Annotated in this window: 51 protein-coding genes and 1 pseudogene (1 of these 52 running past the window's edge); 35 read left to right on the top strand and 17 right to left on the bottom strand. The window is 60.5% G+C overall.

Annotation, left to right across the window (positions count from 1 at the left end; translation table 11 throughout):
- From AC1D3B_RS32730 to AC1D3B_RS32685, 10 genes are all read right to left on the bottom strand, one after another.
- Positions 1-440: the 5' portion of a hypothetical protein gene (locus AC1D3B_RS32730; protein WP_478194841.1), read on the bottom strand. The gene continues 58 nt to the left of window position 1, outside the view; only the first 440 of its 498 coding nucleotides appear in the window; it begins with the start codon at positions 438-440; the stop codon falls past the left edge of the window.
- Positions 441-583: 143 nt separating this feature from the next.
- Positions 584-898: a hypothetical protein gene (locus AC1D3B_RS32725; protein ID WP_478194840.1), complete on the bottom strand. Its 315-nt coding sequence runs from the start codon at positions 896-898 to the stop codon at positions 584-586.
- Positions 899-921: 23 nt separating this feature from the next.
- On the bottom strand, positions 922-2,061 hold the full coding sequence (locus AC1D3B_RS32720; protein ID WP_478194839.1) for a ParB/RepB/Spo0J family partition protein: 1,140 nt from the start codon (positions 2,059-2,061) through the stop codon (positions 922-924).
- Positions 2,058-2,822 (bottom strand): ParA family protein, encoded by a 765-nt coding sequence (locus AC1D3B_RS32715; RefSeq protein WP_478194838.1) that lies wholly within the window; start codon positions 2,820-2,822, stop codon positions 2,058-2,060. Before AC1D3B_RS32715 ends, AC1D3B_RS32720 begins: the two co-directional genes overlap by 4 nt.
- Before the next feature lie 162 nt (positions 2,823-2,984).
- Positions 2,985-3,218 (bottom strand): hypothetical protein, encoded by a 234-nt coding sequence (locus AC1D3B_RS32710; RefSeq protein WP_478194837.1) that lies wholly within the window; start codon positions 3,216-3,218, stop codon positions 2,985-2,987.
- Between the two features lie 133 nt (positions 3,219-3,351).
- Complete coding sequence (locus AC1D3B_RS32705) at positions 3,352-5,352, bottom strand: DNA topoisomerase 3 (RefSeq protein ID WP_478194836.1); 2,001 nt, start codon at positions 5,350-5,352, stop codon at positions 3,352-3,354.
- Between the two features lie 153 nt (positions 5,353-5,505).
- Positions 5,506-6,102: an RES family NAD+ phosphorylase gene (locus tag AC1D3B_RS32700; protein ID WP_478194835.1), complete on the bottom strand. Its 597-nt coding sequence runs from the start codon at positions 6,100-6,102 to the stop codon at positions 5,506-5,508.
- Positions 6,103-6,106: 4 nt separating this feature from the next.
- The gene (locus tag AC1D3B_RS32695; protein WP_478194834.1) at positions 6,107-7,120 is read right to left on the bottom strand and encodes a hypothetical protein; all 1,014 of its coding nucleotides are present in this window, start codon (positions 7,118-7,120) and stop codon (positions 6,107-6,109) included.
- 78 nt (positions 7,121-7,198) lie between these two features.
- The gene (locus tag AC1D3B_RS32690; RefSeq protein ID WP_478194833.1) at positions 7,199-10,210 is read right to left on the bottom strand and encodes an LPD7 domain-containing protein; all 3,012 of its coding nucleotides are present in this window, start codon (positions 10,208-10,210) and stop codon (positions 7,199-7,201) included.
- Entirely contained in the window at positions 10,194-10,625 is a 432-nt protein-coding gene (locus tag AC1D3B_RS32685) for a plasmid mobilization protein (protein ID WP_478194832.1), read from the bottom strand. The genes AC1D3B_RS32690 and AC1D3B_RS32685 overlap by 17 nt, the downstream gene beginning before the upstream one ends.
- A gap of 288 nt (positions 10,626-10,913) precedes the next feature.
- Between AC1D3B_RS32685 and AC1D3B_RS32680 the strand changes: the two genes are divergently transcribed.
- From AC1D3B_RS32680 to AC1D3B_RS32585, 20 genes are all read left to right on the top strand, one after another.
- Positions 10,914-11,555, top strand: coding sequence for a hypothetical protein (locus AC1D3B_RS32680; RefSeq protein WP_478194831.1), 642 nt, complete (start codon positions 10,914-10,916; stop codon positions 11,553-11,555).
- A 45-nt stretch (positions 11,556-11,600) separates the two neighbouring features.
- Complete coding sequence (gene stbB / locus AC1D3B_RS32675; RefSeq protein ID WP_478194830.1) at positions 11,601-12,290, top strand: StbB family protein; 690 nt, start codon at positions 11,601-11,603, stop codon at positions 12,288-12,290.
- Positions 12,287-12,661: a hypothetical protein gene (locus AC1D3B_RS32670; protein ID WP_478194829.1), complete on the top strand. Its 375-nt coding sequence runs from the start codon at positions 12,287-12,289 to the stop codon at positions 12,659-12,661. The genes stbB and AC1D3B_RS32670 overlap by 4 nt, the downstream gene beginning before the upstream one ends.
- Before the next feature lie 181 nt (positions 12,662-12,842).
- Positions 12,843-13,472 (top strand): response regulator transcription factor, encoded by a 630-nt coding sequence (locus AC1D3B_RS32665; RefSeq protein ID WP_478194828.1) that lies wholly within the window; start codon positions 12,843-12,845, stop codon positions 13,470-13,472.
- A 2-nt stretch (positions 13,473-13,474) separates the two neighbouring features.
- Positions 13,475-14,803, top strand: a complete 1,329-nt coding sequence (locus AC1D3B_RS32660) for a sensor histidine kinase (protein WP_478194827.1) — start codon at positions 13,475-13,477, stop codon at positions 14,801-14,803.
- A 280-nt stretch (positions 14,804-15,083) separates the two neighbouring features.
- Entirely contained in the window at positions 15,084-15,395 is a 312-nt protein-coding gene (locus tag AC1D3B_RS32655) for a TrbC/VirB2 family protein (RefSeq protein WP_478194826.1), read from the top strand.
- A complete protein-coding gene (locus AC1D3B_RS32650) occupies positions 15,395-15,715 on the top strand; it encodes a VirB3 family type IV secretion system protein (RefSeq protein WP_478194825.1) in 321 nt (106 codons plus the stop codon). Before AC1D3B_RS32655 ends, AC1D3B_RS32650 begins: the two co-directional genes overlap by 1 nt.
- Positions 15,712-18,111, top strand: a complete 2,400-nt coding sequence (locus AC1D3B_RS32645; protein WP_478194824.1) for a VirB4 family type IV secretion/conjugal transfer ATPase — start codon at positions 15,712-15,714, stop codon at positions 18,109-18,111. The genes AC1D3B_RS32650 and AC1D3B_RS32645 overlap by 4 nt, the downstream gene beginning before the upstream one ends.
- Complete coding sequence (locus AC1D3B_RS32640; RefSeq protein ID WP_478194823.1) at positions 18,108-18,824, top strand: type IV secretion system protein; 717 nt, start codon at positions 18,108-18,110, stop codon at positions 18,822-18,824. The genes AC1D3B_RS32645 and AC1D3B_RS32640 overlap by 4 nt, the downstream gene beginning before the upstream one ends.
- A 52-nt stretch (positions 18,825-18,876) precedes the next feature.
- Complete coding sequence (locus tag AC1D3B_RS32635) at positions 18,877-20,085, top strand: TrbL/VirB6 family protein (protein WP_478194822.1); 1,209 nt, start codon at positions 18,877-18,879, stop codon at positions 20,083-20,085.
- Between the two features lie 436 nt (positions 20,086-20,521).
- Positions 20,522-21,142, top strand: a complete 621-nt coding sequence (locus tag AC1D3B_RS32630) for a TcpQ domain-containing protein (protein ID WP_478194821.1) — start codon at positions 20,522-20,524, stop codon at positions 21,140-21,142.
- A gap of 32 nt (positions 21,143-21,174) precedes the next feature.
- Complete coding sequence (locus AC1D3B_RS32625) at positions 21,175-21,648, top strand: TcpQ domain-containing protein (protein ID WP_478194820.1); 474 nt, start codon at positions 21,175-21,177, stop codon at positions 21,646-21,648.
- The gene (locus AC1D3B_RS32620; RefSeq protein ID WP_478194819.1) at positions 21,645-23,540 is read left to right on the top strand and encodes a hypothetical protein; all 1,896 of its coding nucleotides are present in this window, start codon (positions 21,645-21,647) and stop codon (positions 23,538-23,540) included. Before AC1D3B_RS32625 ends, AC1D3B_RS32620 begins: the two co-directional genes overlap by 4 nt.
- Before the next feature lie 11 nt (positions 23,541-23,551).
- A complete protein-coding gene (locus AC1D3B_RS32615; protein WP_478194818.1) occupies positions 23,552-24,892 on the top strand; it encodes a hypothetical protein in 1,341 nt (446 codons plus the stop codon).
- Positions 24,876-25,355, top strand: coding sequence for a hypothetical protein (locus AC1D3B_RS32610; RefSeq protein WP_478194817.1), 480 nt, complete (start codon positions 24,876-24,878; stop codon positions 25,353-25,355). The genes AC1D3B_RS32615 and AC1D3B_RS32610 overlap by 17 nt, the downstream gene beginning before the upstream one ends.
- Positions 25,355-27,073: a GspE/PulE family protein gene (locus tag AC1D3B_RS32605; protein WP_478194816.1), complete on the top strand. Its 1,719-nt coding sequence runs from the start codon at positions 25,355-25,357 to the stop codon at positions 27,071-27,073. Before AC1D3B_RS32610 ends, AC1D3B_RS32605 begins: the two co-directional genes overlap by 1 nt.
- A 13-nt stretch (positions 27,074-27,086) precedes the next feature.
- Positions 27,087-28,190, top strand: a complete 1,104-nt coding sequence (locus AC1D3B_RS32600; RefSeq protein WP_478194815.1) for a hypothetical protein — start codon at positions 27,087-27,089, stop codon at positions 28,188-28,190.
- 77 nt (positions 28,191-28,267) lie between these two features.
- Positions 28,268-28,828 carry a type 4 pilus major pilin gene (locus AC1D3B_RS32595; RefSeq protein WP_478194814.1) on the top strand — a complete coding sequence of 187 codons (561 nt, stop codon included), beginning with the start codon at positions 28,268-28,270 and terminating at the stop codon, positions 28,826-28,828.
- 28 nt (positions 28,829-28,856) lie between these two features.
- Complete coding sequence (locus AC1D3B_RS32590) at positions 28,857-30,524, top strand: hypothetical protein (protein WP_478194813.1); 1,668 nt, start codon at positions 28,857-28,859, stop codon at positions 30,522-30,524.
- Between the two features lie 165 nt (positions 30,525-30,689).
- Positions 30,690-31,208, top strand: coding sequence for a hypothetical protein (locus AC1D3B_RS32585; protein ID WP_478194812.1), 519 nt, complete (start codon positions 30,690-30,692; stop codon positions 31,206-31,208).
- A gap of 819 nt (positions 31,209-32,027) precedes the next feature.
- Here the strand turns inward: AC1D3B_RS32585 and AC1D3B_RS32580 are convergent.
- Positions 32,028-32,522 (bottom strand): lytic transglycosylase domain-containing protein, encoded by a 495-nt coding sequence (locus AC1D3B_RS32580; RefSeq protein WP_478194811.1) that lies wholly within the window; start codon positions 32,520-32,522, stop codon positions 32,028-32,030.
- Positions 32,523-32,717: 195 nt separating this feature from the next.
- Between AC1D3B_RS32580 and AC1D3B_RS32575 the strand changes: the two genes are divergently transcribed.
- The 6 genes from AC1D3B_RS32575 to AC1D3B_RS32550 all read left to right on the top strand — a co-directional run bounded on the left by AC1D3B_RS32575 (position 32,718) and on the right by AC1D3B_RS32550 (position 39,749).
- On the top strand, positions 32,718-33,443 hold the full coding sequence (locus tag AC1D3B_RS32575; RefSeq protein ID WP_478194810.1) for a VirB8/TrbF family protein: 726 nt from the start codon (positions 32,718-32,720) through the stop codon (positions 33,441-33,443).
- Positions 33,440-34,249: a TrbG/VirB9 family P-type conjugative transfer protein gene (locus tag AC1D3B_RS32570; RefSeq protein WP_478194809.1), complete on the top strand. Its 810-nt coding sequence runs from the start codon at positions 33,440-33,442 to the stop codon at positions 34,247-34,249. The genes AC1D3B_RS32575 and AC1D3B_RS32570 overlap by 4 nt, the downstream gene beginning before the upstream one ends.
- Positions 34,246-35,505, top strand: a complete 1,260-nt coding sequence (virB10, locus tag AC1D3B_RS32565) for a type IV secretion system protein VirB10 (RefSeq protein ID WP_478194808.1) — start codon at positions 34,246-34,248, stop codon at positions 35,503-35,505. The genes AC1D3B_RS32570 and virB10 overlap by 4 nt, the downstream gene beginning before the upstream one ends.
- Positions 35,502-36,545 (top strand): P-type DNA transfer ATPase VirB11, encoded by a 1,044-nt coding sequence (virB11, locus tag AC1D3B_RS32560; protein ID WP_478194807.1) that lies wholly within the window; start codon positions 35,502-35,504, stop codon positions 36,543-36,545. The genes virB10 and virB11 overlap by 4 nt, the downstream gene beginning before the upstream one ends.
- The gene (locus AC1D3B_RS32555) at positions 36,542-38,482 is read left to right on the top strand and encodes a type IV secretory system conjugative DNA transfer family protein (protein ID WP_478194806.1); all 1,941 of its coding nucleotides are present in this window, start codon (positions 36,542-36,544) and stop codon (positions 38,480-38,482) included. The genes virB11 and AC1D3B_RS32555 overlap by 4 nt, the downstream gene beginning before the upstream one ends.
- Positions 38,483-38,639: 157 nt before the next feature.
- Positions 38,640-39,749, top strand: coding sequence for a KfrB domain-containing protein (locus AC1D3B_RS32550; RefSeq protein WP_478194805.1), 1,110 nt, complete (start codon positions 38,640-38,642; stop codon positions 39,747-39,749).
- Between the two features lie 245 nt (positions 39,750-39,994).
- On the opposite strand, the gene AC1D3B_RS32545 is transcribed toward AC1D3B_RS32550, so the two are convergent.
- From AC1D3B_RS32545 to AC1D3B_RS32535, 3 genes are all read right to left on the bottom strand, one after another.
- On the bottom strand, positions 39,995-40,309 hold the full coding sequence (locus AC1D3B_RS32545; protein ID WP_478194804.1) for a hypothetical protein: 315 nt from the start codon (positions 40,307-40,309) through the stop codon (positions 39,995-39,997).
- Between the two features lie 11 nt (positions 40,310-40,320).
- Positions 40,321-40,848 (bottom strand): PH domain-containing protein, encoded by a 528-nt coding sequence (locus tag AC1D3B_RS32540; RefSeq protein ID WP_478194803.1) that lies wholly within the window; start codon positions 40,846-40,848, stop codon positions 40,321-40,323.
- A 1,034-nt stretch (positions 40,849-41,882) separates the two neighbouring features.
- A complete protein-coding gene (locus AC1D3B_RS32535; RefSeq protein WP_478194802.1) occupies positions 41,883-42,920 on the bottom strand; it encodes a replication initiator protein A in 1,038 nt (345 codons plus the stop codon).
- 82 nt (positions 42,921-43,002) lie between these two features.
- On the opposite strand from AC1D3B_RS32535, the gene AC1D3B_RS32530 reads away from it, so the two are divergent.
- From AC1D3B_RS32530 to AC1D3B_RS32490, 9 genes are all read left to right on the top strand, one after another.
- Entirely contained in the window at positions 43,003-44,274 is a 1,272-nt protein-coding gene (locus tag AC1D3B_RS32530; protein ID WP_478194801.1) for a ParA family protein, read from the top strand.
- A complete protein-coding gene (locus AC1D3B_RS32525) occupies positions 44,261-45,256 on the top strand; it encodes a ParB/RepB/Spo0J family partition protein (RefSeq protein ID WP_478194800.1) in 996 nt (331 codons plus the stop codon). Before AC1D3B_RS32530 ends, AC1D3B_RS32525 begins: the two co-directional genes overlap by 14 nt.
- A gap of 693 nt (positions 45,257-45,949) precedes the next feature.
- Positions 45,950-49,933, top strand: a complete 3,984-nt coding sequence (locus tag AC1D3B_RS32520; protein WP_478194799.1) for a DUF4365 domain-containing protein — start codon at positions 45,950-45,952, stop codon at positions 49,931-49,933.
- Entirely contained in the window at positions 49,933-51,021 is a 1,089-nt protein-coding gene (locus tag AC1D3B_RS32515; protein WP_478194798.1) for a hypothetical protein, read from the top strand. The genes AC1D3B_RS32520 and AC1D3B_RS32515 overlap by 1 nt, the downstream gene beginning before the upstream one ends.
- Positions 51,018-52,946 (top strand): phage integrase family protein, encoded by a 1,929-nt coding sequence (locus tag AC1D3B_RS32510; RefSeq protein ID WP_478194797.1) that lies wholly within the window; start codon positions 51,018-51,020, stop codon positions 52,944-52,946. The genes AC1D3B_RS32515 and AC1D3B_RS32510 overlap by 4 nt, the downstream gene beginning before the upstream one ends.
- Positions 52,912-53,202: a DinB/UmuC family translesion DNA polymerase gene (locus AC1D3B_RS32505; protein ID WP_478194796.1), complete on the top strand. Its 291-nt coding sequence runs from the start codon at positions 52,912-52,914 to the stop codon at positions 53,200-53,202. The genes AC1D3B_RS32510 and AC1D3B_RS32505 overlap by 35 nt, the downstream gene beginning before the upstream one ends.
- A gap of 284 nt (positions 53,203-53,486) precedes the next feature.
- Positions 53,487-53,717 (top strand): hypothetical protein, encoded by a 231-nt coding sequence (locus tag AC1D3B_RS32500; protein ID WP_478194795.1) that lies wholly within the window; start codon positions 53,487-53,489, stop codon positions 53,715-53,717.
- Between the two features lie 13 nt (positions 53,718-53,730).
- Complete coding sequence (locus AC1D3B_RS32495; RefSeq protein WP_478194794.1) at positions 53,731-54,171, top strand: type II toxin-antitoxin system YafO family toxin; 441 nt, start codon at positions 53,731-53,733, stop codon at positions 54,169-54,171.
- Positions 54,172-54,294: 123 nt separating this feature from the next.
- Positions 54,295-54,738, top strand: a complete 444-nt coding sequence (locus tag AC1D3B_RS32490; RefSeq protein ID WP_478194793.1) for a hypothetical protein — start codon at positions 54,295-54,297, stop codon at positions 54,736-54,738.
- Positions 54,739-54,800: 62 nt separating this feature from the next.
- Here the strand turns inward: AC1D3B_RS32490 and AC1D3B_RS32485 are convergent, their stop codons facing one another.
- From AC1D3B_RS32485 to AC1D3B_RS32475, 3 genes and pseudogenes are all read right to left on the bottom strand, one after another.
- The gene (locus AC1D3B_RS32485) at positions 54,801-55,103 is read right to left on the bottom strand and encodes a DUF3606 domain-containing protein (RefSeq protein ID WP_478194792.1); all 303 of its coding nucleotides are present in this window, start codon (positions 55,101-55,103) and stop codon (positions 54,801-54,803) included.
- A gap of 113 nt (positions 55,104-55,216) precedes the next feature.
- Positions 55,217-55,549, bottom strand: a pseudogene (locus AC1D3B_RS32480) (DUF932 domain-containing protein); the annotation flags it as partial.
- A gap of 494 nt (positions 55,550-56,043) precedes the next feature.
- Positions 56,044-57,671 (bottom strand): WD40 repeat domain-containing protein (locus AC1D3B_RS32475; protein ID WP_478194791.1); only part of this gene is annotated, 1,628 nt, incomplete at its 5' end.

Below are 57,671 nucleotides of genomic sequence, written 5' to 3'. Positions count from 1 at the left end.
AGTGCCGCAGTACCCGAGTAGATGCGCTCCCGATCGGGTCCGCCCTTGAAACTGATACGAAACGGCTTTCCGATTGAGACGTCGACGATCGTACGCATCGCCTCAAGCGGGTCGGCGCCATACATCTCATATCCGGGGGTCTCTGACGGAATAAGCCCGTCCTTCGGAAGCAGGGTCGCGCCTTCAGCGGCCCTGAACCAGGCAATTTGCTTTCCGGTGCTCTGGAATGCCTCGAAGCCCTGGGCCAGTTCTCCTCGCTTGAGAATGGCCTTCACCAATGCAAACGGTTCTGGGTCTCGGACATGGAGGCCGATCGAGCCGTCGAACGCTTCCTTGACGGTGTCAGATCCTGGTTGATCCGCAATGCCAACAATATGGATGCCGCACGACTTCACCTTTCCTTGGGGAGCAAGGATCGTCGGCTGGCTGGTGAACGTCATTGCAGTCAATGTTTGCGCATGCGCGCTTGGCAGCGCAGCGACCGAAAAAAAGAGAATCGCGACCGCGGCCGATCGAACGCGATGTAGGCCTCTAGAAGGTCGGGTCGAAGAGCGTTGCGTGGTCACTGCTTCGACGCCGCGTCTTATCGAGCGGCCTTCTTAGCAGCTGCCTTCTTCGCCGCTGGCTTGGAAGCCACCTTCTTTGCGGCAACCTTCTTTGCGGCCGGCTTGGCGGCCGCGTCGTTCGCGGCAGCATTGCGCTTGCCTGCGTTGTAGCGCTCGTACGCTGCAGCAAAGCGCGCAAGGACCTTCACGACGTTTTGCTTTGAGCAGCTGTACTGGGAGGCGATCGTGCTGGCCGGCATTCCGAGAACGTGATACGCATGCGCGATGTCGCGGCTGTTCCCCTGCCGGACGACGAAATAAAGCATCGTCGCCTCGAACTCGTCGGGGGGCATCAAGGTCTCGGAAAGTTTGGTCGTCATTTCGCGGTGATGATCTTGGCTAACGCCTTGTCAACTTCAAATTTTTCCGCCTTGCCCTGCCCAAGCAGGAACGCGGCGAGATTAAACAACTCGACCGGCCCCTTTCCGAACTCGTTGCGTGCGAGTCCGGCGATGAGCGCCGGCGCGAGATCCTCCGTTGCCAGGCCGCGATCAAAAAAGGCCTGACCGTGTTTGACGACCAATTCGAGGTCGGCACTGGAAACCGTAGCGACAATCGTAACCGCAACTGCGCCCGGCTTACGGGAAGCGTCAACTAAAGCAGTAATCGCCTTCTCATGCGGCTTCATCGGCGCGGTCGGGAAAATGCTGCCGCCCATCACCGATGGGGCACCCGGCTCCTCCATCGAACGATCGCGCGGAGTGGCGGTCGATGGTGCAGGGCCAGACAGCTTGCCCGGTGCAGGGCTCTTGCCCGGCAGCGTGTGCACCTTGGTTTCTTTCTTCGCAGCATCGGTCTTCTTGCGCAAGGCGGTAGCGCCCGGCTTGGCAGCGGCCTGGTCGACGAGAGCCTTGGCCGCACCAGGGTTGACCTTCTCGATTTGACGCACGTTGTTGATCGCCGTGACATCGGAGCTGATTCCCTCGTCGATGAGGCGCCGGGCCTGCGGAGGAAGATCGAGCAGGTTAAGGCGTTGGGTGATCCATGCCTCGCTCTTCTGGACCTTCTTGGCGAGCGCGGCGCGGTCGCCGCTCAGCACGCCGAGCATCTTCTTCAGCTGGCCGGCTTCTTCGAGTTGCGTGAGGTTCTTGCGGTGGATGTTCTCGATGAACTGGGCATCGACGGCCTGGTCATCGGTGAGGGATCGAATAAGGCACGGAATCTTGGTCAAGCCGGCGAGCTTCGCGGCGCGCAAGCGGCGCTCGCCGGCAACCAGCTCGTAGCGACCAGCAGGGCGCGCGCGGAGCAAAACGGGCTGGATGACGCCATGAATCTTGATGGTCTCGGCGAGATCCGCAAGTTTGTTGTGCTCGTCTTCGAACTCTTTGCGCTCCTGGTCGGCGATGTCGATCAAGCCGATGTCCACCTCGTTCGGTGCGGCCTTCTGAACGCTCTTGAACATATCGGCCATGCTTTGACCGAGCGGGTGAGAGGCGGGGTTCACAGCCGCATTCATTTTGAGATTTCCTTGAGGATCATGGTGCAGGCGTCACGCCACTCTTTCGCGGCTTTCTCGTGGCTCGAACCGCGAGGACTCTCCCAGACCGGCGATCGGGTGTTGACCGCGTGCCGCACAGCGGCACGCTCGGGCAGCTCGGCGGAAAGCACATAGTCTCCGTACTCGGAGCGCATGTGCTGAACCATCGCGCGCTCCTTTGTGCTCCGGCCGTTCGTCTTCATCAAGAGGATGCCCAGATGCCTCAGATCGGGATTCAAAGCCGACTGCGTTCCCTGGATGGTGTTGAACAACTTGGCGACGCCGCCCTGCTCGTACAGGCCGAGCGTCATGGGCGTGATGACGAAGTCGGCGGCAGCCAGCGCGCCGACGAGCAAGGAATTGCGCTCGGGAGGCGTGTCGATCACGCACAGGTCGAATTTCGATGCGAGCGAGCGCAGCGCCGTACGCGCCCGCAGGACAACGTCCGTGCTCGCCGTCAGCAGCTCGTACAAGGCCTCATCGCCAGCCGGAATCAGGCTGATGTGGTCATCGACCGGCTGGAGCGGCTCGGAAACCGGCCGCTCGGCAAAGAGATCCATCGTCGAAAGGTACGCAGGATCCGGAACGACGACGTTGCATCCGAGGGAAAGGCTGGCCTGGGGATCGAAGTCCGCCAGGAGAACACGCATGTTCGCCCCGGCAGCTGCAAAAGCCAGGTGTGACGAAAGCGTGGTCTTTCCAACCCCGCCCTTTTGATTCGCGATGGTGATCGTTTGCATGTTTCCTCGAAGTGTTTGAATGCCGCGATCTTATCCTAGTAGACAACCTAATCGACAACCCAAACACCATGCACAGAACTCGGCCCTTACAGAAAAGCCGCGACCCGGGAGGGTACGCGGCTTTGGAACTGAGCCGGTCGGCCAAGGCCGACCCTGCGATTGTTACGGCTTGAAGATGAAATAGTCCAACAGCTTGACGGTCATTTCGTCGTCCAGCGTCTCGCCGTCGATTGTCTCCATGTCGTGCGCGATCATGTGGAAATGCACGGTCGTCAGGCGGCGGATGTCCGCGTCGGTCGAACGCGAATCGTTGCCTGCGGAGATGAGGGCGTCTGCGACCTGGGCGCGAGTGAAGGTCTTCGAAATCGGCTGGGCGGCGGCGGTTGCTGCGGTCATGAGAGGGCTCGTTTTGAGAGTTTACGTTGTCGATGGGGCGGCGCAGATATTTCAGCATGTAGCAATAAGTTTTGAAATGTGCAGTTCTACACAGTCCAGCAACCAATTGCGCGCGAAAAGCTTCCTTTAGCACTCACTTTGTTATAGATGCCGCAACTTGCTGCTTCGGCTCTAGATTCGGTTGCCCGTCCAAATCGTTCGCAGTGAACTTGCAACCTTCCCGCCAGGCAGAGCAACTCCAGAAGTGGGCGGTGCCATCTTTGCGAGCCACACGGCGGAACAACGCGCCGCAGGCTGGGCAGTCAATGCGCTCGTTTACCGGGAGGTCGGCTTTCGCTTGGCCGATGAGGTCGCTGACAAACGCGACCTGGTCCTGCACGAACTGATCGACGCTCCGGGCACCCTGCTCTATCTCGCGCAACTGCCGCTGAAAGTGCGCGGTGAGCGCAGGGCTCTTGACGGTCGGCGGGAGCATCTCGAGGACGGCGCGGCCGGCCTCGGTGCTGACGAGGTACTTGCCGCTGTTCGCGAGAAAACCGCGCCGCTTGAGTTCCTCGATGATCGACCCGCGCGTGGCGGGCGTCCCGATGCCGTCACCGTCCTGAAGGGCTTTGCGATCTTCGGGATCGTCCATGTAGCGGTAGATGTTCTCCATCGCCGGAGGCAAGGTGCCTTCGGTGAACCGCTTCGGCGGACTGGTCCGCTTGTCATGACGATGAGCTGTGTGGAGCTCGACCGGATGCTGCAGCTCCATGACCGGCAAATCTTGGCTGTCGTCTTCCTGGTCGACCGGCGCTTGGTAAAGCTGCTTCCAGCCGGGCTCGGTCACGACCTTCCCGCGAGCTGCGAACTCTTCGCCGATCGTCGTCGCACGCACGGTGATTTCGTCGTAGCGATGGACGGGATAGAACTGCGCGATGTAGGCGCGGACGATCAGTTGGTAAGCGTTCAGCTCGTACTCATGCAGGCGCGAGAGGTCGGCGCGCATGGCAGTTGGGATGATGCCGTGATGAGCGGTGATCTTCGCGTCGTCCCAGGTCTTCGATTTGATCGACACGTCGGCCGCATCGATCCATCCCCCGATCGCGGGCAAGTTGTCGCGCAGCGCATCGAATATCGCCGGCGCTGCCGCATGCTGGCTCTCGGGCAGGTACTCGCAATCGGTGCGCGGGTAACTCGTCAGCTTGTGCGTCTCGTAGAGGGCTTGGCATATCTGCAGAGTCTCGGCCGCGGTGTAGCCGAACAGTTCTGAGGCGAGCAAGCCGATGCCGGCCAGCGAGAGTCCCTTCGGCTGATGCTCGGCCTTCGGAACGGTGGTGTAGTCGGTGATGACCCCTGCAGCGCCTTCGAGGCGGTTGACGATGTCATCCGCGACTGCTGTATCGACGAGCCGGCCATCGGGATCTAGGCCGACCTGATCCTCGCGCGGTTGCCATCGCATGCGAAATTCCGCCGCAGCATGGCGGACCTGGACCGTGACGAAGTGATAAGGCACGGGTCGGAAGTTCGCGACCTCCGCATCCCGCTTCGCAACCATGGCCAGCGTCGGCGTCATGACGCGACCGACAGGCACAACGCCGCGATTCCCCTTCGCTTGGGCACGCAGAGTGAATGCTCGACTGGCATTCATGCCGATGAGCCAATCGGCCCGGGAACGGCCTCGCGCCGCGTCACGCAATCCGGCGAAGTCACGGTTGTCCCGCAGGTTCTTCATGGCGGCATGCAAGCTTGCAGGATCTTGCGCGCTCGACCAGAAGCGCAGGACCAGGCCGCGAAACTTCGCGTGCTCGATGACTTCATCGACGAGCAACTGCCCTTCGTTGTCGGGGTCGCCCGCATTGATGACGACCTGGGCATCTCGCATGAGCTGGACAAGCAGCTTGATCCGGTCCTTGGCGTCGTCCTTGGGCAATACGACCCACTGCGGCGACGGGACGATGGGCATGTTGCCGAAGTCCCATTGCTTGTACGCCACGCTGTAGTATTCGGGCTTCGGCATCTCGAACAAGTGCCCGAAGCACGAACTCACGACGTCGTCGCCGCAAACGAAGTATCCAGGCCCGCGCTTTGTGACACCCAGCAACTGCGCCAACTCGGTCGCCACGGAAGGCTTTTCAGCAATGAAAAGTCGCATAGATCGATCTCCCTGAGCTTGTTCACACGGACGATCAACCTCTAGATCGCCACCCTTAAAGCCAACTTTAAGGACAACCTAAATGTAATCGCTACAGACACAGCTCAAAGAGACCGGGCTCGCTTTTCGCATGCAAAAGCGGGCGGTCAAGTTCTAGAGAAGCGCAATCTTGTGCGTGAGGGTCAGTGCGTCGAATGCCTCCCGCAGCTCAGGGAGAGGCGTGGGCTTCAAGCCAGGAAAGAGGCGAATATGCGGCAACGCACGGTCGAAGAAAACGACGGCTGAACGGCCAGGCGAGAGGCGTGAGTGATAGACGATGCCGTCGGGCTTCTCAGCATGCTCGTACAGACTGAGCGCAAGTTCCTGGGTGGTTGAGTACGCCCCCAAGCCGACCGACGCATCCAATCCCATCTTCCTGATGCCTTCGCCGAACAAGTCGACAAGCCGAAGCTTCAAGAGGTCCGCGACCACAACGGTGAGGCTGCGCGACTCGTGGATGGCTCTCGAAACTACATACTGGCTGTCGTCATAGTCGAACGTGCCGTCGCGAAGTAGGGTTTCGGAATAGCAGGTCGCGAAGTCCGAAGCGCAGTAAAGCGTAGTGAACTCTTGCCGCGGATCATCAAAACGACAGCTCTTAGTTGCACGAAAACCTGGCTCGACGTCAGTGAAGGCAGTGGAACAAATCCGAAACAGAACCGCGTCTGTCTGGTGCGCCCAACTGAGCGACTTGGGCAGTTGAATCGCCACCGACTCAGGCCATTTCAGCTGCGTAGCTGGAAGCAGCGTCCATGACGCTATCGACTTTTCCTATTCTGAGGAAATCAAGCGGGCTCACCCCCTCAAAGAGTGGATTCTCCTGGGTAAAAAACAGATACACGGCCCACGCATCGAAAGGCTTCAGTATGTCGAGCAGTCGCGGCATGTGCGGAGAAACGGCTTCCTCTAGTTGCCATGCGGGATACCGCACTGAGCGACCGCCGTTTGTGAGGCCAAGTAGCTCCTTGCCCTTGCGACGGCTATTGACCGTTTCGCGGGTTACGCCAAGCTGTTCGGCAATCGCATCTGAAGAGAGCATGTCAGCCCCTTTAAACATGCGAGTCTTTGCCGCCGCACCTGCGTCTACTGCCGCTTGGTAGCCCGGCGATGGATTGAAAGCTGGCTTTGAACGTAGGGTCTGGTTTGCATGCCAAGTCTGCGGCGCCGCCTCTCTGGTCTGCTCATCCTCTACTGGCCATTCGTGAAATTCCTGCGCTTCCTGAAGTTGCTTGGTCAATTCCTGGAGGCTGCCGAAGCGTCGCTTTATCAACAGGTCGATGGCGTCCTCTAGGAAAATCGCCGCCTTCTCCGCATGTTTCTTCGCGACGTAGGGCGTTGCGGCATGCTCAGGCCGCTCGTCAAGCATCCCCAAGAACTCGCGAATCGAATCTCGCGGATCATGCCGAAGGGAGTTTTCTGGCCAAAGTCGAATCCCTACGCCGTTCTCGCCGAAGAGGCTCAACCGGCCTACTTTCAATCCCGCCAACGCGTTTGCAACAGCCGAACCGCGACCCCTGCCCGTAAGCGGCAATGCGCGGCGAGCAGCATCGAAGCTGCCTACGAGGGACAGCTTTTCTGCATTTAACCTCAGTGCGTCCCACAACTGAGGGGATCCGAAGTGAACGGACAGATTCTGGGCGCTGTACGTCCAGCACGACACTTCCTTGAAGTCCTCTGAATCCTCTTTCGGCGCGTCGTCGTCCGGTGGCAACGTGTAGTGGTAGAGCATGGCTTGATCCTACGCCCCCTCCAAATCTCGTCAAGTTCGTCAGGTTTCCTGCTTTAGCATGCGAAATGGCTCTTCTCTTCAGCGTTCGCGATGCGGAAGTGAACGACCCCGAGCCCGGAGAATGGTGGGCATCGCCTGCGGCTTGGAGGAATCACGCAGGGTCAGTTCGAGGCCCGTGCGCCGTGCGGCCTCGGTCATGCTGGCGACAAATCGAGCATCGCCTGTGAGAGTGAGGATTCGCCCATAGCGGGCGATTGCCACCCTTATCGCCGCGTCATACGCGTTAGTCTGCGGAGCTAGGACTCTCACCCCCTGGACGGCATCGCGAACGATCGCGCCGCCGTTGGAGCGGTAGGTAACCCCGCCCTTCGCGTCGACGGTGTAGGTGGGTAGGGGGAAAACCGGCTGGCTACGCCCGCCTGAGATCTTGAGATCGACATCCTTCTCATGCGGCGCCATACGGCGCAACTCGCCCAGCGCAGCAGTGTCCCCTCCCGTCGCGAGCTCGACAAGGTATTCCCGGTAGTGGGCATTGCGGCGCGGTACGCGCGCCTCCGCCGATGCCTTGGCACGTTCGGCGGCGATGGTCTGTTGAGCGATGAATTGATCCGCTCGCGCTCGCGCGACGGCGGCAGCGCGCATACGGCCTGGCAGGGATTGGGCGTCCGCCTTTCGGCGCTTGTAGTCCTCTCGACTCTCCAGCACCCGGGCACGGAAGCTTTCGCTGTTCGCTGCCCGACGGGCAGCGACCTCTTCGAACTGGCGGTCGCGCCACTGCGAGAACTGACGCCAGAGCGCTTTGTCCGGTGGCGGCAGCGCGTCGGAAGTGCTCGCGTGGTAGCAGTCCTTCAGGACGGCCTCGGCCTCCTTCCATGGCCGCTGCAAATGCTTGGCGAAGAAGTCTCCGAGGTTGTACTGCTTGTCCTGGTGAATGATCCTGGGCGAGCCGTCAGCTCCGCTGCCAATGGAATAGGCAGCGGGGTCGATGCCGTAGAGCCTCTGAACAGCCGTGAGCACGATCGCAGGGTTGGTCTCGGTCTTGAGGCGATCTGGCGCCAGCGAGGTCGGGCGAACGGAAGCTGCAAGCGCTTCTATGACGGTCTGGGATTTGCGGTCCTGCGGCCTGTCAATGGTCAACCGGCGCAACGTGGTCGCCAGCGCCTTGCCGAAGTCGCGGCGGCCGAGCGCGGCCCGTATCTTCCCGGGATCCTTGGCGTCCTGAGCGCCGCGCGCGATGGCCGCTGCGGAGCGCTCAAGACGCTCCTCCGGGGTCAGAGGCTTTTGGTCTTGCGTGCGATCTTCGCGTAATCCGCGCAAAGTGGCTTCAAGAGCTGCGCCAAGATTTCGGCGCTGGAAGTACCGTGCGATTTGCGCAGGGTCAGAAGCAATTTGTTGGCCGCGCGCGATAGCCGCTGCTGCGCGGCGGAGTAGGCCTTGGCTTGAGCGATCGCTTTCGCGATGAGCTCGGGGGTCGGGTGTGTCATGGCTCGGCTTTCGGTTTGCTGTCGTTCGGGCATGGCAGTCGGCCAGGATGGGCCGGGCCTCAACCCACGGCAGCTGCACGTGTTTGGTGAAAAAGTCGCCGAGGTTGTACTGACGACCTGCATGAATGATCCGCGGCTTACCGTCCTTGCCCTTCGCGACGAGGTACTGGGCCACATCGATCCCGAAACGTTCCTTCGCGACCGCCAGGACGAGTTCGGGATCGGTCTCCCCTTTCAGCTCGGCGTCTGAGAGATCCCGAGATGGCCCTTGATCGACTCCGAGCTGTCCACCAACGGCGCCAGGAGCTTTTCGAGGGTCTTGACCAAGCCGTCCTCGGACGGCCCTTCCATCTCGGCCAAGATCTTCTCGAAGGTCAGCGCCATCTGTAGGTTTTGCTCGGTCAAGGTTTCCATCAGCGTCGAAAGTTCGTTCAGGTCTTCCATTTTTGAGTTCCTTGATAAGTGACTTGATGCGATCGGCAAACCCGGTTGCGCGGGGGGTCGGAACCCCCTGCTCTTCCATCCTCGCCATCGCCCGATTGATTGCGTCCGCAGCGGCATCGACAAGCTGCCGCTCGATGGACTCGTCATAAACAGCCAGGCGCGCGCGCGTCTCTGCACGCCGAGCGTCGAGAAACTCGTCGCGCTCGGACTGGGACATCGCCTTGAAGGCTTTCTTGAGCCGAGGGGAAGCGACATAGCGAGCCTCGAAGGCCCCTCTCCCCCTCCACTGCGCGACAACCTGGTCATAGTCGGCAGGCTCTGCGGGGGTTCGGAGCGCTGCGGCCTCGGCCTCGAAGCCCTGACGGCTGATCCCCTTGATGTTGATTCCCTTGTCCGCCCAGTCTGGCTTGACGTTGATGTAGTCGCCGTCCCTCCCCTGGCGAACGGTGGTTACGCCGATAACGCTCGCAGCCTCGACGAGCTGCTCAAAGGTGTCGGCATGCCGATCAGCGACTAGAGAAGCGAGGTACGCCCGGATCTGCTTCGGGCTCTGGCCTTCGAAGGAGGCTTCGTGCCGGCCGAGAGGATGCTCCGGGGCGGCTGGATCCCGCATGGATTGCTTCGGGCTTTTCAGGCCGAAGCGCTGGTTGATCTGCTCCTGGATGGCTTCGGGGACGCTCATTTCCTTGAGGTAGCCGAACGGGTCCATGAACCGGTCCGACTCAAGGTTGCGCATCGGTATGACGATGTGCACATGCGGAAGGCGACTCTCATAGTCGCCAGAGCGGGCATTAAGTTCGTGCGTGACCCTCGGGATGTGCGCCTCGGCGTAGAACATGTACTCGCTGGGATCGTAGGCAGCCATGACCGCCTCCCTGTAAGCCTCCACGACTTCATGAAGAACCTTGGCGTTGATCTGGCCAGGTGCGCATTCCTCGGCCGCGGTGAACTGCTCTGCAAAGCCAAGGGTGATGTGCAGGTAGCGTGCATCGCCCTCCTGCTGGGTCTGGATGCCATCGATGACCGCGTCCAGCAATTCGATGTCGCCGGCCAACGGCAGGCGCTCGTCGATCAAGTCACGATCGAACTCCCTCCCCTTCTTGCGACCCGTTTCGAGGTACTCGACGATGCCACCAGCACCGGAGTTAATTCGCGCGAGCATTGGCAACCGCCTCCCTGAACGTGGCTTGGATCGCCTGCAGTTGCTCAAGCAACGCAGCGCATTCCTGAGCGGTCAACTTGCCCTCAAGACGGAGCGCATTGACCCGGTGAGCGAGCTGGTTCAGGTTGTTCCCTGCCTTGCTTGCCTGAAACAAAAGCGGCTTCAGTTCGGGATGCGGTCTGGTCCGGGCAACGATGTGAGTGCGGTTCTGCAGGATGGCCTGCTCAAGCCAAGAGCGGGTCGATATGCCGGCCTCCGCCGCCTTAGCCGTCATGGTCGCGTGCGCTTGGGCGCTAAGGCGAAAGGAAGCGACCTGGGTTTTGGCTTTGTCGCTCGGCAATTTCGCATGCGAAATTGAGAGTGCGCCAGCAAGGGCCTGGTCGGCCGAGAGGTCTTCTGCGTGTTCTTGTGTCATGTCCCTGGGCCCGGTTTCGCATGCGAAACCGGAAAGGCGTAGCCGACCAAATCGGTTTCAAAGGCAGCGCCTTTGGCACGGGTATTTTACAGAGGCGTAGCCGGCTGTAAACATACCAGACGTGCCTCACTACCGTGACACTCTGCGAATCCGGTGAGTCCCGGGATTTTTCGGGATTTAATGGATCTATTTGGGACGACGGTGGATTTTAGGACGACATGCCTTCATACCTGGGATTCCGCGGGATTCTTCGGGAATTTTCGGGATTCAGTGAGTATGATGCGGGCCATGCTCTTCCACAGCGACGAAGAAATCCAGACGCGCATTGCTCGATTCAAGAGCGCGAATCCACCGGATTCGGTGTCCTATCTCGAACGGCTCCGCCCGGCCATCATCGGCTTCCACGTCGATGGCTATTCGAGGGCGATGATGTTCAAAGGACTGACCGCTGAGCGACTGATCTCATGCTCACGGACAGCCTTCTATCGATGGCTCGATGCAAACGTCGATCTCAACCAAGAGGCGAGGGCGTTTGTGGAGAAGGGCGATGCGCGCGAGTCGCGGGGCGAGCCCATCGCGCGGTCAGCGCCGGCTCCGACCGCAGCACAGAAAACCGCTCAGCAAAAAGAGAGGCGAGCGTCAGCGCCTGGCCCAGCGAAGCGCGATCGCGAACCGCCGAACGACGCTAGCGCGGCAGGTGCCGGCGGCGAGTTGCCGCAATCTCCAACCTCATCGACAACCGTTAAGTCAACTGTAGAATCAACCCGAGATACAGCCGGTTCGGATGCGGCGGCAGAGCGCAGACGTCTTGTCGCAGCTCTGAACTCGACGCTTCAGGAGGCGGAATCCCAAGATATGGGAGCTGTATCGGACCGGGCGCATGCCCGTCTTGCCGAACGCGACCGCGGACGCGGCGGGAGGGACGGGTAGCGCATTCATCTATCCGTTTGGGAGTGGGAAATGAGTGAGAACGCGTTGTTCAAGGTTGCGGTACTGAATTACTCCGGCAACGTCGGAAAGTCGACGTTGGCCCGTCATCTGTTGCAGCCACGAATGGGCGACTGCCCGATCATGTTCATCGAGTCGATCAACGAAGGCGGCGACGAATCGAACATCAAGGGCAAAGAGTTTGCGACGGTCATGATCGACGTCCTAGCTGCCGACCGTGCGATCGTGGACATTGGAAGCAGCAACATCGAGCAAGTCTTTGCCAAGGTCGGCCGCATGGGCGACGTTCTCGAAGGTTTCGACTTCTTCCTCATCCCGACGGTGGCGAAAGCCAAGCAGCAAACCGACACGGTCAAGGTGATCCGCGACCTGATTTCGCTCGGCGTGCCGACGACGAAATTGAAGGTGATCCTCAACTATGTAGACCCTGACGACGACATTGAAAAGGTGTTCGGCGTCGTCCTTGCGGCGGTGAACAAGGCCCAGATAGAGTTTGCCGTCGTTCATGAGAGCGAGGGATTCGCCTACCTGAGCGGCCGCAGCGTCAAGGACGTGGCGGCGCGAGGACGCGACTTCCGCAAGGAGATTGCAGCGGCAGAGTCCAAGGATGCGAAGCACGAGCTGGCAACAGCGCAGGTGTTCTCTCGCTTGGCGCTGGGCATCCAAGGGGAACTGGATGCCGTCTTCACGAAGCTTTTCAGCGAATCCACGGTATGAGCGCCGGCGCGAAAGCGCTGCTCGATGCACTTCACGCGGAGCTGCTCGTCGATGTCCAGCGATTAGCGGGCGAAGTTCACGAACTGCAGGTTCAGCTTCCGGCCATAACTGCCGATATCGCCAGTAGCGCCGAGGGCGTGAAAGTCGCGGCACGCACTGCAATGACCGACTTCGAGGCCATGGGCCACGGCTTGATGAGGGCCATTCGACGCCAAGTCGACGAAGAACGGAGTGCTTCCGTCACGGCGAATGCCAAGAGCGCGCAAGCAACCAAAAGTGCACTAGACCAGTTCACGAAGTACTTCTGGTTGCTCTGCGGCCTGACCGGCATGAACACGCTCCTCGCCCTCGCCGTTCTGCTCGGTCGCTGATCTGGCCCGTTTCGCATGCGAAGTTGGGTGACTCGCCTAGCTCACGGATGTTGCCAATTTCGCATGCGAAATTGATGCTGGGAATGTTTTGCCAATTTCGCATGCGAAATGGCTGAGGAGTCAGATCGATGCATAGAGTTACGAGGGCAGGGCGCCCGCTCGCGGTGGATGGGGATCACGAATGAACGAAGTTCTCATCGTGGAGGATCATCCCTTCGTGGCCGAGGCGACCAAGGAACTGCTCAGCAGGGCGTATCCGATGCTGAGTACGACGGTTCGGAGCAATGCAAGTGCTGCGATTGAAGCAGTCAAGGATCCGACCAGGTCGTGGCACCGGATCCTGCTGGATCTCGATGTGCCTGGTGCACATGGTCTTTCCGTCGCGACGGAGGTTCAGCGGCAGGGGATGGCGGGCATTACCTGCGTGGTCACGGCCACACAACGCAGCGATTTCGTCGCCCAGATCAAGGCTATGGGCTTCCTGGGCTACATCGTCAAGGCAACGCCGGTGGGCGAATTCTCCGCGGCTCTAGGGAAAATCTTCGTCGGCGACCAGTCCTTTGCGACGCTTCCCGACGGAATTCAGGCGAGGCCTGACGTCGTGCGTCTGACGCGCCGTCAAGCTCAGATTCTCGACCTGGTCCGCACAGGCTCCAACTCCAAGCAGATCGGGAGATCGTTGAAGCTCACAGAGGGCACGGTCAACAATCACATCAATGCCGCGATGGCCGCGCTAGACGTCAGCACCCGCAGCCATGCTGTTGCGAAAGCTATCGAATGCGGGATGCTGGGGTTTGGCGCTCTGCATTGAGCATGACAAAAGCCCAACCCGGAGGGTTTTGGTCGATCTCCTCATGGATCGCGAACCAAGTCGCTTTCTTGCTTGCTGTCTTGGCCATCTACGTCGCCGAAATGACGCATCCCACGGTCAGCAAGCAAAAGCTGGCGGGCTGGATCACAGTCGCTGTCGCAAACTGGTTGCTCCGCAGCGCGCTGCACAGAGCCAGGATGTCTTTGCCCGGGCTCGGATGGGCAAGGGCGATTTCAATCACGATTCCCGCCATCGCACTCAGTCAATGGGCCTGGGCAGTGGATCTCTTCATCGGTCCTGCCTTCACTACGACCGCAGTCGTCATGTTCGTCGTGTTCGTGATGATGAGCATCGCTGCAATGGGAGGCTGGATCAGCGTGCCAGTGGATTCGACCGTCTACGTGGCACTTCTATGGCTTGCACTCTCGACCAAGGCAGCGCTGACAGGTCTAATAGACATCGACGTCCTCATCGTGCTGAATGCTTGCGTCACGGTGATGGCGTTCATCTTGATCTATTCGCTGTCGCTCATGCGGGAACTCATGGACCGTAGGGAGCAAGCGGATCAAATGCTTATCGCATTGCAGCGCACGAACGCGCAGCTCGAAGAAATGCGAAGCGAATTTGCCGCGACTCTCAAGAATCGATCGACATTCTTCGCTGGAGCGAGTCACGATTTCAAGCAGCGGCTGCACGCCATGAAACTGATGGCTTTCTCCACCATCGCAGATCTGCCTTCGGACGATAAAGCTCGCTGGGCGCTGGGCCGGATGTCCGATGAGGTCGAAGAGCTTGAGGACTACATCAAACACATCCTGGAATTCGCACGCATCGAGGCGCACGACATGGCACCTGAAGTTCGGCCCGTGCAGCTCCAACGGCTGTTGCAGAAGATCGATCTTCAATTCGAGAACGTCGCGGCAGAGCGCGACGTCGGCCTCACGTTCAGGACGACAGACATTGAAGTCAGGACGGATCCAGCAATGCTTCAGCGCATGCTTGAGAACCTGGTCTCGAATGCAGTGAAGTTCACCAGCGGTGGAGGTGGCGTGGTGGTTGCCGCAAGGCGTCGCAGGGCCTCGGTTGTCCTTGAGGTCTGGGACCAAGGGCCAGGCATTCGGCCTGAGGTATTGCCCAAGATCTTCGAGGCATTCCATCAAGACAGAAGCGAAGCGAGCCGACAAGAGGGCGGTTTCGGCTTAGGCCTTTTCCTGGTGAAGCGGTTCGCCGATCGCCTTGAGCTTCGCGTATCCGTGGAAAGCTGCGTAGGACGAGGATCTGTCTTCCGCATCGAGCTGCCGATGCTCCGGCAGTCGACCCCCTTCGCATAAGGGGCGCGCAACGCGCCCTGGAGACGCCCGTCGAGGCGTCCCTTTCGAACACTCGCAGCAGCACGCCCTACCTAAGCAGACTCAGAGTGAGTCAAGTTAGGTTATATTTCGGTTGTCGCTTCGGTTGGCATCACGGATTACTCTTAGGTTACCTCTTGTGATGACCGCCCACCGACGCATCGAGGAGCTCAGGGAGAAATGAGTATGCGCCGTACCCGCCCGAAGAGGCGGCCCGGCATGGTTTGACATCAACAGGGGTCTAGGACTCCGGGAGTTAGAAGTGAAAACTGGTCTGTTCAAAGTCTCCGAACGTGCGCAGAGCGGCATGCTGAGTGCTCGCAACGCGTACGCGCTGATGGCGGTTCTTCTCATGTGTTCGCCCGCGTATGCGCAATTCGAGAAAGCCACGCAAGGACTGAACAAGGTGCAGGGGTGGTTGCTGTCGATCGGCGCTGTCGTCGTGACGCTCGCGATCATGCTCACGGGCTTTCGCATGATGTTCCAAGCAGCGCAGTGGAAGGATACGGCGCCTGTGTTTTGGGGCGGCATTCTGGTCGGAAGCGGAAGCGCGATCTCGGCGCTGTTCTTCTGATGCGAGATCGCATCTTCAAGGGTGCGACACGCCCCGCGATGATGCTTGGGGTCCCAATCATCCCGTGCATTCTGGTGATTGGGGCCTTCATTATTTTGGCCATGTGGGCTCTGGTGTTCTTCGGAGCGGTCACTGGCCTTTCAGTCCTGGTGGTCCTTGCTTTTGTCATCGCCGTCATGCGCTTCATGTCGAGCCAGGATGACCACCGCCTCAATCAGTACCTGATGTATTTGCGCAGCCGGCCTTTTCGCCGGAACGTGCGCTTCTGGGGAGCGCACAGCATGGCGCCAGTCAACTACAAGAAAAGGGGAGGGCCGTGAGCGCCGTTCTTAACTCGACTCAACTGAGTTCAAGGGAGGACTCGCCCAGCCGCGTCATCCCAATGTCGTATGCGTTGACGGAAGAGGTCGTTGTACTGAAGACCGGCGACTACGTCTCCTCCTGGCTGATCGAAGGCCTCCCTTTCGAGGGACTGAGCAACGATGAAGCTCTTGCGCAGATGAACTCCTTGAATCAACTCGTTCGAAGTCTTTCGAACGGGAAGTATTCGTTCTGGGTGCATCGAATTCGCCGCTCGATCGGCGACAGCCTGTCCCTCCCTCCCGACGGCTTCGCACGCGAAATGATGGCGAAGTACTACGAGCAAATGGAGAGCGGCGGTCTGATGGCGACACAGATCTATCTGACCATCGTCTACCGACCTTATCCGCAAAAGTCGCGAGGCATCTTCGGCAACGTGGCGCGAACCGTTGACGAATTCCAAGCCGAGAACGATGCCGCAATGGATGTCATGGACAACCTCAATCGGCAAGTCATGAGCACCCTGGCGGACTACCGTCCGACGCTACTCGGGGCGTACGAATCTAAAGGTCAGAAGTTCAGCGACCAGCTCGCCTTGTATGCGTTCCTGGCGAATGGCTCCTGGCGCCCAGTGCCGTTGAAGAATGTTCCCCTGGATCGCTACCTCGCGCGAGCACGGCTGTTCTTCGGCACGGAGATGATTGAAACGCGCGACGAGCATGGCTCGATCTTCAGTGCATTCGTTGACATCAAGGACTACGCTGACTTCACGTCTCCCGGTGTACTGAACACGATGCTCGGCCTTCCGTGCGAATACGTCGAGACGCATTCGTTCTCGCCGATGAATGCTCGTGATGCGCAAGCTGTTTTGAAGAAGCAACGCAACCAGCTCATCAGCTCCGAGGACAACGCTCAGTCTCAAGTCGTTGAGATGAATCAAGCGATTGACGACGTGATCAGCGGCAACTTTTCGTTCGGCGAGTACCACTACACGATCCAAGTGAAGGGCGCCTCGCCCGAGAAAGTAAAGGTCGCACGAGCTGCCGCGATCGAAGCTCTTGCGAGCGCCGCATTCCTGGGTGTGCCGCTGGACCTGGTCACCGACCATGCATTCGCGGCGCAGCTGCCGGGCAACTGGCGTTCACGTCCGCGCGTTGCGAACCTGAGTTCGCGCAACTTCACCGGCCTCTGTTCGCTGCACAACTTCAGCAACGGCAAGCGTGACGGCAACCCGTGGGGGGAGGCAGTGACGATCCTGCAATCGCCTGCAGGCCAGCCCGTGTACTTCAACTTCCACGACACCGAACGGGACAAGGACGCATTCGACGACAACGCACTTGGCAACACCCAAGTGATTGGCGCGTCAGGCGGCGGTAAGACGGTCCTCGCCTTGTTCCTGCTGCAGAACCTTGCGAAGTTCGGAACTCAAACAGTCGTCTTCGACAAGGATCGCGGAGCGGAAATCTTTGTGCGCGCCATCGGTGGCCAATACCTTGCCTTGGAGCGTGGCGCACAGACCGGGTTCGCGCCCTTCAAGATGGATCCGACGCCAGAGACGCTTCTGTTCTGGGGCGACCTCATCATGTTCTGCACGATGGTGAACGGCCGCGCCCATACCGCACGAGAAGAGGCCGACATCCGCCATGCGGTGCTGGCAGTGAGCATGCTTCCGCGGACGCAACGATGCTTCGCGGCCGTCCTGCAGAACCTGCCCGACACGGAAGAGAACAGCGTTGCTGCCCGCCTGCAAAAGTGGTGCCGTACAGGCACCGACGTTGCTGGCCCGCTCGGCTGGGCCCTCGATTCCGACGACGACCTGCTGCAGTTCGAAGATGGACGTTGCTACGGTTTCGACTACACCGAGCTGCTCGACGACGACCGGACATGTCCGGCAATCATGATGTACCTGATGCACCGCATCGAGCAACTGATCGACGGACGCAGATTCGCGTTCTTCATGGACGAGTACTGGAAGGCGCTTTCGGTCAGCTACTTCGAAGATTTCGCGAAAAACAAACAGAAGACGATCCGCAAGCAAAACGGGTTCGGCGTCTACATGACTCAGAGCCCGTCCGACACGCTGGCAAGTCCGATCGCTCGAACACTCATCGAACAGACCGCGACCTTCATCTTTCTGCCGAACGTCTCGGCCGACAGAGCGGAGTACGTCGGCGGGTTCAAGTTGACCGATGCGGAATTCGATGTCGTTGCGGCACTTCCTAAGGGCTCGCGCATGTTTGCGATCAAGCAGGGAAATCGTTTCTCGCTCGCGACGCTGGATCTGCACAAGTTCCGCAACGAACTCAAGGTCTTGTCTGGCACGACGGACAACGTCGCTCGCCTGGAGAAATTGCGGGCGCGTCTCGGCGACGAGCCGAGCGCCTGGCTCAGCCCATTCATCAAGGGCGAATCATGAACGTCAGCAGCTCAACGTGCAGGAACGTCATCGCTGCGGCATTCTTCGCAGCGTCTTCGGTTGGAGCCTTCGCGCAAATTCCCGTCACGGACCTCCTGGGTCTCGCGCAGCAAATCCAGCAAGTGGCCTCCTGGGTCCAGCAATACCAACAGATGGTCGACCAGCTGAAGGCCCAGAAGGAGCAACTCCAAGCCGTGACGGGTAGTCGCGGCATGTCGCAGCTCGGTGGGAACATGGCGCGGCAGCAACTGCCGAGCGATTTCGCCGGCACGTATGACCAACTCCGCTCGCAGGGCGCCGCAGGCGCATCGAGCGCCGCACAGACGGTGTACAGCGCGATCAAGCGCTACGACTGCTCAGAGAAGTTTCCGAACGACCAGAGGTCTCGGATCAGCTGCGAGGCATCGGCGATGGCTGCGCCGGAGAACGTCTCCTTGCTCAATACGGTGGTCAGTTCAGCGCAGAGGCGCATGCAGGACTTGAAGCAACTCCAATCGCAAGTCGACACCACCGACGCCAAGGCTGCCGCAGATTTGGCGAATCGTTTGTCTGTGGAGATCGCCTACCTGCAAAACGAAAAGGTGCTGCTCGACATGGCGCTGCAGCAGCGCGAACAGCAACTCGCGCTGACTCGTCAGCAGCAGGCGGAAGAGGGCGCGAAGCGCCTGACACGCTCCAGCGGCGGCGGCTCGAATCCATTCAACCTGAACTAGCGCGGAGCGTCGGAATGGAATCGATCGTCGTTTCGGTCGGGAGGACAAGGTAATGGCCGATTTTCAAGTCATCGCTCCGTTGGCGTCGAAAATCCTCGATGCAACGAATGCTTGGTCCGGGGTCGCCGGCAAGTTGAGCGGCCTCGTCATGGCACCAATTCTTGTCGGCGTGACGTTAACCATCATGTGGCACGGCTTCAACATCCTGCGCGGGGCAGGGGGCCAGCACGCCATCCTTGACGTATTCGCGAAGTTCCTCCGCGCCTTTCTCGTCGTTGGCCTGGCGATTTCGGCTGGCGCCTATTCTGAGAACGTTGTTGGGTTCTTCCAGGAGTTGCGAAACGGCTTGACGAGCATGTTCGTCAGCGGTACTGCGACGAGCTACCAATCCTTGGACTCTGCAGTCTCCGCGGCGCTATCGAGCTGGGACCCGACCTGGGCATGGGCAAGCGAACACATCAAGCTCTTGTCGACGTCGCCCGACACGTCGGGAATTGTGGCGCTTGGCTGCTGGTTCTTCATGGTCGGAGCCATGCTCATATTTGCGACGATCTGCGCGATCAATCTCATCGTCATTGACTTCGCGCTTGCACTGATCTTTGCCCTTGGACCGATCTTCGTTGCCTGCTTCGCATTTCAAGCGACCTCCCGGTTTACTGATGCTTGGCTCGGCGGCGTATTGAAGTACACATTCACCGCTATCGTGATTTCGGCTGTGGTTGGTATCGGCATGGGGGTTCTTCAGACCTACACGAGCGCCATCGCAGCGAGCGCCGGCGCACTCGATTTCGTCACTGCTGCATTTGCCGCTATCGGCGCGTCGTTGATCCTCTGCATCTTGACTGCGCGCATTCCAAGCCTGGCTGGCGACATCGTTGGCGGAATCGGTATCAACGCAGTCGGACCCGGGATGGCCGCAAGGCCTCTGTCTGCTGTGGCCTCCATGGCGGGCGGCGCGGGGAAAGGAGCCGCAAATGCAGCTGCTTACGGCGCAGGGAAGCTGTCCAATTCACACGTCGGCAACGCCTTGGCAAGTGCAGGACAGTCGGTGGCCAGCTCAAGCCTCGGAGCAACGGTCGCTAGTGCGTCGCGAAAGGTCGGAGGCCTTGCGAACGCAGTGGGATCGAAAGGCGGAGTCCAGCAGGCATTCACGCTTGGACGCAACGGACCGTCCGCTATTGCCGCACCCACGGGAAGTGGCGTGGGGACCGTGACCGGCAGCAGACCTGTCCAGCGGCAGCACGTACCGAACGGCGGGTAAGCCGTAGCCCAAGCGCACCGAAGGTGCGCCTAGTTCACCGCTAGAACGCAGCCGTGTGGACGCAAGCGTCAAACCTTTTTAGACAACCGACGCGACAACTGTAGAATCAACCCATCGCACAACCATTCCGGGACACAAGCGCCCAAGGAAGCATGGGATGAACAAGTTTTTCAGGGAGTTCTAAATGTTGAAAGCAGCACCGCTTTATGCGGCGGTCTTGACCTTGTGCGCCTGTACCTCGGCGCCGACCGTGAAATTCCCCAGCGGCAGTGCCTCTCGGGTCGCAATCAATTCGCCCATGAAGCCCATGGCTGCAGCGGTCCTGCCCGTGCAAGCCGTCTCGACTACGCCGTCTGGTCAATCGGTATCTGCGACGGGCGCGCTCAAGAAGCCCGCGATAGCAGCCGAGCCGCCTCCGGAGCCACTGCAGCTCAAGGTGTACCTGGTCAATGCGAACGAGCGCTCGATGATGATGGTGATGCGACGCTGGGCACGAACAGCGCGGGTTGACTTCACGTGGGAAAGCGAAGTCGATTACCCGATCACTTCGCGCATGCGTGCTATTGACGCGACCGACCTCGAAGGCGCGCTCGAGCAGATGCGCTCGGCTCTAGCGGGCGTTCGTCTGCCTCTCGTCATCACGATGACTGCGGACGGCCTGGTTGTCCAAAGCGGAGAAGCGCCGGCCGCGGTGGAGGCGCCCGCAGTTGAAGCGCCGGCCGCAGCCGTTGCACCGATCACGACCTCCGCACCGGTCCTCACCGACCCCGTCGCAGTTGCCGAAAAAACGCCTGAGGCCTGGTCCGCCAACGACGGCAAATCGCTCCACGAAATCGTCGGGAAGTGGGCCGCGCTCGCCGGCGTCAAGCTGGTCTGGGAAAGCAAAAGCGATCACCCAGTGAGTGACGCCGTTCGCGGCGCGTCGTACTCCGGAAGCCTGAGGGAAGCCCTCGGCCAGCTTGCCGGTCAGTACGGCGAATTCAAGACGCCGATCGGCATGAAGTTCCTGGAAAAAGGCTCTGTGCTGCGCGTCTACGACATGGTGGCTGCGCCATGAGCAATGGTTACGTCAATTCAAGGAAGTCAGGAATGAAAACAAGGTCTACGAGGATCTTCGCGATTGCGTCGTCGATGCTGATCGGCTGCGGCGCATTCGCACAGGACATCACGGTCGGGGAACAACCCGACTTGGTGATCGGTGCAAAAAAGACTGCCAAGGCAAGCCCTGTGCTTGCTTCACCCGTCGCCGCGCCGGTCATCGCGATGCCGCTTTCTGCGCCGGGCGCCTCCTGGCGTGTTGAGACCAAGGACGTGACGTTGGCCAACACCTTCCAGCGCTGGGCAGCTGTCGCGGGCTGGCGTGTGCGATGGGATGCAGCTCAGAACGTCATGGTGGACGCGCCGGACACCTTCACGGGCTCGTTTGAAGACGCCGTGGCCGCGCAACTCGCTTCCCCCGGCATTGCCTACAGCGCGTATCCGCTCGAAGTGTGCTTCTACCCCAACACGCCACCACTGGCCCGCGTCACGCGCAAGGGCGAACAAATCAAGGAATGCAAATGAACCGGAACACCCTTTGCCTCACGCGCCTCGCCTTCGCCTTCGCAGGCCTCGGGCTTCTCGCCGCGTGCGGCATCTCGCCACGCATTGCCGAAGATGGACAAACTGTTCGCAAGCAGACGTCAGCGGTGAACAGAGGGATCAGGCAAGCACCCATGCCGTTCGATGACGAGACTGCAGGCTCGCCAGGTCAGACGGACAGCAAGGCTGCGCTCGCCCGCGACATGCCCGTGGCTCGCCGCGCATCGCGCGCTTGGATTGGCGCACGCATGACTGCTGTGCAGAGCGACGACGTCCTACCAGCCGTCTTCAGCGATAACTTCAAAATCAGCTTCGATGACCGCGCCACGAACGGCCGCGTGTCGATCGCGGTCATCGCCGAGCGTCTGAGCCGGCTGACGAATGTGCCGGTGCGCGTCAAGCAGGACGTCTACGGATCCGCTCAAGGTGCTCCACAAACGTTGGGCGGTCTCGGTGTTGTTCCGGTTGGAACGTCATCGCTGCCACCCGGCATGCCGGGAGTTTCGGCGGGCGGGAAATCGCCAACGACGCCGCTGCCACCTGGAATGACGTTGCCTGGGGCATCCGGTGTCGCGCCCGCATCGCCTCCGCTCGCAGGGATGCCGATGCCCTCGAATTTGGGCGGAGAGGCGGCGACGCAGATCCCATTCCGCGAGCTGGTCACCGACGTTAGTTCAGTCGAGATGCGTTGGGACGGATCGCTGTCGTCGTTCCTCGATCACGTGACCGGCCGCCTCAATCTGAGCTGGTCCTATCGCGATGGGGTGGTCATCGTCGAGCGCTTTATGACGGAGAGCTTTGAACTGGCGGCGTTCACCGGCACGCAGGACTACAAGATGACGCTGAGCGGGTCGAACTCGGGTCAATCCGGCATCGGCAACAGCAGCAGCAACGGCGGCGGCACAGCGTCTTCATCTCTGGACGTAAATGAGAGCGGAAAGATCGCCGCGCTCGAATCGCTGAAGAAATCCATTGAAGCGATGGTGCTGCCTGTTAACGGCAGCGTTGCCATCAACGAAGGCACGGGTCGCTTTACGATCACTGCGACCAAGGACGTCATGAGTCGCGTGAGGGGAGTGCTGAAGCACGAGAGCGAAGCGATGACGCGCCAGGCGCAGATTCAGTTCGACGTGTACAGCGTGACGCTTGACGACATCGACGAACGGGGTGTTGACTGGAATGTCGTCTTCAAGAACCTGTCCCAAACCTGGGGCGCCACGATCAAATCGCCTGCGAGTCTGACCAGTGGACTCGGGGGGAATCTTGGTTACACCATTCTTTCCGCCGCCACTGGCGTGACGCCGACCAACACGCAAGCGCGCTTCGGCGACAGCAGCGCCATGGTCAACTTGCTGAGCGAGATCAGCGATACGGTGCAGTACAGGCCCGTTTCAATCATCGCGCTCAATCGGCAATGGGGACGCAAGACCAACCTGCGGACGAAGGGGTATCTCTCTGAGACAACGCCTGCAGTGGCCTCTTCCGTCAGCGGTGGCGGGTCGCCTGGGCTCAAGACGTCTTCCGTCGTCACGGGGGACAAATTTCTGGTGCAGCCGGCCATCCTGGACAACGGCGCCATCCTTCTGAAATTCGGGATCTCGTTGACCGAGCTGCTCGGCCTCTTCAACGTCAGCGCAGGACTGGGACAGACTTTCCAGCAAGTACAGACGCCCGAAACCTCAGGGACAGACGATCAGGGCACGATCCGGCTGATGCCAGGCGAGGCAATGGTGGTCACAGGCCTGTCGCGTCGAGTTTCTTCTGGTGATACGCGAACCCTCACGGATAGCCTGCCAATCGCTGCCGGCGGAAGCAGAAAGCTCGGCTTCAAGCGTGAGGACTTCTTGATCGTCGTGCGCGCAGTTCAGATCTAACGGGGCGTTGCATGGCAACAAGCATCGTTCATCAGACACCGCAGGGGAAGCTTCTCGTGGGAGGCCTCGACTGGAAGGTCCTTCCGATGTCGGGCTCCTTCGAATCGCATCTCAGAGAAGGGGCCGGCCTGTCCGGAGCCGGTCATGCCGCACTCGCTCGCGCGACGATCGCGAAGGACGTCGAGACGCGAGGGGGCAAGAAGCGCAAGCAGGTTACGCCGACGGCTGCGGGCTTCTACTCAGCTGCAGACGACAGCAAGTTGGGGAAAGGTGCCCATTCCTTGGCGGCAGCCTTCGCCAGCTGGGCGCGCAAACACACGGCGGCATTGTTGAGCGTCAGGACTGACGCGGGTAACTACGCTGTCGTCGTCGCGATCCATGGCTTACCTGTGCTGGACGTCGTCGAAGCATCACCGGAGGATGCCTACGACAAGGCACGAGCGTACCTGGCCGAGCGCCCCGACCTCTCCGTCTTCGCAGACGATAACGTCAAGTACCCGCAGTCGCTTGTCCACGAGGATCTGCTTACGCAGATTGCCCAAGCAACAAGCAAGTCGAGCGCGATCAAGACCATCCCCATGGATGCGATCAAAGTCGCCGTCATCGCCCTTGTGGTGCTCAGTGCCGCGGGCGGCTTCTGGTATCACTCCAAGTGGAAGGCTGAGAAGGCCCGGCAGGAAGCATTGGCGAGGCAGCGCGCGGCTGACCCCATCCCCAAGTATCTTGATGCGCTCGCCGTTGCACGGCAGTCCATCGGCGTCCAACGTGCAGCGCTGCAGGCAGCTGCGGAAAAGATTCAGCGCTTTCCCTTGGCGCCTGATGGATGGCGAATCACGAAGATCGGTTGCTCGATGGGCGTGGGCTGCGAAGCGCGGTTCTTCCGAAGCACGGGGACCTACGCAAGTCTCAAAGCCGCGATGCCATCCCTCGAATTGAGCCCGACGTCGGATATCAATCTGAACGAAGCGCGCATGACCTGGAATCAGGAACTTCCGATGGAGAAGCTCGACCCGGCAGTGCAGCTGCCGGCAGTTGGCAACTTCGTGCAGGGCGGTGACGCATCGACCTTGCAAACGTGGCTGACGGCCGGCCTGACAGTGCAGATTGCACCTCCACAGCTCTGGCCGCAAGCCGCTGGCGTGCCCCAATCGTTCAAGCACCCCCAGGCGCTTGCCTCCGGGAAGTTCGAAGCAAGCGGGGTCGCTTTGCCTCAGATCGCCGAAGTCCTGGCCAGCGCGCCAGCCAACGTTCAGTGGACGGGCTGGAGCATCGAAGTCGGCGATGCGAAACAAGAACCACTGTCCCGCGCGAAGGCGCGATTGATTGGAAATTACTATGTCTCGAACCGTTGAGCGGCGCGCGTACGTTGCCATGGTCGCCGCGCTTGCACTCCTGGCGCCGCTGGAGTCGATCGGTCAAACCCTCGGCGAGCTGGCTGACGCCCAGCGAGTGAAGCAACAGGCCGAACTCGCGAAACTGCAAAAGGAGGCGGCCGATGACCTGGCGAAATCTGCGCCGGCTGTCGTGCCAGTCGAGCCGTTGAAGCTCTCCGCTGTTGAGGTACGCCGTTCTGCCGAATCGCAGCGGCCCAAGGTCATCCTGCACTCTCTGTACGCCAGAAACGGGGTTTGGATCGCCGAGCTGGCCGAGGGACAGCGATTGACACTGGCCCTCATTGGGATGCAACTGAACGGTCAACGCATCACCGCCATAGGGCAACAGGGTCTGAAATTGTCCAAGCCCTGCAGCGCGGCCGATGTGCGGGACAAGATCCAGTGCGGCCAACGCATCGTTCCAGTCGGGGGAGCAATCTGATGGCCTGGTTTGAACGGAAAGCGGAATACTCCGAAGCGAGCCTTGCCGTCGCGCCTGGTCCGCTTCCAAGATCGATGCCGCAAGTGGCAAACGCGCAAGTCGATCACTACGAGAATTTCTCCGACGTGCCGGAGTTCAAGCGAATTCTCAGTATCGGAGCTGGACCCATCACCCTCTCCAAGGATGAACGAGAAAACGTCGTCGTCGGAGAAGCAACCGGGCGGGTCGCCCTGATCGTTCACGCGCAGGCCGATCAAGTGCAACTTGAATCCCTCAAGGGCAAGCTGCGCACTGGGGCGTTCAGCACCATCAAGGTTGTGACGGCACCGACGAAAGTCATTGAGCAGATCTACAAGGAGCACAGTGAGCAAGCGGACGCGAACAGGATCCGCGGCGGCGGAAACGAGTACCTGCAAACCGCATTCGAATGGATCGAATACGCCGTAGCGCACCGAGCAACTGACATTCACATCGAGACCCGGGGACTGACGGGCTGGGTGCGATTCAGGGTCGACGGCGACCTGGCTCCAATGCGCGCTGCCAATGGCGGTAGGTATCCAGCGTCGTTCATTCAAGACTGCATGGCGTCGCTGTACAACGAACAGCAGACCAAATCCGGCAGCGCTACGACGTTCGAGGCCGGCTCCTTCCGGTACTGCATGATTCCGTACGCGGAAGTGCCGGGACGCAAGCTCAAGCTCCGCTTCCAGTCATTCCGGGGAAACGAAGGGCCGAAGGCGGTGTTGCGCCTTTTGCCTGTCGACGAGCTGCAGAAGACGAAAACATTCGAAGAGCTTGGCTACGCGCCTTCCCATGTTGGGCTGTGGCACGAAGCCATGCAAACGCCGTCCGGCTTGTGCCTGGTGGCGGGCGTGACTGGCTCTGGAAAATCGACGACTCTGAAGACCTTCGTCGAGTTGAATCCGCACCTGGACCAAAGCGCGGTGTACACCGTCGAAGATCCTGTTGAGTACCCGATTCGCGGCGCACATCAGATCCCTATTCAACGCGACCTCGCTGATCCCTTGAAGTCCTCAGCAGCATATGGTGAGGTCGCCGGCGGGCTCGTGCGTGGCGATCTTGACATTGTGATGGTCGGAGAAATCCGTGATCGCATCAGCAGCAACGCCGCCCAGCAGCTCACAGAAGCTGGCGGAATGGCCCTTGGGACCCTGCACGCCCATTTGCTCTCGGGGATCGTCCCTCGACTGGTGAATACCGAAATCGGCATGACTCGGCAAACCCTGACCGGTCCGAACATGCTGACGGTGCTCGCGTATCAAGCCCTGGTGCCGTTGCTGTGCTCGCACTGCGCGATGGACACGGCCGAAGCTGTCCGTGACGACTCCGTTGTTGCGGATATCGCGCGGCACCTGGATCAGATCCGCGTCGACAGTGCGCCGATGCGATGGAAGCGTATCGGAGGATGCACTCATTGCGACAGCCGCGGCACTGTCGGCCTGACCGTCGTCGCAGAGATGCTGATGCCTGACGAAGACTGGTTGAAGCCCGTTCGGGAAGGCCGTGACCACGAAGCCGTTGAAGTCTATCGATCGATGTCGGACGGAGATCTCTCCAGCCCGGACATGACGGGAAAGTCGGTCTTCGAACACACGCTGTTCAAGGCGCAAAGCGGGAACGTCGACGCCCGGCAATGCTCCCGTTTCGATATCTGGTCGCGCTTCGTTCGACGCGTGGCCAGCCGGCGCAGCGTCTGAGGAGGAAATCTTCATGAAGCGACTTATCTTCAAGTTCCACTGCCTGGTCTGGTACTTCGGACGAGCGGACTTCTACCGCGACCTGGCGGACGCTCTCGACCTCAACGTCGGCCTGCTCGAGTTCCTATCGACGCAGGCGAAAAACTCGCGAATGGTCAAAGACCAATCCAGCGAGCGCGTCTACCAAGCGATGGCCCAGCGGGTTGCCAGAGGGGGAGGCGCCCAAACGCCCATTTCGAACATGGTCCGAGGAATCGCGCCGGCCGCCGATCAGTTGCTGCTCAAGGCCGTCGACGATGCCGTTGCCAGCAAGAACGAGGCACTGCGACTCACTGCTGACGCCGTGGAGTTTCAAAAGCGCTCGTTGCTCAGGATCAGTGCGGAGCTTGCGATGCCTGCGATCGCGATTCCGCTTGTCGGCGCGAGCTGCTTCATCTTCGCAAGAATCATCTCCGGCGTCGTGGCAAGCAGCCCATCGGCCGACATCTGGACCGGCTTCAATGGATTCGCTCGCTGGCTTGCGGAATTCATCTATGCGTACGCGGCACCCATAGTTGGCGTCTCGGCGGCACTCGTGGCCGCCGTTGTCTATGCATTGCCACGTTGGACGGGAGCGATTCGCATAAAGGCTGAAGAGTGGCCAGTCGCGAACCTCTACCGCGACTACAACGCCGCGATCGTGCTGAGTTCTCTCGCCATGATGACTCGATCAGGCAAGACGATGCGGGAAGCGCTCGAATCGCTGCGCTCCGCGTCAAATCCATGGCTGCGCTGGCACGTGACCCGCATCCTTCGATCGCTGGAGGACAACCCCAACGACTACATCGCAGCGTTCGGGCGCGGCCTGATGCCGAAGACCGTACGGGCACGGCTGGCAAGCCTGATGGATTCGAAGAAGTCCTTTAGCGAATCGCTCGTTCTCCTCGGGACGAAGGAAATAACCCGGCTCGAAAAGCGAGTAGCGCTCTCAGCCGAGGCAACCGGCTGGGCCCTGATGAGCGTGCTCATAGCGATCGTTGTGGTGCTTTCGATCGGGACCATGACGATCGCCAGCGCATTGGGAAACACCAACGACCCAAGCGCCAGATTGATCCAGCGCTCTCAAGCGGCGCAGTAACCGCATTGTCGGACGGCAGCTCCTCTCGCTGCGCGCACCAACAGTTTTGTCCTCAACTCACTTTAAAGGGAATACAAATGATCTCGAAGACCTCCACCGCTCGCCCCACCCGCCACGCTCAGCGCGGCAATGTCATGTCCGTGCTGCTCGGCCTCGTTATCGCCGCTGCCGTCGCTGCCGTCATGTACAACCAGTACAACGATTCGACTCGGAAGGCTCGCATTGAAGCTGCACAGTCGGAAATCGCAAACATGATCGCCGGCGCGCAGAAGCTCTACGGCAATGCCAACCAGTATGGCGCTGTCACGACAGCGATTGCCGTTCAGTCGGGCGTGGTTCCTGCGCGGCTGAGAATTTCAGGCACAAATACGGCCCAAAACGTCTACAACGGCTCGATCAACTTCGCGCCCGCAACGATCACGTCCCCTAACGACTCGATGGTCGTAACCTACGGCGGCGTCCGGCAAGAAGACTGCCAGGACCTGGTGCTCGGCAGTGACACGATGACTCGGCGTATGGCCGTTGGTGCGACCGTTGTAAAAGCGGCCGATGTGACGGTGGACGTGGCCGCCCTCGCCAGGGCGTGCGATTCCAACTCCACGAGCGACATCAATTTCACCTTCGGCCGCGGTCAGTAAGTCACGAAGCCACGATCTGACCAAGCACATGCGAACCCATCACAAACGTTCAAGCCACGCGTCGCAGACGGGATTTTCCCTCCTGTCGGTGCTTCTCGCGCTCGTCATCGGCTCGATCATTGCTGCGGGTCAGATTGAGGCGCAGCAGCTTCAGCAGAAAGTCACAGCAGGCAGGCTGCAAGGCGACATCCTGAACCTCATCAAGGACGCCGCCAATAACTACACCATGGAGGCCTACCCGGCACTGCAGCTCGACCAGCCAGTGACGAAAGGTGGGGTGACGATGACCCCTGGCAGCACCGATGGGCAAGCACGCGCTCCAACGATTGCAAACCTCATCGCGATGGGCTACCTGCCTGCAGGCACGAGTAGCACGGCGCAGCTCAATGGTGGAACGTATCGCGTCCGTCTTGAGAAAGTGCCGGCAGCGTGCGTAGGGGTCGCGTGCGACATCACGGGGGTTGTCTACATCGACCAGCCGATTCGGCAACCTGGTACGACCAGCATCGCCGGGGTGCAGATCGGCTCCCTGATCGACGCCGTTGGTGGGGATGTGGTCGTCTCCCTGAACACCAACCCGTCGACGATGGTGGGAATCAACGGAGTGACGGCAACCAACCCCGTTGCCGGGACGCCTGATGGCGTCGTCGGCGCGCGCGTCGGGTTCGGGGCGAGCGGCTTCGGTCGCTTCTTGGTCCTCAATGATCCGCGCAACCCGAACTTCCAAGGCAATGTCTCGATCGCGCAAAACCTCTCGGTTGGAGGATCGTCGACCTTCACTGGTGACGTCAGCGTGAACAACTGTGTGCGCCTTCAGGCAGACGGGAAGGGCGGTTTCAACTGCTTGGATCCAAACGATCTTCCAGCCGGTTTCGCAGGCGGGGTTCGCGCGATCGACGTGGTGACCAGCGGCACTGTGCTCGCATCCGACGCACCAGCATCGTTCGCCGGCAACAACACCAACTACGCCCTTTTGTCGAAGGGCGCTGCTGGCGTTGAAGCGATGGTGAAAACGTCGGGCAAAGTGGCCGGCGATCGGCTCATCCCTACAGGTGCCTATGCGCCTGGCTCGGCATGTGCCGACGCCGGGGCGCTGGCCCGCTCTACAGCCTCCGCGACTGGTGGTGTTCTGGTTGTGTGTTCCGGGACATTCTGGACGCCGCTGAGCACCATTACTACCGCAGGCGGAGCGTGCCCCGTGAATGGGCAAGGCGCCGTTGATCCACAAGGCAAGCAGCTTTACTGCTTTAACGGCATCTGGAACTACATGACCGACTTCCTGCCACCGGCAACGGTCGGTGGAGCGTGCGCTGTTCCTGGCGCTATCGGCTACACGATCGTTTCCGTGGGCGGCGGGTCGAGTGCGCTGGTGTGCAGAGCAAATCCATCCGGCGGCGCGGCGCGCTGGTTCAGGATTCAGGACATCACGACAAACCTGGTGTTCGTCACCGCGTACGAAGTCACGCACGGTTCCGTCGTCGCGAAGCCGGCCTGCGCGTTCGCGCCTGGTCAGTCCGTAACGCCGATCGCGCAACTCATCCCTAAAGTCGAATCGAGTTCAGATAGCGGTTTCTCTCGATTCGTGATCGACAACGGCGGAAGCTGGACCGTCCAACTGACAAACGGCGCGGGTGCCGCGCTCTCAGCGAGCCCAGCTGCGAGCGCGGTCATGCAGGTGCTCTGCTACTACGCGTGAGCAAGCATCCCCTCGCGCAGCTTGCTGGCATGTGACATCGACGTCGGGGAGGTATGGACGACTACCTTTAAGATATAGGTTGTCGTTACGGTTGTCCTCAAGGGTTGCCGTTTCATCCCAAGCCCAGATCGGGCGTGTGTGTACTCCAAGGAGAGAGAGGAAGTTATGAAACCCATCGGATGTCTGGCACTTTTGGCCTTCTTAACCATGGCGGCGGGTGTCACCGCCCAGACGATTCCAGCCAGCTCGGCCGACTCGGGGCGGCGAGCTGTGATTGCTGTTGACCAAGCGACGATCAACAACAACATCAACAATGCCTGGAACTATGCAAACTCGGCGTACAGCACGGCAACTTGGGCCGTGAGTATTGGGCAAGGTGCACAAGGCACTGCGGACGACGCAAAAGCGCGCGCCATCGCCGCTCAGACGCAAGGCGGAGGCCTCGCATCTCCGGTCATGAATAGCAACACTCGCGGCGCCATCGGCGTAGCCTCAGAAACGTTCGCATGCATCTGGGGATACGGCGGTGGGCGCACTCAAATTCAGGTGTACAACGATCAGGTGTACCTGTTCAACTGCCCGGCCGGGAGCGCCATCGCGGTATTCAGTTCGTGGACACCGACCGCCGACAACAACGGCGGTGATGGCGGCAGCGGCGGCGGTGGTGGTGGCGGCGGCGGTTAAACCGGCAATAAAAAGGCCCTCGCAGAGGGCCTTTTTTACATTCGGGTCAAGCCACGGTCATAAGGATCTGGCACCCACGAGTCGCCGTTCTTGGTTTCGACGCGGCCTCCAGTCCCATCGTTCCGAATCACATAGCGTCGCACACCACACCCCCTCATTCGTGGCTGCGCGGTAATGAACGTGTACGTCTCATCAGTCGTCACCGAGGCCGCAACCGTGCCCTGCGCGCAGGGCGCAGGATAGACGACGGTCAAGCGAAAGGAGTAGTCGCCCGGACGCCCTGACAGTTGAGCGGTGCCTGCCGGAAATTCTTCGCCGCTCAGGACGTCGAACACCCGATAGCGCCAGGTCCGAGTGCTCGAAGTTGTCGAAGTACCCAAAACAGAATCGCCGACAGGAGGGATGGACGGTGCACTTGCACAGCCCGCCAAGAGCGAAGCTGCGGCCAATACACATGTGCTCAGCGCCGAGAATATGAGATTGCGATTCATGGTTCGACTCCCTTTTTTAGCTTCTTGCTTAGTTGTCCTTTAGGTTGCATTATAGGATACATCGGCAGGATTGACAACATGTTTATGTTGTCATCCCACGCCTCCATCCATCGCACGGAGAGGAGGCTCACCAGCTCGCTTGGAAACATGGCTTCAGACGCAGGCCAACACACAACCTGCCAAACGCGAGGAAAGCAGGGACCCGGGCGACGGCACGGGGGCGCCAGCCCGGGGACTGGGGCAGCGCCCCTGCCTGGGAGGCGTCAGCAAACGCGGGCGGGGACCGTCCACAACAAAAGACTTCCTGGTTGGACCAGCTGCACTGCGGCTAGGGAACAGCCTTCCAACGCTGTAGCACTGCGTAAATCTGGTTCGCGTAGCGGTCACGGTGAACCGGCGTCTTTGAATGGTAGGTGCCCACGGCGAACCATGTGTTGCCGTAGGCCCTGACCTGCTTGGCCAGGTGCCAAGCAGCCACGTAGGTGTTCACGCATCCATCCAAGAGCTGAGCGGGCGCAATACCGTAGCGGGCAAGCTCGGGGAAGTGGATCGAATTCAGACCGCCAAGGCCAACATCGACAGAGCCGTTTGTGTTGCGAAGCACGATAGACGGATTGCCTCGCGACTCGTGAAAGATGATCGCTCTGAGAAGCATCGGATTGACGCCGTGGAATGCTGCGGCCTCTTCAACGCACGGCACCACAATAGGTGCGTTGGCGGGCTTCTTGACGCCCTGCGCACTGGCGCTCGGGCTGTGTGCGACGAGCAAGGATGTTGTGAGCAGCGCCGCCCCAAGGGTGCGCTGCGAGGAAGCTTTGAACATGGACAGCATGGTTTCCAGGGCCTGAAATCGGCCAGCCGATCGGCTGTCAGTGCGCGCAAGACTAAACGCAAGTGACAACCTAAAAGTCATCCTATACTACACCTTTGTATGCAGCTGTCAAAGTGGCATTTCGCATGCGAAATGCCGTGTGACTGGGTTGTGACGTACGTCAGTGCAAGCAAGGGGAGTAGTGCAATGTTCGACAAGGCCAAGGCCTCAACGGGATCCGATTCGGTGCTGAAGCACCGGGATAAGCAGCTCACGGACTTGAGCTGGGAAGCAGACGTGGTGCTCAACGCTCGCAAATCCAAGGCGATCGCATGGCGGATTGCGGGTGCCGCTGCTGCGGTGGGCCTGGTTCAGGCCGCAGCGCTGGTCATGCTGGTCCCCCTCCATAGCGTCGTGCCAGTGGTCGTCATGGTCGACAAACTGACCGGCGAAGCTCAGGTGGTCCCCTCGGGCCAAGAATATGTGACCACGAGCAACCTGTCCGACAAACACTGGATTCAAAACTTCCTGGTCGCGCGTGAGCGATATGTGTATCGCTTCATCCAGTTCGACTACGACACCGTCAAGAAGCTCGCAGGCAATCAGACATGGTCGAACTACACCCCTCTTTTCGAAGGGAACGAAGCACTCGATAGAAAGCTGAAGGACGACGTCGAGATCATCCCGACCGTGCTCAGCATCACGCTCACCGGAAACGGCATGGCGACAGTGCGGTACGAGCTGAAGACCAAGGACTACCGGACAACGGCGCCGCCGGTCGTCACTCGGCGTGTGGCCACGCTCCGCTACGAGTACCAAGCGCGCAACCTCACCCTTGAAAAAGACGCCATCGCGAACCCTCTGGGGTTCACGGTCACTGCGTATCAGACGGATCCGGAGCTGGGCGGCGATGCGAAAGAGGTGAAGCGGTGAAGCGGACGGCAGCCGCCGCGTTTTGCGCGATGCTGCTAGCGCCCCTGGCGGGCGCACAGCAGTACAGCGCGATCTATGACGACTCTACGCGCGTCCGACGCGTGGAATACAAGGACAGTCTAGTCCTCAAAGCCGTCGGCTACGCCGACCATCCAATCGTGCTTGAACTGGATCCGAAAGAACCCATCGAGGATGCGGCGGGCGGGAAGATTGCTGGCTGGGAAATTTCCAAGCTGGGTTCGAGGTTCTTCGCGAGGCCGCTGGACGGCGCGCGCTATGCAACCACACTTATCGCCACGAAAACACGCACGTATGTCCTCGACCTGGTGCCTGGCAGCTCGAAGACGATTCCCACTGACTTTGTCTCGAAGATTGTCGTGACCTATCCCGTGGAAAAGGACCTTGGCGAGGCTGCCGCGAGCAAGCAGATGAAGGACGCGGCTACGCCGCTGGACGAAGCGCTCAAGGGCCCCCGCAACGATCACTACTCGCTCGAAGCGGTCTCAGAGAGCGTCGATATCCGGCCGCGGGAGGTCTTCGATGATGGGCGGTTCACATATTTCGCCTTCCCTGACAACCTGCCCATCCCGGCGATCTACAAGAGCACGCCGGGCTCGAAGGAGGAGTGGCTAGTGAACAGTCATCGCGATGGCGATTTCATCGTCGTCCACGGTGTCGGCGCATCTTGGAATCTGAGGCTTTCTGGCTCTCTGCTTGGCGTCTTCAACGACGCGTACGACGCTGCAGGAGTTGCGCCCGTTGACGGCACGACGATCGGCGGCATGAAGAGGGAGATGCGCAAATGAGTACGCACGCAGACAACGAACCTCAGGCGTTCGAGGCTCAACCGGAAGCCGAAAGCGTGGTGCAGGTCGAACGACCATTTCGAGCGGAAGTGGCGAAGCGTAAGAACACAAGGCAGCTGGTCGGCGGCCTGATGCTCGTTTTCAGTCTCATCGCCCTGATGGCTGCGGGCAGCTTCGTCGTGAAGCAATACCGCGCCAAGTATGCGGAGGAAAAGGCGACTAAAGAGAAGGTAGACCGAGAAAAAATGGCCGCGACGCGGCAGGGGAGGGACTTCAATGTCGATGACCGTCCAGCGCAGGATGAAGCCGAGCCACTCTCACTCCCACAGCCGGCGCCGCTGCCGTCGACCAAGAATCCGAATGCGGCCGGTGGGCCGTTGCCTTCTGGCTTCGCCCCTCCGACCAATGGCGCGCCTGTGCCTTCGGCCGCACTTCCCGAAGGACAACTGCAAGGGCCAGCACCGGCAAATCAGCCTCCGCCGGCGCCCCCGTCGATGATGATGGGCGGCCCGCCAGATCCGGCATTGGCAATGGCCCAAGCAACTGCGCTGGCCGCGCCAAAGGTCGAGGATCGCACTATTCAAGCGATGGCAAGTCAGAAGGCCGGCGGGCAGCCGCCGTCCGCAACTGCCCAGGCCTCGGCCGCGCATCTCGGCGACCGATCGTTTGTCCTCGCGCGCGGCAGCTGGATTCCTTGTGTTCTCGAAACGCAGTTGAACTCGACTGTCGCGGGGAACACGAGCTGCGTCGTGCCTGAGAACGTCTATTCCGACGACGGAAAAGCCCTGTTGGTCGAAAAGGGCTCCCACGCACAGGGCTCCTTCGGCAACACGCTGAAAGTTGGCGATCAGCGTATCGCCGTTCAGTGGGCTCGGATCAAGACGACTCGTGGCGTCGTTATCGACGTCGATTCGCCTGCGACCGACGAGGTCGGGACGACCGGCGCTGGTGGATACGTCGACAACCATTGGCTTGATCGCATCGGTGCTGCCGTGCTGTTGTCCTTCATCGAAGATGGCATGGCTTACGCAGTCGCTCGTCAGCAGAACCTATCGACCGCGTCGGTGGGCGGGGGCGCGAGCGTCTACCTGCCGAACAACACGATCAGTTCAACGCAGCGCCTCTCCGAAAAGGTTCTTGAGGCCACGATCAATATCCCGCCAACCCTTTACAAGAACCGAAGCGATCGAATCATGATTTTCGTGAACCGTGACCTGTGGTTTGACAGCACCTACAAGCTTGTGAAGGCACCATGAACCAGACTGCAGAAATCGTCACGATCGGTCGCACGCTTGAACGCGATACCTCAGTTCAAACCTTTCTTGCTCCCTATCGCGATCTGATCGAGAACGACGACGTCACGGAAATCGCTGTCAACGACAACGGGCGAGTTTGGTATGAATCGAACTCGACCTGGTCGTCGCGTCTTTCGGAACAGGTGGCAGATTCGAACGTCAAAAACCTGGGCACGGCGGTTGCCACTTTCAGCAAGCAGAAATGGGACCGGACGGCACCCCTCTTGAGCGCATCGCTCCCTGACGGGTCTCGCATCCAGCTTGTGCAATCGCCTGCCGTCGAAGACGGGAGAACGTCCTTCACCTTGCGTCGCCCGGCGAAGATCTCGCGAAGCCTTGATGACTTCGCGAAGTCGGGACTGTTCCAACAAGTTCGCGAGATGCAAGGCGTTCTGCTTCCGCACGAACTCCAGCTCAAAGAGCTGCTGAAAAGCAAGAACTACGAGGGCTTTCTGAGGCTTGCCGTCGAATCGCGGATGAATATTGTCGTTTCAGGCGCGACCGGTTCCGGCAAGACGACATTCATGAAGGGCCTGGTGCGCGAAATCCCGAAGAACGAGCGCCTCATCACGATCGAGGACGTGCGCGAGCTGTTCCTGCCGCACGAGAATGCCGTGCATCTGCTCTACAGCAAGGGCTCCCAATCGGCAGCGAACGTGAAGCCTAAGGACCTGCTGGAAAGCTGCCTTCGCATGAAGCCGGATCGGATCCTTCTGGCTGAAGTCCGTGGGGACGAATGCCTCTACTACGTGCGAAATGCCGCCTCTGGGCATCCTGGAAGCATGACGAGTTGCCATGCCGGCACGCCGGCTCTGGCCTTCGAACAGATGGCCATCATGATTCAGGATTCGCCAGGCGGCGCAAACCTCACGTTCGACGTCATCAAACGCCTGCTGACGCTGACGATCGACGTTGTCATCCAGTTCCAGAACGTCGGGGGGGAGCGCTTCATCAGCGAGATCTACTACGAGCCGGATAGAAAACTGAAAGCTATGCTGTGACGAAAACCGGCAAATCCATTGCGGCGCTGGCCGGCGTTCTGGCACTGGCGGGATGCCTCGCGTTCGGGAACTACCTTGCCGGCGTGATCCTGTTCCTCTCCTACAAGGAGAATCCTGAGCGCGCCGAGTTCACTACGATTCAGCAGGCCTGGTACACCGCTGAGACGCCATATGCTGAGAAGAAGGTCAAGGCGAGCGCTGCGATCGCCTTGCTGATTGCGCTTGGCGTTCCCGCCTTCCTTCTTCAAGGGTTTCTCCGCGGCAACAGCCTTTCGCTACACGGCAATGCGCGGTTCGCAAACCGCAAGGACATCGAGAAGGAAGGCCTCGATAGCCCGTCGGGGGTGATCCTGGGTAAGCAGGACGATGGAAGTTTGCTGCGCCTGCCAGGCTATGAGTTCGTGCTGCTGGCCGCCCCAACGCGAACAGGGAAGGGCGTTGGATTCTGCATCCCCAACCTTTTGACATTTCCGGATTCCGTCGTAGTGCTCGACATCAAGGGTGAAAACTACAACTTGACGGGCCAGTTTCGAAGTCAGTACCTCGGCAATGAGGTCTTCTACTTCAACCCGTTCTCCGAGAACACCAGCCGATGGAATCCGCTGTCATACATCTCGGAGGATCCGAACTTTCGTGTCAACGACCTGCAGGCGCTCGCCGCGATCATCTATCCGGCGAATCCGAAGGATCCGTTCTGGGTGGACTCAGCTCGAAACCTTTTCGTCGGTCTTGCGCTGCTGGTGCTGGAGACGCCGCTGCTGCCCAATACGATCGGGGAGATTCTTCGGCAAGGCTCCGGGAAGGGCCAGCAGATGGCCGACTACTTGGCCCATGCGATGAACGTCAGGGCGGCGAGCGGGACGCCTCTTTCGCGCCCGTGCGTGGATGCCTTGAACCGCTTCCTGAACAACCCCGACAACACTCTCAAGAACATCCTTTCGAGCTTCGTTGCGCCCCTAGCTATGTGGGGGAATGCGATCGTCGATAAGGCCACGTCTGCGGACGATTTCGATCTCCGCGATGTGCGGAAGCGCAGGATGGCGATCTACATCCATATTCCGGCCAACGAAGTGCTGCAGGCCGGGTTCATCCTGAACCTCTTCTTCTCCCAGCTCATCAATGAGAACGTGCGCGAGCTGCCGGAGGACAACCCGGATCTGAAGTACCAATGCTTGCTGCTCATGGATGAGTTCACGTCCATGGGAAAGGTTGGAATCATTGCGAAGGGCGTCGGCTACATGGCCGGCTACAACATGCGCTTGTCGATCATCATTCAGGATCGGTCGCAACTGGAGGCGGTCTACGGCAAGGAGGACGCGCACAACATCATCCAGAACATGGGCGCCATGATCGTTTTCACGCCCAGCCAGATCAAGGAGGCCGAGGAGTACTCCAAGCTGATCGGCAATCAGACGGTGCAATCGAACTCTAAGCAACGATCCAACATCGGCGCCTTCAACCCTGGGAATTCCTCGCTCAATGAGACTGAGTCGCCGCATGCTCGTGCGCTGATGCTGCCGCAGGAGATCCTTTCGATGGACAAGAAGCGCGAGCTGGTTGTGCGCGCTGGCATCCCGGTGATCAATGCCGAGAAGATCCAGTACTACGCAGATCCGTTCTTCAACGAGCGGTTCACCGCCGTTCCGATGCGCGAAGTCAGCATCAATGGACAAGTCCGGGCGGTGCCTCAGCCGAGGCCTTTGCCTCGCAACAACTGGCGCGTTTTTCGCCAGGCGGTCGACCGATCGGACTACTACCTGCAGGACGACTTCAGCGACCTCTCGCCGCATCTGATGACCGCGGAAGAAGGATCGATCCTGGATCTGATCAACAACGAGGCGCAGGAAATGCAGCCCGAGCAGCTCGATGCGCTGTGCATGGCGCTCTCTCGGCGCAAGGTCGACGAGTTTGCCGCCATGTTCGAAAGTACACGCTAAGGTTATTTTTAGGTTGCCTTATTAGGTTGTCTTTTGAGTTGACTTAACGGCATAATTCTCCCCATCGATCCGCAACGGTTGTGTCTGCCCCTCCGGGGTGTTTTGAACAGGGAGTTTTATGGCCGAATCTTCAAGTGCGTCACTGAGAACTGGACGCATGGCGGATTGGAGCGCTGGAAGCAGGCGTTACGAAGAGCTTCTTTCCATCGAGCCGAACCGCCTTTCCCCCACGCAAGCAAAAGAGCTTCTCCGAGAAGACCTTGCGTTTCTCCAAACGTTCGACGTCGCCGAGATGCGCGGCATGTATGCGGCTGCGATCGGGGAAATCGCCGCAAGCTTTCCCTCCTACCGTGCCGAGCTGCAGCGGCAGCCCGATTCGGTGATCGCGGAAATCAATGCTGCGTTCGACCTGGAACAGTCGAAATCGAGCATGAAGGAGGACCGCAAGGCGGCCGAGCTCGAGCGCATGGCCGAGCCGTGGACCGTCATCGAATCCGTGCCCGACGCATTCATGCGTGCGAACCATGAAGGCCGCGGCGTCGAGATCAACGAAGACGGCCAGCGAGTCACCTTGCACGGCCTCGCGGAGATCGAACGGTGGTCTCAAGACCATGAGGCCTCAGCCGTCGACAAAGAGCGCCTCGTGTCGCTCGGCATTCAATCAAACCGCGGCCTTTCGGCCGCAGAACCTCAACCAGTCAACATCAGGGAGTCTGAAAAAATGGAAGCAGCAGCGCAACAACCCCAAGCTGAGATCAAGCGCATCGGTGCGAACATGCCGAAGCCTGATTGGCAAATGTCGATAGATCTGTTGAAGGCGCGCGCACCGGACGAACGCGGCAAGGTCTACATCCCGAAGGCCGGCGCCGAATACGGTGGTCAAGTCCTGCTTCTGACGGATTCGCACATCGTTCAGCGTGTCGGCCGCGGTACGGCGATCGCGCACGACCTCAGCAAGTTGGAAAACGGCCGCGCGCTGGCCGGCGACATCGATGCGGGCAAGATCAAGCCAGGCATGCACATGAATGTGCAGTACGACCAGCAGAGCGGGGTTGCGAAGGTGATCCCGTTCAATCAGCAACGCGCCACTGAGATCCACCGGGATCTGTCGGCCTGGGCCGAGAAAAACATAACCAATGTCAAGGGACGTGAAACGTTCCTCAAGCATGTCGCTGCGGCGACGAAGGAGCTTGGTCAGTCGCAGGTCGCACCTCAACGAGCTGCGCCGGCGCCCGCACCTCAGCGCTCTATGCAGCGCGATCGTTGAGCAAGTCGACCCATCAAGAAAAGGCCGCGCTCGCGCGGCTTTTTCTCTGTGCTGCGCCGTGTCCTGGATTGGCCCTCCTGCCTATCGGCGTCTGGCCGGCCTGGATCTTGTGGCCGCTTCTCGGGATTCCCTTTCTCGTCTGGTACGAGCTGGTCGATCGCTACGGCCTTCGTTGACTTGGCAACGCCGAAAAAGATTAAGCGTGTAGTGCGCGCTTGGTCCGGCGATCGACCGCCGTCTTCCTGTCACCGCTTGGAAATCGCAAACTTCGCGGCGAAGTCGCGCACATCGTCCCAGTTGTTAGTGCTCTTCATGACTCTTCTAGCCTCAGTCGTAACCCGCTGACGCAAGGCTTCATCAAGCACGAGGGGATGAGCTGGATCGACCCGCTCCAGTTCACGTAGCAGCAGCAGTTTCATCGCTAGATTGCCGGCGTTGAACTCTTTCAGCTCTACGACAACCTTGCGTGCTCGTACCGCGTCGTCAGCCCGGGCCTCCGCTGCGCGAATCTCGTCCCCAATGCGAGCGGCATCCGCAAAAAATCCGTCAAGTTGGCTCATGTCTCGGGCCCTCAGTTCACTGAAGCTTCGGCCACGCCACGGGCGCGACGAACACGCTGCACATAGTCGGTCAACGAAGCTCGTAGCTCCTCCGGATTCTTCATGCCGACCAGTCGAAGGACGGGATTCGTCTCGTCTCTGGTTTCAAGAACCACGGTGCCGACGCCGGCCAAGCGCTCGAAGAACGACTGATGCAGAGTCACGTTCTGAACTCGGAACACCTCCAGTGAGCCAGTGCTACGGGCCAGGACGCCCCAGGACCAAACGATGCGCTCCCTGTCATCAAAACGATAGGAGAGGCACATGAAGTCCACCCAGCAGTACCCAGCTCGGGAAGCGACCAGTCCGAGAGGGACGGCCAGAAATCCCCAATGCAGATCCCAGGGGAGGGCGACATAGGCCAACACAAAAGCCACAGCCATCAGTGCGTACTTCAGGTAGGCCCCTGCGTTGTAGAACTGCGAAGGCCGAACTTGATCGGGACGCCCCGTGGCGGCTGCGCCTTCCCTGACCGGAACGTATTCGATAACTGCGTTCATTTGATCCCCTTGATCCTTGTTTTCAAGTTGTCTATTAGGTTGCATTTTAAGTTGTTTTCAGTCGTTTGACAACAGCTTTGTGTTGTCACTTCTCTTTCCTCTCCCGAGGCGGGTTATCGGTCGTCCTGGTCGAGAGTTTCAGCCCACGATCTCCGCCATCCGCGCGAAGCGGCCAAACGGCATCGAGGCGCCCACCCCACCAACTCCAGTCCGAACGGGCCTCCAGCGGCTGATTCTGCCCCTTCCTGCACGAATCCGAACCGAAGAGTCAACCCAACAACTGCAAAACAGTAGATGCGGGGGACCCGCGCGACGGCGCGGGGGCGCAGCCCGGGGTCTGGGGCGGAGCCCCTGCCTGGGAAGCGTCAGCAGACGCTGGCGGGGACCGCTTGGGCGTCTCATTCGTGGTGGTCGTGGTGCGTCTCGGCTTTCCTGGTTGGGGTCGTGTTCGTCCCCTCTGGGGACTGGTTGGCGGGTGAGCGCGTCAGCGCGAGGGCCGCAGGCCCTGGGGGATGCCGGGTGGGAGCGCGAAGCGCGGGCGGAGGCCGGAGGCCGGAGGAGCCGGCGGGGGGGAGCGAAGCGGACCCCCAAGAGGCGGTGCGTATCGGCTGTGGTTTAAACGTTAAGAGGTTAAAAGAATATCGTTAAGACGCGCGTGCGTGTTAAGGACTCGGATCGCTTGATTTGGTGCGGGCTGCGGCGTGATCGCCATCCGCGTTAGCCGGAATGGAGCATCCGCGTTCGCCGGTGATTTCCATCTGCGATAGCCGGTTCAGGCATCCGTGATAGCCGGTGTTGTCGATTAAGTTGTGGATAAGGTTTTCAAACATCCGTGATAGCCGGTAGAACATCCGCGATAGCCGGACACTTCGATGTGACCAGCCGCGCTCGCCTAAGCCGCGCTGGCGGGCTGAACTGGCACAAGGGGCCTTCCGCGAAAAGAAATTCAGAGGAGCGGACGCTCACTTTGGCATCCTCGATAGCCGGTAATTTTCATCCGTGATAGCCGGTAGCGAGTCCAACATGCGATTCCTTCAAACATCCGCAATAGCCGGTCCGGCTTGGAGGAGGCTCTCGCGGCGCTTGTTGCGCTTCGCCCTCCACTTTTCCACGTTGTCAGCACGCTCGAGCGTTTCGAACCATTTAAAGGTGCCGGCGCGGACCAGCTCTTTGTGCAGCTTCGCCGGATTGCGCGTGTAGAAAACCACCATGTCGGGACTCGCGTTTGCGTCCAAAGCGATCCTGTACTCAGGCAACGTATCCGCCTCAATAACCTCGCGAATGTCGTCCCGCAACTTGAAGCGCTCACGCGTGGATCCGAGCTTCTGGATCAAGCCGTCAATGTTCTCCTTCCATATCGGCTGGTCGCCACAGTGCTTGCGGGCGATCTCATACAGGCGCCGCTCGATCGACTTGCTGAGCTTGAAGTAGCCGCGGTCGAGCGTCAGTACTTCGAAGTTGACCAGGCCGTTGTACAGCCATTCGCTGATCGTCACCGTGAACTGCAGGACGCGTTGGACGTCCTTCTGGACAACCTTGTGGGTTCGCTCGTCCAAGGTCGGGACTTGGCGGCGCTTCTCCGCAATGATCTTGTAGGAGTCAATCATGGAGAAGCCCTCGATCTGCATCACCCCCCCAGTTGGAATGTTCGTCTCGATTCGCGTGCCGGCGAGGCGGCGCAGCATGTCCAAGATGCGCTCGAAAGATGCGCGGCCATCGCCGCGTGAAGTCCCGACCAAGAAATCCATGCTGTCAACGCGCACGGTTCGCGAGGTCGGAAGGCCTTGGTTGCGGGCCTCGACGATCTGCGAGGCCACGTACAGCAGCAGGTCCTTGTCGAACACCGTGGCTGCGCCGTCAGCGCCCGGGCGAATGGAGACCGTCTTGTTACCGCGCCTGTACTCACGCGTATTGAGGTCCTTCTGCTTGGCTAGGCTGAAAAGCGGGATCTCCATGCTGGCCAAGTCGTCCTTAACTGGCCACGTGGTGATGTCACAGGCGAACAGATCGCTCTGTTCAACCTGGGCGCTTTCAAGAGACTGAGGGTCACCAGCGGATGCGTTCTTAGCCATTCCAAAACTCCAGAGGTTTTCGTTACTTCGTTGTCGGAGCGTATTTTCGTCAATACCGCGATTTTCGTAAACACGACGACTGTTGTACATTACGACCAAACGGCGCCCGAAGTTCACCATTCATCCACGGCATCATATGGATATCTTCCCACCTGAGATCTCGATCCCGCCCGTGTCGCTCGACGACATCAACGTTCAAGCAGAGACCGCGGGACAGATGATGTCTCGAATTCGAACGTCAATGCTGGCCCCCAGGGCTGTAAAGGAAGAGCCAAGCTTCGGTGCCGACGAGCTCGCCGAACTTTGTGGCCTAGCCGGCCGCGCTTCCATCGCTCACTACATCGGCATCCGCCCGGATCTTCCAGCCGGCACATTAAGTGAGACCGGCCGAAAGCGACACTTCCGTCTTGCCGAAGTTCGCACGTGGGTACGTGAGTTTCGCAAAGAGCGACAACGGCCGGATGGCGCTCGTGCGATCACGATCACGATCGCAAACTTCAAGGGCGGCACCACGAAGACTACGACTGCTATGACATTGGCTCAGGGTCTTTCAATCCTGGGCCACAAGGTCCTGGTGATCGACACTGACCCGCAGGCGTCACTTACGACCCTATTTGGGATCCTTCCTGACCTTGAGGTCGAAGACCATGAAACCATGCTTGCGTTGGTTGATGGGACACACAAGGGTGTACGGCCGATCATTCGCAAAACCTACTGGGATGGGTTGGACTTGATTCCGGCATCGACCTCGTTGTTCGCAGCAGAGTTCATGCTGCCATCCAAGCAGAGCGAAGATTCCAAGTTCCAATTTTGGTCAGTGCTGGACGCGGGCATCGAGGAAGTTCGCAATGACTATGACGTCATCGTCATCGACAGTCCTCCTGCCCTCTCTTACGTCACGATAAATTCGCTATTCGCTGCGAACGGCATCATCATGCCGCTCCCACCCGAAACGCTTGATTTCGCGTCGTCTGCGCAATTCTGGGATCTGTTTTCGCAACTCACGCGCGACCTACTACAGCAACGCGGGTCGACAAAGGAGTTCGACTTCATTGATGTGCTGCTTTCACGAGTCTCCAAATCGACGACAACGGATGCTGTGCGTCAATGGATCAGCATGACCTACAAGGAGAAGGTGCTGCCGTTGGAGATTCCGCGCACAGCGACTACTTCGCTCAAGTCTGCGGAGTTTGGCACGGTCTATGACGCGAATCCTGAAGATGCGAAGGACCGCACATATAAGCGCGCACGCGACGCATATGACGAATTTGTCCAGCATATCGAGCGGCAAATCGGCATATTTGGACCAGTGCTGCACGGTGCAGCACCAGGAGTGAGAAATGGCGAAAAGTGACATTCTGAAGCGGGCGATGCTGGTCACTACCGATCCTATCGGGAGTCCGGCGCTCGCCCCGCATAGCCCACCCAAAGCTTCCACGACTTCACCAGGCGCCATGATGGCGTTTATGAAGGATCGCTCGGAAGTTCACAAAGAACTGGAAAGTGCGCAGGAGCGGTTGGCTGAATTTGCCGATGCCGACCCTACTAAACGACTAGATCCTAAGCAGGTTCGACCCTCCGCTTGGGCCAATCGCAAGGAACAGTCGTTCAGCCGGAAAGCATTCGAAGAACTGAAAAACGAAATTGCGTCGGCGGGCGGAAATGTACAGCCCATCAAGGTTCGTACGATTGTTGGTCAATCCGACGCATATGAGATTGTCTTCGGACATCGCCGCCACCGAGCATGTCTGGAGTTGGGCCTGCCCGTGCTTGCAACGGTCGTCAATCAAATGTCAGACCGGGAGTTGTTCGCGGAGATGGATCGCGAGAACCGGGCGCGCGCCGATCTTTCAGTTTGGGAACAAGGACTTGCCTACGCTCGGGCACTTGATGCTGGCCTGTACCCGTCTCTGCGGCAACTGGCCGAAGCGCTAAACGTACACAACGCCAACGTTTCGAGAGCGGTAGCCATCGCCAAACTTCCCGATGAAGTTATTCGCGCTTTCGACTCGCCGCTTGATCTGCAGTATCGCTGGGCTACACCGCTACGTGACGCACAGGATCGCGACCCAGAGGGATTGCTCGCTCGCGCTACGGCTATTTCCCAGCTTAGTACCAGGCCGTCGGCCTCGGAAATTTTCGCCCAGCTAACAGCACCGCCTAGTCGCACGGTGACTCCTGCGCCAGATAGTAGAGAGTGGAAAGACGGGCAAGGCCGGCGGGCAGCTCGCATGTCAGTCGACAAAAAAGGCAGAGTTGCGATTGCGTTTGAGCAACCGGTTTCGAAAGACCAATTGGATCGCATAGTCAAGTTGATCGACAGCTTGACGTCGTAGGGCACGACACGCCTCCGGTTACATGCAACGCGGAATGCTACTGGGCTGTCCCCGGCTATCGCGGATGTTTGAAACTTTAGTTTCAACCTAATCGACAACCCAGTCATAGCCGGCAAGGAAACTTCCGTCCGCCCCGGCGATCGCGGATGCTTAGCCGCTATTAGGGACGCTCCACGCTAGCAATGCGAAAAGTGGCAGACGCGGGGTTTTTCCGAGCGCAAACCGGCGATCGCGGATGTTTGAATCTTTATGTTCAACCTAAGCGACCACCAATTCCCACACAAAGGTGAAATGGCTTCCGCCGGCTAACGCGGATGGGACGGGGCTTGTGATCGCGTGCGCTTTGCGGCCCCTCCCTCCCCTTTTCCGATGCCAGGAGCTATGTCCTTCCCTCGTTTCCCCATTGAGGATCGGAAACCAACCGCCACTCGGCCCCGAGTTGAGTCTGCGTTCTCGCGGTTGGCCGCGTGCGAGAAATATTCAGGAGTGACAACGACTTAGTCAAACCTGCCCGCTGTAGTTCGGATTTGAAACTGAAAAATGCTACGGATGATTATGAGAGTAATCATCCCATGATTCGCTAGAATCGCGCTCAGCCAGCTCGCCACCCCGCCGCTGACGGTGGGCCGGCGCCTCGCCATAGACAAACATTTGCACGAGCGCCCTCCAGACTCTCCCCGCAAGAAAAGCAGCATGTCCGCTGATTTCCCAACCGTCGACCTCAACCATCGGATCAGCACCGCGTCCAAGCAGCTGCTCAGTTACGTCCATCCATCGACTTGGGAAGTCATGCACAGGGACGGCGATGACGACTACGGATTCGACCTGGAGGTGCAGGTGGCACCCGCGGGGCAAGTTTCCTTCCCCTTCCGCGCGCAGCTCAAGGGGACGACGTCGCCCAGCATCTCCGCTGACCAGACCACTCTGAGCATTGCGCTCAAACGCTCGACGCTCAACTACTACGCCCAGAGTCAGGGCGAAGTCATGCTGATCGTTGCGGTCGTCGCCTTTGAGTCGACTGGTAAGCCGGATCTGGCCCGGAGCAAGATCTACTGGACCTGGATTTCGGGGGAACTCGAGCGCCTGCGCGGTTCCCGATACGCAGTCGACCTGGTGAGCGATCAAGATCGGGTCACGCTGCGGATCCCTCTCTCGCAGGAGCTCAGTCCCGACCTCGAGGTCGAACCCTACCTGCGAAAGCGCCTCGAAGAGCTCCGGACGTCCGAGGGCCTTGCAGCGTTGCTGCGCGATACCGCCCAGCCGGGTGAAGACACGGCGGGCCGCCTTCAACGGCTCCTCAGCTTCGTCAAGGATCGCCCTGATTTCCTTTCGATGTCAGGTGTACTTGACGACGACGCTTTAACCGACAAAGGGATTCTTGGCACCCAGATCGCAGAGGGCCTTTCGTTCATCCGCGCCGGGCGCACCACGCTGGCAGAAGAGCTGTTGAATCGGATTGATCGCTCGCTGGCCGACCGCTCGGGGACCTTGAACGCTGAACTCTTGAGCCTCGAGGGGAAGATCTGCATGCAGCGCCGCCAGCGCGACCGTGCCGCGGAACTGTTCGACCAAGCCTATGCGGTCCATTCCGTCGAGAAGCACCTGTTGGCAAAGGCCGAGGTTCGCTTTCTCACTGCCATCGATCGGAAGGATGTTCCCGCCATCCAAGCGATTGCCGAATCCCTCTCTGAAGTCAAGACCGACGACGGGTTGGGCTTGCGGGTGCGCGTGCAGACGGCCCTTGGCGACGTGAAGGGAGCTCAGGCTTCGATCGACAGGATTACCGATGCGAAGCGCGCAATGCCCCAGCTGGTCCTGTGGTCGAGTCAGCGTCGGTGGGCTGACGTTCGCAACGGCGCAGAGCGCGCCTTGGCCGAGCGGCCGATCAATCCGCAAGAGGTCATCGCGCTGAACCTCGTGGCTGCACGTGCTTGTTGGCAACAGGCGCTTGCTACGGCCGCTATCACCGAAAGCGAAGGCGAATTGCCCATCACGGGAGCGCCCGGCATGGATCTCAACGCGTTGACGGCGGCGTGGGCTCATTCCGAGGCATGCCTGCGCGGGTTGAAGGAGGTCGGATGGCCGTTGAACGTCGAGTTGCTTGCTCCGATCGCGGTGGCCAGTGCAGCGGCAATTGGCCGCCAGGACGAGGCGCTTGCCCTGCTTGGGGAGGCTGCCGCCGCGCGCCCCGAGTACGCGGACCTGCAGGAAAACGTGGAACTGTTGGCCCTAGGCACAGGACGCGTCGGTCAAGCGCTCCAGGCCAATGCACGGCAAGGAGACAGCCACGGGGCGCTGGTCCGTCGCACCTGCGCGTTGTTTCAGCTGAAGGACTACCAGGCCGCGGTGGCTGCGGCGTTGCAAACGCTGGACTCGATCGAGCAAGAGGTCAGGCAGACGCCCATGGCGCTTGCGCTCGGCGCCGCCGCAGCGTCGAAACTTTCTCGCCTACGCGACCGTGACAGGCTAATCGCGGTTCTACGCGCGGAGCCTCGCTACGCAGAATTCGTCTACTTCGCCGAGTTCTCGATATCGTCGCTCAGGCAACCGGGCACAGAGGAAGCTCTGCAAGTGCTGCGCGATGGGATTGAGGCGTTCCCGAATTCCAGGTTTCTGATGACGAACCTGTTTTCCAACCTGTCGGTGGACGAAGCCGCGTCCGCTTCCGAAGCCATCAGCCTGGCGAAGCGCATGCGGCTTGAAGCCGTCCTTTCCGAGGTCGACCAGGGCCGTTTCATTGAGGCGTGCTTCGCGCTGGATCAATGGTCAGATGCAGAAATGGCCGCCAGGGCGGCGCTTCAGCGCTTCGGTTCGTCGGAACGGTTTCATTCCATGCTGGCGATCGCGTTGGAAATGCAAGGGCAGACTGCCCCCGCGCTTGAAGCGCTTGAGGCCGCCCTTGCGCATGGCGCAAGCAGAATCGGAACGCTGCAGAATTATTTAGGAATATGCCTGCGTCTTGGGCGCTTGGACGCTGCACGCGAAGCCCTCGAAACCTTGCTCGGTGTCGAGGGCGAGCGAGGGGAGCGGCTCGAATTGCTGCGCCTCAATGCGCTTCTTCTGTTGCAAGAGGGCCGCAACGACGAAGCCTACGAAGTGGTCAGGGAAGTCGGCATACTGGTCGAGGCATCGGTCGAGACAGAAGAGGCGATGTACCTCAATCTGTATCTTGCGGCGACCCTGCGTCAGTTCGAACCACCGGAGGCAGACCGCCTGGCGTTTTGGCAACGCGCTGCAACGTTTTCTCTCGTTTGGCCAGAATCCAGTCTGTTTAGAAAAATGGAAGTGCCCGAGCAGGGTTTTCAGACGCCCGACGATGTGCACTCCATACTGGATGGCGTTTGGGGCGATTCGCGCGGGCGTCGCCAGGAATGGGCGCATCGGGAGGAGCAGGCGAGAAGCGGCAAGCTGCCGGTCCCGTTCGTCGCGCGTCCGTCGTTCGTGCTGCACTACATAGGTGATGTGTTCACCTTGTGGGACGTGTCCAAGCGCTCCAAACCCGAGGATCGGCAGTTCCACCTGACCAGCTGCCTCGCGGACGACGCTGTAGCTGCGGACGATAAAGTTTTGCGGGACGAGCCGATCCTGGACTTATCCGCTTTGCTCGTACTCCAGGATCTGGGCCTGCTTGAGACCCTTCTACGTTTGTTCCGCCGCATCGCTATCCCCAAGAGCACCCTCGACTACATCAGCCAACACAGCCGCGGATTGTTCGTGAGCGCCATGACCAGCGGTTACGCCACGTCGTTGCTGGCATTTGTGAACGACAACCTGGATCGGATCTCGCAGGTTTCGATCGATCGCCGCTCGGTCAAAATCGTCAGCGAGCAGGTGCTTTTGGCTGACTATCTGCAGCTAGCCAAGTCAGGGCGATGGGCTGTGTATACGGACGATGCTTTCACGCGAATATTGGCCAAGCGCGAATTTCCAGCCATGTTGACCATGAACACGGTCGAACTGATGCGCTTTGGTGAAATGGCCGAAGCGCTCTCGGCACCGGAGATCGCCAAAATGTTGGCCAAACTGGTCGCATGGAACGTCGGCATCACCGTCGAGACACGCTATCTGATCGCCGCATTGGACGGAGCGATGCAGCAGGGCGAGAAGATTTCGCTGCATGAGCGGTACGGTCGCTTCGCCACGCATGAACCGTTCGCAACGCTGACGAAGGCCATCTGGGATCCAGACAAGAAGACGACCGACCTCGCGGTGCACATCGCGATGTTCGTCGCCGACGCCCTGCGATCGAGGGACTCCAGCGAAGACAGCGTTGCGGCGGTTTGGGCGTTGTGGCTCAACCGCGTGAAGCTCATGGCGTCCATGACAGCGGCGACGAGCGCGGATGTTCTGGCACTTTCGCTTCTGCTCGCACTCCAGCAGTTGCCGGACGGTACAGAACAACGCGGTGTCCGTGCGATGTTGAAGACGTTGGAGTTGGGTGTCGAGCCCGGTCAAATGTCCCGCGAGCTTCAAAACGACCTCGTGCGGCGACTCGGCGAGTGTGTGGCGAATATCGCCGATCGCGACTTGAGCACCGGCGAGGCCCTGCGAGGACGGCTGGAAAGGGCATTGCCGCCGGGCACCTCTGAGGGAGACATTTTCAGTTCGGCGTACTTCGCGTCCTTGAGGGCCCCGTCCCACGCCGCACCACATACGACTGATGTGACTTTCCATTAATGAACGGCCTATCCATATTCGCCGGCATCGACTCCAACGGTGTCGTTCGCTTCGTGGGAGACGTGCCACGCGGAGCGGCCTGCGGCTGCCGCTGCGATGCTTGCGGCGCCGCGTTGGTCGCCAAGCGCGGAGAGATCAACACCTGGCACTTTGCACACGAAGCCAGTCAGGAGCGCCCGGAATGCTTCGCGGGAGCCGTCAACCTCCTGAGGAGACTGGCGATCGAGGTCTTGAAATCTGCCGGTCGCTTCGCTCTTCCCATGCTACGCGTGCGGGTGACCACGCGGCCACCGCTCCCCGTCCTGCAGGAACACATCGAGTGGGATCCGGGCGTCGGGACGGTGGAACATTGGGAGGCTATTCCGGCGCGCGAAGCGCCGACAGGTCGGCTGGTCCTGGCGTCGGGCGCCCGGGTCCACCTTTTCGTTGAAGTAGGGAATGAGCGTCACTCGAAGCTTGGGGCGGTCGACCCGTCAGTAGGAAGTCTGCTGTTCAGCGTGCCACTACCTACGGATCCTGAGCAACTCAAGGATGTGGAGACCGCCAAGCGATTCATTGTGGCGTCAGGAAGTTTTACATGGGGCAGACTGCCCGATGTCGACTCAAAAGTCGCAGAGGCACGACAGCGTCTGGACCAGGCGGCACGCGCGCGCGCTCGGCTTCCGGAAGAGATCAACGCTTTGCACCGCATGGGCGACAGGCACCGCCCGTCCGCCGCGATGGCCGCAGAAATGCCTGTCGCCGCAAAACCAACGGACACGGATGAATCGCCGTGGGCAGCATGGCGTAAGCCACGCAGCTCCTTCATCTTCTATGGGCTCGGTGACGGCAGCGCATGGCTGATGCTGCAGCACAAGGATGGCCGTGCGGTGTTGGTCCCATGGCCGCGAGCCGAGGAGGGCTGGGACGAATCCCTACCGGCGCGGCTGGGATCCGCCGATCATGAATTGGGCGGCGTGGTGCTCACGAGCGACGTGAACGCCATGATTTATTTGCGGGGCCGACCTGACGGTGGCGTTGTGGTCCGCACATCAAGCAGCTGGTCTGAAATCTCCTCCATTACCTGGCCGCCACGCAAGTCATCATGAAGGCATTGCGACTCCACCGCAGCCGCAAGCTGCACAGCGGCCACTTCGCATTCATGCGCGCGGTGGTGCAGGGCGTCGACGCACGAGCGAGTTGGGACCGGTATTTGCGCCTGGAGGGCGAGCACGTCGACGTGCGCCGCGTGCGCTCGACCATTGCTTGGATCCGCGCCGAGTTCGCGGCCGCGGCAGTCCGCGAGGAGAAGCCGGGCACGGCGCGTCTGGTACTCCTAGACGCGCAGCAACTGGCAGAAGGCGGAACGCTGCTGCCGTCGCTGGCCGAGTTTGCGACGCAGCGCGGCCTGGAGGAGTTTTCGGAAGCCGAACAGGCCGAAGCCTACGAAAAGGAATTCGGCGGAGCCGCGCGAAGCCTATCTCGCCGCGCGAGATTGATTGCGCGCCAACTTGAGGCGCTTCGCTGGCTCGAGAGCATCGCCGCCGAGCACCCGCGTGCCGGCGACAGCGTCCATGCCTGGCTCATGCCATCACTCGCCGCACGCATCGAGGCCGCCGGTATTCCCACGTTGTTCGCTCTCATCGAACGCATCAACGGCATCGGCTCGCGCTGGTGGACCGGCGTCCAGGGCGTCGGCGAGCTCAAGGCCAGGCGCATCGTCGAATGGCTGCAGCTGTATGAGACATCGATCGGCATGCGCATCGGTGGCCACGTAGCCACGCCCAGAGCGCAACTCGCGCCGGCGGACCTCGCGCTCGTCGTGGCTTCGACAACAGCGCTGGTGCCGCTGGAGAAATTCATCGTGCCGAGTGAACTGAGCGGCAGGGCAGGGCGCTTTCGCGCAGCACGCGACCAATGCCTGCTTGAGGCGGACAACGACTACGACGCGATCGCAGCGTGGCTCGCGACCAAACGCCGACGCCAAGCCGAGGAAAGCGCGACCCAGCGCTCCTACCGCAAGGAGGCGGAACGCCTCTTGCTGTGGGCAGTACTGGAACGACAAAAGGCGTTGTCGTCGCTGACGGTCGAAGATGCCACCGCATTCGTGGCATTCCTCCAGGCGCCTCCGTCGGCATGGTGTGGCCCACGCCATCGACAACGCTGGTCACCCCTGTGGAGACCGCTGGAAGGCGCACTCTCCGTGAGCGCGCTGCGTCAAACCTTGACGATTCTGCGCAGCTTCTATGCGTTCCTGGTTGACCAGAATTATGTGATCGGCAATCCGTTCACCGGTGTCGCGCAGCCGCGCGCCTCCGCACGCCTGCTCGGCTCCAACCGGTCGTTGACGATCGACCAATGGGAGCTGGTCGAAATCCAACTGCAGCAGGATCTGGAGACCTCAACTGGCCGGCGCCGAGCACGTGCCGTTCATTGGCTCTACGCTACCGGGCTGCGCCTCGCCGAGATCGCGGCCGCTCGCTGCGCGGATCTCGAACTGTTCGAATACCGCTCCGCGGATGGCACGGCCGGATCGGGGTGGTTGCTGACGGTCGAAGGCAAGGGAGGAAAACTCCGCCAGGTGCCGGTGCCGCTCAGCCTGGTGGAAGAGCTCGGCGACGAGCTCGAGGGCATCGGGCGAAGCCGCGACCCGCGTGCCGCCGAAAACCACACACTGCCGATCCTGGCCAGCTTCGACGAAGGCTCGTTCGATCCGTGGTCGACCGCGGGGATCTACAAGGCGGTGAAAGTGGTCTTTGAGCGCAGCGCCGAGCAGCTGCAGGGCGCCGACGCCGGGTCAGCCTCGCGACTGCGACTGGCGAGCCCACATTGGTTGCGACACACCCACGGCACGCACGCACTGAACGGCCGGCCAGGTCGGGCGCCGGTGCCTGTACAGGTAGTGCAAAACAACCTCGGCCATTCGTCCATTGGCACCACTTCCGCCTATCTCACGACGGAGCGCTCCGGCCGACTGCAGGCGATGGAGGGGTTCTGGGGTGAGGGCAAGTCCGGGCAGCCCGACCATCGATAGTGAGCGGAGACCGCCAGTGGTTCATGGCCGCTCGGCCAATTCCGGCCAGCCGGCCACGGATCTGGTCGACCTGGTGGAAGCGGTGAGCGAGTTCGCCGGCCGGGCGGCTGAGAAACTGCGAAAGCAGGACGGACGCGCTGGCCAAGTGCTTGTGTTCATCCACACGTCGCCTTTCCGCCTTTCCGCGCGAACGACAAGCAGTTCTCGAAGTCGATCACGGTGCCGCTGCGGCGGCCCACGGCCGACACTGCGCTGATCCGGCCGCGATCGGCGGCCTCAAGGCAGTCTTCAAACCGGATTACCGGATTACCGGTTCGCGAAAGCGGGAGTCATGCTGCTACTCCCCGGGGCCCTCGCTATCTATGCCTGGCGGACCTGTTCTCTTCATTGGGTAGCGAGTGAACGCCCACTAACTCGCGCCATCCAGCGGCATTCAAACCCAGGCGAGCTACGGTCGGTGTGACTTTTTTACCGCGTCTTGTCCGCGGCTTCTCCACTGGCGCTAACGGCGACGACGCCATTTGCGGCAGAATCAAATCCATGAGCATCACGCGCGTTCTCAAAGTTGCGGGGCACCGTACGCAATCCATGCCCACATGGCATTCGGGTTCGATGGGGTACTCCGTGCGCGTGTTGAAAGTAAAGCCGAAGACGGTCGTCCGCCTGAGCGCGGGGGCCGAGTGCACCTTCCGGAAGATTTCCGACCCGGCCAATGCGCACCTGTTCAGCGCCGAGGCCGCTCTCCAAGCCTTCGCCGACGTTCAGATCTGACCGGGCAGCCTCCTTGGCGACCCGTTGCACGCAGGCTCTGCAGAGGCAGCTCGCCGCCCTGAACGAGGACAGCACCAGTTTTTGCACCGAGTTTGACGACTGGAAGACGGCCGGCGAGTATGAAAACTACCTGTTCGGCAAGGACGGTGCCTACACAGCGCCCGCGGTCGCAGGTGTTCCGAATGTGCTGCGCCATGTCCATCTTGTCCCGCTTGCAGATCCCAGGGCACTGGCGGCTTGGAACACGCAATGGCACCGCCGCGGTCGGAAAGTAAGTGACCGCGCCCTGGTCTACGCCAGCGACGGTCACTACGGACACTTGCTCATTTACATCTTTTCGGAGCCGGACGCCCACCAGGTCGCGCGAATGAAAACGCACGCGCAGTTACAGCTTATGCTCAAGCTAGCCCGGATCGCGGAGCGCTTCATTCACGACGGTACATGTATCGCATAGGGGGTCGCTGAGACGGCGGCCATGATCGCGTGCAAAGCTGCTGCCTCAAAATCGGCCCAAGTTGAACCTGCAGGCGAGGCTAGTAGAGCCGGCCTGAAACCAACCCACCGAGAGATCGTCCTAATGGAACGCGACAGCCAAAAAGAAGAACTTCCATTGCCAAGTCCACAAGAGGCAATCGTCATCAGGCGAATCCTGAACCGCTGCTTACACGAACACACTCAACGCTCGATCAAGCGGCGAATGGTGGAGTCCGCGTGCTCGGACTGTGGGGAATCGATGGTGCTGGGTTTGGAGTCGGACGACTATGTAAGCCCTGCGGAGGAAGCCCGGCGTTGGAGAGCGAGCCTGCCGCGTCCTGCGGCTCATTTGGTCGTGGCCGAACAAGCGCTGGCCCTTGCCGGTCGCTCCGGATGGCACATCCAAATACGCCAAGCAGCCGACACGTTCGTTTGCACCTTGTCGAAGGAGGATCGCATCGTTCGGTCCGGCGCCCAACGCACCCGCGCTGCTGCGATCGTAGAAGCCCTAGCCCGGATGGCAAACGAATACCAATTCAAAGGCTAGGCATACGGGCGTCATTTCAGCGGCGATGAACACGCCAGCGTCGCGTGGAATCGGCCTTCGTTCTAGCTTCGTTCGCGGCCGCTTCTGGCGATCACGGCGGCAGCGAGTTCTCTAGCGCGAATGGCTGCGGCCTCATGCTGACGCCCGATCATCACGCCCGCCACGAACTTACGAACCTCCAGCGCACTGGGTCCGCAGATCATCACGGCATCACGGAGGACCGTGGCCGTACAGCCAAGCTGCTCGATCCAGAAGCGCACGTCATCAGGATCGTTCGTATCGATAAAGTCCATCGAGGAGCATAGAAGATTGGTGCGGATAGGGTGACGCTCACTGATTCGGAGTTCTTTCAGAGCTTTTTCCACAATTTGGCCAAGCTTGAGCTCACCTGAAAATGCGCGCTGTCGCGAACGCCTCTTCGTGACGTTGTGGTACCTGACCGCTGTTGACGCAGTGGCCGGGCTTCGCTTTTTCAGATTCAGGCCTTAAGGCGCTTCATCTCCTCGGCAAGCATCCAGAGGGCGCGGTTCACCTTCACGCTTGGTCAATTCCTTGCACAGCTCATGTGCGCCGCCGGCGTCCGTTGCTGGTCCGCGCCGGCAGCCCTCCGCGAACCATGTTTTCCTGCACGCGGTTAAACGTGCTCCACAGATCGGGCTTGCCGTCCGCGACGCGGAGCGAGGATTTGCGCCTCCGTGATCGGGGCGGGCTTGGTCGCATCTGGCTTGTACTTCAACGCCAGCGCGGAGCGGGCGAAGGTCTCCGCCTCTGCCGGGTCAAGCGTGATCGCCCGCATGCTCTCGCGCTGCTCGCCGCCCTCGGCAGCCCGTCACAGCCATTGCTGAAGCACTGGGGAAGATCGTTGGAAAGCTCGTGGTCCAGTCCGAGCAACTTCCAAAGCGGAGCTCGAAGACCACCTTGTCCGCTACGGTCCGCATATCGTCGAGGCGCTCGACGAAGCGTGGGAGGAGTTTGAGCAGAGGGGACCCGTCTAATTCCACCCACGAAGATGGAGGGCCGCGCGAGGCGACAATGACGCCTCGACCTGCGAACAAGCGCGCCTTTCTTTTGTCCACTGTCCACTCCCTGGCGGCGCGCTGCAGCTCGTTTGCCGCCCGGTGCGATAACACCGAGGCGGCCTTTTTCGAAGGCTCTTCGCCGCAAAGCAGAGGCGGTCCTGGATCTCGGCCAGGCCGAACTCGATCTGGGCGCGGCCCCAGAAGCAGTTGACACAGGCAAAGCAAATCGCAAGCCTGAATATGCATGTCCGCGCGATTCGCGCGCGGGGGCCTGCCTCCTTGACATTCAAACCAGGTTCAGCAACAACTCCCAAGCAGTCGGCGGCGCAGCGCAAACATCCTCGCCTTCACGCTCGCGGAGGATGGGGGCGGCAACGATGTCCTGGGCGTCGATATGGCGGACGCCCACCTGCCGCTGCGGAGCGTTTGGTTCAGAGAGGAGGGACGCACCGACGAGCTTCTGACGGCACAGATCGTCAATGAACTCCTGCCCAGCGGGGTCGCGCATCGCCCATTCGATGTCCCATAGCCGCGCTGTTGCGTCGTCGCTCGAGGTCAGGATGCGGTGCTGGTCGGCCGAGAAGACGGCGCCATTGACGGGCTGGTCGTGCTTGAGGGCCGGGCCAATCTGGGCACCGGTGGCCGCATCCCACAGCCGCGCCGTGGCGTCTTCGCTCCAGGTCAGAATGCGGTGCTGGTCGGCCGAGAAGACGGCGCCTTTGACGGGCTGGTCGTGGTTGAGGGCCGGGCCAATCTGGGCACCGGTGGCCGCATCCCACAGCCGCGCCGTTGTGTCGGCGCTCCAGGTCAGGATACGGTGCTGGTCGGCCGAGAAGACGGCGCCATTGACCATCAGTTCGTGCCTGAGGGCCGGGCCGACCTGGGCACCGGTGGCCGCATCCCACAGCCGCGCCGTGGCGTCCGAGCTCCAGGTCAGGATGCGGTGCTGGTCGGCCGAGAACACGGCGCCATAGACCGCCTTGTCGTGCTTGAGGGCCGGGGCGATCTGGGCACCGGTAGCCGCATCCCACAGCCGCGCCGTGGCGTCGGCGCTCCAGGTCAGGATGCGGTGCTGGTCGGCCGAGAACACGGCGCCATCGACTATCTGGTCGTGCTTGAGGGCCGGGCCGATCTCGGCACCGGTGGCCGCATCCCACAGCCGCGCCGTTGCGTCCGAGCTCCAGGTCAGGATGCGGTGCTGGTCGGCCGAGAACACGGCGCCATTGACCCAGTGGTCGTGCTTGAGGGCCGGGCCGATCTGGGCACCGGTGGCCGCATCCCACAGCCGCGCCGTTGCGTCCTCGCTCCGAGTCAGGATGCGGTTCAGGTCGGCCGAGAAGACGGCGCCACGGACCGGCCGGTCGTGCTTGAGGGCCGGGCCGATCTGGACACCGGTGGCCGCATCCCACAGCCGCGCCGTTGCGTCCTCGCTCCAGGTCAGGATGCGGTGCTGGTCGGCCGAGAAGACGGCGCCATAGACCGCCTTGTCGTGCTTGAGGGCCGGGCCGACCTGGGCACCCGTGGCCAGATCCCACAGCCGCGCCGTTGCGTCGTCGCTCCAGGTCAGGATGCGGTGCTGGTCGGCCGAGAAGACGGCGCCATAGACCGCCTTGTCGTGCTTGAGGGCCGGGCCGACCTGGGCATCGGTGGCCGCATCCCACAGCCGCGCCGTTGCGTCGTCGCTCCAGGTCAGGATGCGGTGCTGGTCGGCCGAGAACACGGCGCCATAGACCGCCTTGTCGTGCTTGAGGGCCGGGCCGACCTGGGCACCCGTGGCCAGATCCCACAGCCGCGCCGTTGCGTCCGAGCTCCAGGTCAGGATGCGGTGCTGGTCGGCCGAGAACACGGCGCCATAGACCGCCTTGTCGTGCTTGAGGGCCGGGCCGATCTGGGCACCGGTGGCCGCATCCCACA

It is taken from the genome of Variovorax sp. P5_A3 (assembly GCF_056400665.1).
Note: the sequence above shows the minus strand (reverse complement) of the source record. Positions and strands in the feature narration are given on the sequence as shown.

What these genes read in the sequence shown, in the direction of transcription:
- AC1D3B_RS32590 (WP_478194813.1), top strand. Translation starts at nt 28,857, where the DNA reads ATGCGAACCCATCACAAACGTTCAAGCCACGCGTCGCAGACGGGATTT.
- AC1D3B_RS32685 (WP_478194832.1), bottom strand. Translation starts at nt 10,625, where the DNA reads ATGACACAAGAACACGCAGAAGACCTCTCGGCCGACCAGGCCCTTGCT.
- virB11 (WP_478194807.1), top strand. Translation starts at nt 35,502, where the DNA reads ATGAACCAGACTGCAGAAATCGTCACGATCGGTCGCACGCTTGAACGC.
- AC1D3B_RS32665 (WP_478194828.1), top strand. Translation starts at nt 12,843, where the DNA reads ATGAACGAAGTTCTCATCGTGGAGGATCATCCCTTCGTGGCCGAGGCG.
- virB10 (WP_478194808.1), top strand. Translation starts at nt 34,246, where the DNA reads ATGAGTACGCACGCAGACAACGAACCTCAGGCGTTCGAGGCTCAACCG.
- AC1D3B_RS32490 (WP_478194793.1), top strand. Translation starts at nt 54,295, where the DNA reads ATGGAACGCGACAGCCAAAAAGAAGAACTTCCATTGCCAAGTCCACAA.
- AC1D3B_RS32725 (WP_478194840.1), bottom strand. Translation starts at nt 898, where the DNA reads ATGCCCCCCGACGAGTTCGAGGCGACGATGCTTTATTTCGTCGTCCGG.
- AC1D3B_RS32535 (WP_478194802.1), bottom strand. Translation starts at nt 42,920, where the DNA reads ATGGCTAAGAACGCATCCGCTGGTGACCCTCAGTCTCTTGAAAGCGCC.
- AC1D3B_RS32635 (WP_478194822.1), top strand. Translation starts at nt 18,877, where the DNA reads ATGGCCGATTTTCAAGTCATCGCTCCGTTGGCGTCGAAAATCCTCGAT.
- AC1D3B_RS32610 (WP_478194817.1), top strand. Translation starts at nt 24,876, where the DNA reads ATGTCTCGAACCGTTGAGCGGCGCGCGTACGTTGCCATGGTCGCCGCG.
- AC1D3B_RS32605 (WP_478194816.1), top strand. Translation starts at nt 25,355, where the DNA reads ATGGCCTGGTTTGAACGGAAAGCGGAATACTCCGAAGCGAGCCTTGCC.
- AC1D3B_RS32510 (WP_478194797.1), top strand. Translation starts at nt 51,018, where the DNA reads ATGAAGGCATTGCGACTCCACCGCAGCCGCAAGCTGCACAGCGGCCAC.
- AC1D3B_RS32695 (WP_478194834.1), bottom strand. Translation starts at nt 7,120, where the DNA reads ATGCTCTACCACTACACGTTGCCACCGGACGACGACGCGCCGAAAGAG.
- AC1D3B_RS32575 (WP_478194810.1), top strand. Translation starts at nt 32,718, where the DNA reads ATGTTCGACAAGGCCAAGGCCTCAACGGGATCCGATTCGGTGCTGAAG.
- AC1D3B_RS32620 (WP_478194819.1), top strand. Translation starts at nt 21,645, where the DNA reads ATGAACCGGAACACCCTTTGCCTCACGCGCCTCGCCTTCGCCTTCGCA.
- AC1D3B_RS32710 (WP_478194837.1), bottom strand. Translation starts at nt 3,218, where the DNA reads ATGACCGCAGCAACCGCCGCCGCCCAGCCGATTTCGAAGACCTTCACT.
- AC1D3B_RS32515 (WP_478194798.1), top strand. Translation starts at nt 49,933, where the DNA reads ATGAACGGCCTATCCATATTCGCCGGCATCGACTCCAACGGTGTCGTT.
- AC1D3B_RS32680 (WP_478194831.1), top strand. Translation starts at nt 10,914, where the DNA reads ATGCTCTTCCACAGCGACGAAGAAATCCAGACGCGCATTGCTCGATTC.
- AC1D3B_RS32595 (WP_478194814.1), top strand. Translation starts at nt 28,268, where the DNA reads ATGATCTCGAAGACCTCCACCGCTCGCCCCACCCGCCACGCTCAGCGC.
- AC1D3B_RS32615 (WP_478194818.1), top strand. Translation starts at nt 23,552, where the DNA reads ATGGCAACAAGCATCGTTCATCAGACACCGCAGGGGAAGCTTCTCGTG.
- AC1D3B_RS32580 (WP_478194811.1), bottom strand. Translation starts at nt 32,522, where the DNA reads ATGTTCAAAGCTTCCTCGCAGCGCACCCTTGGGGCGGCGCTGCTCACA.
- AC1D3B_RS32705 (WP_478194836.1), bottom strand. Translation starts at nt 5,352, where the DNA reads ATGCGACTTTTCATTGCTGAAAAGCCTTCCGTGGCGACCGAGTTGGCG.
- AC1D3B_RS32600 (WP_478194815.1), top strand. Translation starts at nt 27,087, where the DNA reads ATGAAGCGACTTATCTTCAAGTTCCACTGCCTGGTCTGGTACTTCGGA.
- AC1D3B_RS32550 (WP_478194805.1), top strand. Translation starts at nt 38,640, where the DNA reads ATGGCGGATTGGAGCGCTGGAAGCAGGCGTTACGAAGAGCTTCTTTCC.
- AC1D3B_RS32520 (WP_478194799.1), top strand. Translation starts at nt 45,950, where the DNA reads ATGTCCGCTGATTTCCCAACCGTCGACCTCAACCATCGGATCAGCACC.
- AC1D3B_RS32670 (WP_478194829.1), top strand. Translation starts at nt 12,287, where the DNA reads ATGAGCGCCGGCGCGAAAGCGCTGCTCGATGCACTTCACGCGGAGCTG.
- AC1D3B_RS32650 (WP_478194825.1), top strand. Translation starts at nt 15,395, where the DNA reads ATGCGAGATCGCATCTTCAAGGGTGCGACACGCCCCGCGATGATGCTT.
- AC1D3B_RS32525 (WP_478194800.1), top strand. Translation starts at nt 44,261, where the DNA reads ATGGCGAAAAGTGACATTCTGAAGCGGGCGATGCTGGTCACTACCGAT.
- AC1D3B_RS32720 (WP_478194839.1), bottom strand. Translation starts at nt 2,061, where the DNA reads ATGAATGCGGCTGTGAACCCCGCCTCTCACCCGCTCGGTCAAAGCATG.
- AC1D3B_RS32500 (WP_478194795.1), top strand. Translation starts at nt 53,487, where the DNA reads ATGAGCATCACGCGCGTTCTCAAAGTTGCGGGGCACCGTACGCAATCC.
- AC1D3B_RS32545 (WP_478194804.1), bottom strand. Translation starts at nt 40,309, where the DNA reads ATGAGCCAACTTGACGGATTTTTTGCGGATGCCGCTCGCATTGGGGAC.
- AC1D3B_RS32625 (WP_478194820.1), top strand. Translation starts at nt 21,175, where the DNA reads ATGAAAACAAGGTCTACGAGGATCTTCGCGATTGCGTCGTCGATGCTG.
- AC1D3B_RS32660 (WP_478194827.1), top strand. Translation starts at nt 13,475, where the DNA reads ATGACAAAAGCCCAACCCGGAGGGTTTTGGTCGATCTCCTCATGGATC.
- AC1D3B_RS32585 (WP_478194812.1), top strand. Translation starts at nt 30,690, where the DNA reads ATGAAACCCATCGGATGTCTGGCACTTTTGGCCTTCTTAACCATGGCG.
- AC1D3B_RS32540 (WP_478194803.1), bottom strand. Translation starts at nt 40,848, where the DNA reads ATGAACGCAGTTATCGAATACGTTCCGGTCAGGGAAGGCGCAGCCGCC.
- AC1D3B_RS32640 (WP_478194823.1), top strand. Translation starts at nt 18,108, where the DNA reads ATGAACGTCAGCAGCTCAACGTGCAGGAACGTCATCGCTGCGGCATTC.
- AC1D3B_RS32715 (WP_478194838.1), bottom strand. Translation starts at nt 2,822, where the DNA reads ATGCAAACGATCACCATCGCGAATCAAAAGGGCGGGGTTGGAAAGACC.
- AC1D3B_RS32690 (WP_478194833.1), bottom strand. Translation starts at nt 10,210, where the DNA reads ATGCTCGCGCGAATTAACTCCGGTGCTGGTGGCATCGTCGAGTACCTC.